The 57,671-nt window shown below is 41.1% G+C and carries 55 protein-coding genes and 2 pseudogenes (1 of these 57 running past the window's edge); 47 read left to right on the top strand and 10 right to left on the bottom strand.

Annotated features, from left to right (window positions below):
- Positions 1 to 48, bottom strand: partial view of a LysR family transcriptional regulator gene (locus tag BLT18_RS08925; protein ID WP_091273156.1) — the 5' portion only. 846 nt of this gene lie to the left of the window's left edge; only the first 48 of its 894 coding nucleotides appear in the window; its start codon is at positions 46 to 48; the stop codon falls past the left edge of the window.
- A 247-nt stretch (positions 49 to 295) separates the two neighbouring features.
- Between BLT18_RS08925 and BLT18_RS08920 the strand changes: the two genes are divergently transcribed.
- The 12 genes from BLT18_RS08920 to BLT18_RS08865 all read left to right on the top strand — a co-directional run bounded on the left by BLT18_RS08920 (position 296) and on the right by BLT18_RS08865 (position 12,510).
- Positions 296 to 1,066: an SDR family NAD(P)-dependent oxidoreductase gene (locus BLT18_RS08920; protein WP_091273154.1), complete on the top strand. Its 771-nt coding sequence runs from the start codon at positions 296 to 298 to the stop codon at positions 1,064 to 1,066.
- 26 nt (positions 1,067 to 1,092) lie between these two features.
- The gene (locus BLT18_RS08915) at positions 1,093 to 2,112 is read left to right on the top strand and encodes an amidohydrolase family protein (protein WP_175487442.1); all 1,020 of its coding nucleotides are present in this window, start codon (positions 1,093 to 1,095) and stop codon (positions 2,110 to 2,112) included.
- Positions 2,113 to 2,210: 98 nt separating this feature from the next.
- Complete coding sequence (locus BLT18_RS08910) at positions 2,211 to 3,485, top strand: aromatic ring-hydroxylating oxygenase subunit alpha (protein ID WP_091273153.1); 1,275 nt, start codon at positions 2,211 to 2,213, stop codon at positions 3,483 to 3,485.
- A 17-nt stretch (positions 3,486 to 3,502) separates the two neighbouring features.
- Positions 3,503 to 3,997 (top strand): aromatic-ring-hydroxylating dioxygenase subunit beta, encoded by a 495-nt coding sequence (locus BLT18_RS08905; protein ID WP_245705223.1) that lies wholly within the window; start codon positions 3,503 to 3,505, stop codon positions 3,995 to 3,997.
- 50 nt (positions 3,998 to 4,047) lie between these two features.
- Complete coding sequence (locus BLT18_RS08900; RefSeq protein ID WP_175487441.1) at positions 4,048 to 5,094, top strand: DODA-type extradiol aromatic ring-opening family dioxygenase; 1,047 nt, start codon at positions 4,048 to 4,050, stop codon at positions 5,092 to 5,094.
- A gap of 43 nt (positions 5,095 to 5,137) precedes the next feature.
- Positions 5,138 to 5,947 carry an alpha/beta fold hydrolase gene (locus tag BLT18_RS08895; RefSeq protein WP_091273150.1) on the top strand — a complete coding sequence of 270 codons (810 nt, stop codon included), beginning with the start codon at positions 5,138 to 5,140 and terminating at the stop codon, positions 5,945 to 5,947.
- A 54-nt stretch (positions 5,948 to 6,001) separates the two neighbouring features.
- Positions 6,002 to 6,787 (top strand): 2-keto-4-pentenoate hydratase, encoded by a 786-nt coding sequence (locus BLT18_RS08890; protein ID WP_322787564.1) that lies wholly within the window; start codon positions 6,002 to 6,004, stop codon positions 6,785 to 6,787.
- A gap of 22 nt (positions 6,788 to 6,809) precedes the next feature.
- A complete protein-coding gene (locus BLT18_RS08885) occupies positions 6,810 to 7,709 on the top strand; it encodes an acetaldehyde dehydrogenase (acetylating) (RefSeq protein ID WP_091273148.1) in 900 nt (299 codons plus the stop codon).
- A gap of 21 nt (positions 7,710 to 7,730) precedes the next feature.
- Positions 7,731 to 8,750, top strand: a complete 1,020-nt coding sequence (gene dmpG, locus BLT18_RS08880) for a 4-hydroxy-2-oxovalerate aldolase (RefSeq protein WP_091273147.1) — start codon at positions 7,731 to 7,733, stop codon at positions 8,748 to 8,750.
- Positions 8,751 to 8,892: 142 nt separating this feature from the next.
- Positions 8,893 to 9,891 carry an NAD(P)/FAD-dependent oxidoreductase gene (locus BLT18_RS08875; RefSeq protein ID WP_091273145.1) on the top strand — a complete coding sequence of 333 codons (999 nt, stop codon included), beginning with the start codon at positions 8,893 to 8,895 and terminating at the stop codon, positions 9,889 to 9,891.
- Positions 9,892 to 10,118: 227 nt separating this feature from the next.
- Complete coding sequence (locus BLT18_RS08870) at positions 10,119 to 11,378, top strand: benzoate/H(+) symporter BenE family transporter (RefSeq protein ID WP_091273144.1); 1,260 nt, start codon at positions 10,119 to 10,121, stop codon at positions 11,376 to 11,378.
- A 166-nt stretch (positions 11,379 to 11,544) separates the two neighbouring features.
- Positions 11,545 to 12,510, top strand: a complete 966-nt coding sequence (locus tag BLT18_RS08865) for a bile acid:sodium symporter family protein (protein ID WP_091273142.1) — start codon at positions 11,545 to 11,547, stop codon at positions 12,508 to 12,510.
- A 135-nt stretch (positions 12,511 to 12,645) separates the two neighbouring features.
- On the opposite strand, the gene BLT18_RS08860 is transcribed toward BLT18_RS08865, so the two are convergent.
- A complete protein-coding gene (locus tag BLT18_RS08860) occupies positions 12,646 to 13,407 on the bottom strand; it encodes an MBL fold metallo-hydrolase (RefSeq protein WP_091273140.1) in 762 nt (253 codons plus the stop codon).
- A gap of 118 nt (positions 13,408 to 13,525) precedes the next feature.
- Here BLT18_RS08860 and BLT18_RS08855 point away from each other — a divergent pair.
- From BLT18_RS08855 to BLT18_RS08845, 4 genes and pseudogenes are all read left to right on the top strand, one after another.
- Positions 13,526 to 13,937 (top strand): annotated as a pseudogene (locus BLT18_RS08855) (Lrp/AsnC family transcriptional regulator).
- A 56-nt stretch (positions 13,938 to 13,993) separates the two neighbouring features.
- Entirely contained in the window at positions 13,994 to 15,148 is a 1,155-nt protein-coding gene (locus BLT18_RS08850) for a PstS family phosphate ABC transporter substrate-binding protein (protein WP_091273138.1), read from the top strand.
- Positions 15,149 to 15,865: 717 nt separating this feature from the next.
- Positions 15,866 to 16,039, top strand: a complete 174-nt coding sequence (locus BLT18_RS18175) for a hypothetical protein (RefSeq protein WP_175487440.1) — start codon at positions 15,866 to 15,868, stop codon at positions 16,037 to 16,039.
- A 208-nt stretch (positions 16,040 to 16,247) separates the two neighbouring features.
- A complete protein-coding gene (locus BLT18_RS08845) occupies positions 16,248 to 16,682 on the top strand; it encodes a DUF2935 domain-containing protein (protein ID WP_091273136.1) in 435 nt (144 codons plus the stop codon).
- 130 nt (positions 16,683 to 16,812) lie between these two features.
- On the opposite strand, the gene pdxR is transcribed toward BLT18_RS08845, so the two are convergent.
- The gene (gene pdxR / locus BLT18_RS08840) at positions 16,813 to 18,252 is read right to left on the bottom strand and encodes a MocR-like pyridoxine biosynthesis transcription factor PdxR (RefSeq protein WP_091273132.1); all 1,440 of its coding nucleotides are present in this window, start codon (positions 18,250 to 18,252) and stop codon (positions 16,813 to 16,815) included.
- A gap of 129 nt (positions 18,253 to 18,381) precedes the next feature.
- Here pdxR and BLT18_RS08835 point away from each other — a divergent pair, with 129 nt between their 5' ends.
- Together BLT18_RS08835 and BLT18_RS08830 are read left to right on the top strand one after the other, a co-directional pair.
- Positions 18,382 to 18,987 (top strand): LysE/ArgO family amino acid transporter, encoded by a 606-nt coding sequence (locus BLT18_RS08835; protein WP_091273130.1) that lies wholly within the window; start codon positions 18,382 to 18,384, stop codon positions 18,985 to 18,987.
- A 26-nt stretch (positions 18,988 to 19,013) separates the two neighbouring features.
- The gene (locus BLT18_RS08830; RefSeq protein ID WP_091273129.1) at positions 19,014 to 19,715 is read left to right on the top strand and encodes a B3/B4 domain-containing protein; all 702 of its coding nucleotides are present in this window, start codon (positions 19,014 to 19,016) and stop codon (positions 19,713 to 19,715) included.
- A 31-nt stretch (positions 19,716 to 19,746) separates the two neighbouring features.
- Here BLT18_RS08830 and BLT18_RS08825 read toward each other — a convergent pair whose 3' ends face one another.
- Positions 19,747 to 20,715, bottom strand: a complete 969-nt coding sequence (locus BLT18_RS08825; RefSeq protein WP_091273127.1) for a fatty acid desaturase family protein — start codon at positions 20,713 to 20,715, stop codon at positions 19,747 to 19,749.
- Positions 20,716 to 21,167: 452 nt separating this feature from the next.
- Between BLT18_RS08825 and BLT18_RS08820 the strand changes: the two genes are divergently transcribed.
- Positions 21,168 to 22,070 carry an N-acetylmuramoyl-L-alanine amidase family protein gene (locus tag BLT18_RS08820; protein ID WP_091273125.1) on the top strand — a complete coding sequence of 301 codons (903 nt, stop codon included), beginning with the start codon at positions 21,168 to 21,170 and terminating at the stop codon, positions 22,068 to 22,070.
- A gap of 146 nt (positions 22,071 to 22,216) precedes the next feature.
- On the opposite strand, the gene BLT18_RS08815 is transcribed toward BLT18_RS08820, so the two are convergent.
- Positions 22,217 to 23,149, bottom strand: coding sequence for a cation diffusion facilitator family transporter (locus BLT18_RS08815; RefSeq protein WP_091273124.1), 933 nt, complete (start codon positions 23,147 to 23,149; stop codon positions 22,217 to 22,219).
- 415 nt (positions 23,150 to 23,564) lie between these two features.
- Here BLT18_RS08815 and BLT18_RS08810 point away from each other — a divergent pair, with 415 nt between their 5' ends.
- From BLT18_RS08810 to BLT18_RS08775, 8 genes and pseudogenes are all read left to right on the top strand, one after another.
- Entirely contained in the window at positions 23,565 to 24,467 is a 903-nt protein-coding gene (locus tag BLT18_RS08810) for an ABC transporter ATP-binding protein (RefSeq protein ID WP_091273122.1), read from the top strand.
- A complete protein-coding gene (locus BLT18_RS08805; protein WP_091273120.1) occupies positions 24,460 to 25,719 on the top strand; it encodes an ABC transporter permease in 1,260 nt (419 codons plus the stop codon). Before BLT18_RS08810 ends, BLT18_RS08805 begins: the two co-directional genes overlap by 8 nt.
- A gap of 119 nt (positions 25,720 to 25,838) precedes the next feature.
- Positions 25,839 to 26,534: pseudogene (locus tag BLT18_RS08800) on the top strand (IS1595 family transposase); the annotation flags it as partial.
- An 82-nt stretch (positions 26,535 to 26,616) separates the two neighbouring features.
- Entirely contained in the window at positions 26,617 to 26,886 is a 270-nt protein-coding gene (locus BLT18_RS08795) for a hypothetical protein (protein ID WP_091273119.1), read from the top strand.
- A gap of 159 nt (positions 26,887 to 27,045) precedes the next feature.
- Positions 27,046 to 27,285 (top strand): hypothetical protein, encoded by a 240-nt coding sequence (locus BLT18_RS08790; protein WP_091273117.1) that lies wholly within the window; start codon positions 27,046 to 27,048, stop codon positions 27,283 to 27,285.
- 982 nt (positions 27,286 to 28,267) lie between these two features.
- Positions 28,268 to 29,500 carry a cytochrome P450 gene (locus tag BLT18_RS08785; RefSeq protein WP_091273115.1) on the top strand — a complete coding sequence of 411 codons (1,233 nt, stop codon included), beginning with the start codon at positions 28,268 to 28,270 and terminating at the stop codon, positions 29,498 to 29,500.
- A gap of 227 nt (positions 29,501 to 29,727) precedes the next feature.
- Positions 29,728 to 30,489, top strand: a complete 762-nt coding sequence (locus tag BLT18_RS08780) for an SDR family oxidoreductase (protein WP_091273114.1) — start codon at positions 29,728 to 29,730, stop codon at positions 30,487 to 30,489.
- A 586-nt stretch (positions 30,490 to 31,075) separates the two neighbouring features.
- On the top strand, positions 31,076 to 31,690 hold the full coding sequence (locus BLT18_RS08775; RefSeq protein WP_091273112.1) for a PH domain-containing protein: 615 nt from the start codon (positions 31,076 to 31,078) through the stop codon (positions 31,688 to 31,690).
- Positions 31,691 to 32,094: 404 nt separating this feature from the next.
- On the opposite strand, the gene BLT18_RS08770 is transcribed toward BLT18_RS08775, so the two are convergent.
- A complete protein-coding gene (locus BLT18_RS08770; RefSeq protein WP_091273110.1) occupies positions 32,095 to 33,030 on the bottom strand; it encodes a cation diffusion facilitator family transporter in 936 nt (311 codons plus the stop codon).
- 320 nt (positions 33,031 to 33,350) lie between these two features.
- Between BLT18_RS08770 and BLT18_RS08765 the strand changes: the two genes are divergently transcribed.
- The gene (locus BLT18_RS08765; RefSeq protein ID WP_091273108.1) at positions 33,351 to 34,238 is read left to right on the top strand and encodes a DMT family transporter; all 888 of its coding nucleotides are present in this window, start codon (positions 33,351 to 33,353) and stop codon (positions 34,236 to 34,238) included.
- A 220-nt stretch (positions 34,239 to 34,458) separates the two neighbouring features.
- Here BLT18_RS08765 and BLT18_RS08760 read toward each other — a convergent pair whose 3' ends face one another.
- Positions 34,459 to 35,781 carry a TolB family protein gene (locus tag BLT18_RS08760; RefSeq protein ID WP_175487439.1) on the bottom strand — a complete coding sequence of 441 codons (1,323 nt, stop codon included), beginning with the start codon at positions 35,779 to 35,781 and terminating at the stop codon, positions 34,459 to 34,461.
- 470 nt (positions 35,782 to 36,251) lie between these two features.
- On the opposite strand from BLT18_RS08760, the gene BLT18_RS08755 reads away from it, so the two are divergent.
- The 3 genes from BLT18_RS08755 (at position 36,252) to BLT18_RS08745 (ending at position 39,292) form a co-directional block, all read left to right on the top strand.
- Entirely contained in the window at positions 36,252 to 37,190 is a 939-nt protein-coding gene (locus BLT18_RS08755; RefSeq protein WP_091273105.1) for an iron-hydroxamate ABC transporter substrate-binding protein, read from the top strand.
- Between the two features lie 99 nt (positions 37,191 to 37,289).
- Positions 37,290 to 38,285 carry a FecCD family ABC transporter permease gene (locus tag BLT18_RS08750; protein ID WP_091273103.1) on the top strand — a complete coding sequence of 332 codons (996 nt, stop codon included), beginning with the start codon at positions 37,290 to 37,292 and terminating at the stop codon, positions 38,283 to 38,285.
- Positions 38,282 to 39,292 (top strand): FecCD family ABC transporter permease, encoded by a 1,011-nt coding sequence (locus tag BLT18_RS08745; protein WP_091273101.1) that lies wholly within the window; start codon positions 38,282 to 38,284, stop codon positions 39,290 to 39,292. The genes BLT18_RS08750 and BLT18_RS08745 overlap by 4 nt, the downstream gene beginning before the upstream one ends.
- 15 nt (positions 39,293 to 39,307) lie before the next feature.
- Here BLT18_RS08745 and BLT18_RS08740 read toward each other — a convergent pair whose 3' ends face one another.
- Positions 39,308 to 40,567 carry an MFS transporter gene (locus tag BLT18_RS08740; RefSeq protein WP_091273099.1) on the bottom strand — a complete coding sequence of 420 codons (1,260 nt, stop codon included), beginning with the start codon at positions 40,565 to 40,567 and terminating at the stop codon, positions 39,308 to 39,310.
- A 258-nt stretch (positions 40,568 to 40,825) separates the two neighbouring features.
- Here BLT18_RS08740 and BLT18_RS08735 point away from each other — a divergent pair, with 258 nt between their 5' ends.
- From BLT18_RS08735 to BLT18_RS08715, 5 genes are all read left to right on the top strand, one after another.
- Complete coding sequence (locus BLT18_RS08735) at positions 40,826 to 41,713, top strand: hypothetical protein (RefSeq protein ID WP_091273098.1); 888 nt, start codon at positions 40,826 to 40,828, stop codon at positions 41,711 to 41,713.
- 38 nt (positions 41,714 to 41,751) lie between these two features.
- Positions 41,752 to 42,423, top strand: coding sequence for a hypothetical protein (locus tag BLT18_RS08730; RefSeq protein ID WP_091273096.1), 672 nt, complete (start codon positions 41,752 to 41,754; stop codon positions 42,421 to 42,423).
- A 235-nt stretch (positions 42,424 to 42,658) separates the two neighbouring features.
- The gene (locus tag BLT18_RS08725; protein WP_245705222.1) at positions 42,659 to 43,273 is read left to right on the top strand and encodes a small multi-drug export protein; all 615 of its coding nucleotides are present in this window, start codon (positions 42,659 to 42,661) and stop codon (positions 43,271 to 43,273) included.
- 182 nt (positions 43,274 to 43,455) lie between these two features.
- A complete protein-coding gene (locus BLT18_RS08720; protein WP_245705229.1) occupies positions 43,456 to 44,019 on the top strand; it encodes a DUF7010 family protein in 564 nt (187 codons plus the stop codon).
- 26 nt (positions 44,020 to 44,045) lie between these two features.
- Positions 44,046 to 45,686 carry a DUF2207 domain-containing protein gene (locus BLT18_RS08715; protein ID WP_175487438.1) on the top strand — a complete coding sequence of 547 codons (1,641 nt, stop codon included), beginning with the start codon at positions 44,046 to 44,048 and terminating at the stop codon, positions 45,684 to 45,686.
- 215 nt (positions 45,687 to 45,901) lie between these two features.
- Here the strand turns inward: BLT18_RS08715 and madM are convergent, their stop codons facing one another.
- Positions 45,902 to 46,666: a malonate transporter subunit MadM gene (gene madM, locus BLT18_RS08710; protein WP_091273090.1), complete on the bottom strand. Its 765-nt coding sequence runs from the start codon at positions 46,664 to 46,666 to the stop codon at positions 45,902 to 45,904.
- A gap of 17 nt (positions 46,667 to 46,683) precedes the next feature.
- Positions 46,684 to 47,085, bottom strand: a complete 402-nt coding sequence (gene madL, locus BLT18_RS08705; protein ID WP_091273088.1) for a malonate transporter subunit MadL — start codon at positions 47,083 to 47,085, stop codon at positions 46,684 to 46,686.
- Positions 47,086 to 47,348: 263 nt separating this feature from the next.
- On the opposite strand from madL, the gene BLT18_RS08700 reads away from it, so the two are divergent.
- The 11 genes from BLT18_RS08700 (at position 47,349) to BLT18_RS08650 (ending at position 57,155) form a co-directional block, all read left to right on the top strand.
- The gene (locus BLT18_RS08700; protein ID WP_091273086.1) at positions 47,349 to 48,005 is read left to right on the top strand and encodes a GntR family transcriptional regulator; all 657 of its coding nucleotides are present in this window, start codon (positions 47,349 to 47,351) and stop codon (positions 48,003 to 48,005) included.
- A gap of 93 nt (positions 48,006 to 48,098) precedes the next feature.
- Positions 48,099 to 49,022: an ACP S-malonyltransferase gene (locus BLT18_RS08695; protein ID WP_091273084.1), complete on the top strand. Its 924-nt coding sequence runs from the start codon at positions 48,099 to 48,101 to the stop codon at positions 49,020 to 49,022.
- A 30-nt stretch (positions 49,023 to 49,052) separates the two neighbouring features.
- The gene (mdcA, locus tag BLT18_RS08690) at positions 49,053 to 50,714 is read left to right on the top strand and encodes a malonate decarboxylase subunit alpha (protein ID WP_091273083.1); all 1,662 of its coding nucleotides are present in this window, start codon (positions 49,053 to 49,055) and stop codon (positions 50,712 to 50,714) included.
- Positions 50,715 to 50,726: 12 nt separating this feature from the next.
- Positions 50,727 to 51,608 (top strand): triphosphoribosyl-dephospho-CoA synthase, encoded by an 882-nt coding sequence (locus BLT18_RS08685; protein ID WP_091273081.1) that lies wholly within the window; start codon positions 50,727 to 50,729, stop codon positions 51,606 to 51,608.
- A gap of 15 nt (positions 51,609 to 51,623) precedes the next feature.
- The gene (locus tag BLT18_RS08680; RefSeq protein ID WP_091273079.1) at positions 51,624 to 51,929 is read left to right on the top strand and encodes a malonate decarboxylase subunit delta; all 306 of its coding nucleotides are present in this window, start codon (positions 51,624 to 51,626) and stop codon (positions 51,927 to 51,929) included.
- Entirely contained in the window at positions 51,916 to 53,586 is a 1,671-nt protein-coding gene (gene mdcD / locus BLT18_RS08675) for a biotin-independent malonate decarboxylase subunit beta (protein ID WP_091273077.1), read from the top strand. The genes BLT18_RS08680 and mdcD overlap by 14 nt, the downstream gene beginning before the upstream one ends.
- The gene (locus BLT18_RS08670; protein ID WP_091273075.1) at positions 53,577 to 54,218 is read left to right on the top strand and encodes a malonate decarboxylase holo-ACP synthase; all 642 of its coding nucleotides are present in this window, start codon (positions 53,577 to 53,579) and stop codon (positions 54,216 to 54,218) included. The genes mdcD and BLT18_RS08670 overlap by 10 nt, the downstream gene beginning before the upstream one ends.
- A 169-nt stretch (positions 54,219 to 54,387) precedes the next feature.
- Entirely contained in the window at positions 54,388 to 54,735 is a 348-nt protein-coding gene (locus BLT18_RS08665; RefSeq protein ID WP_091273073.1) for a DUF5412 domain-containing protein, read from the top strand.
- 43 nt (positions 54,736 to 54,778) lie between these two features.
- Positions 54,779 to 55,633, top strand: coding sequence for a metallophosphoesterase (locus BLT18_RS08660; protein ID WP_322787563.1), 855 nt, complete (start codon positions 54,779 to 54,781; stop codon positions 55,631 to 55,633).
- A gap of 165 nt (positions 55,634 to 55,798) precedes the next feature.
- Positions 55,799 to 55,981, top strand: a complete 183-nt coding sequence (locus tag BLT18_RS08655; protein ID WP_091273069.1) for a PspC domain-containing protein — start codon at positions 55,799 to 55,801, stop codon at positions 55,979 to 55,981.
- 415 nt (positions 55,982 to 56,396) lie between these two features.
- Positions 56,397 to 57,155, top strand: a complete 759-nt coding sequence (locus BLT18_RS08650) for a cyclase family protein (protein ID WP_091273067.1) — start codon at positions 56,397 to 56,399, stop codon at positions 57,153 to 57,155.
- Positions 57,156 to 57,671 lie beyond the last annotated feature (516 nt).

Here is a 57,671-nt window from a genome sequence, read left to right as displayed (position 1 = left end):
AAGGTGCTTTCGAATCATCATAAATGTTAGCAGTTGATCATAATCCATGAATTTCCCTCCATCTCAAAAAAATGTTTTAAAAAATATAAGAATATTAAAGAAAATTACAATTTCATTTTAATTAAATAAGGCTGTATACTTAAGGTATCAAATATTAGAAATATTAAAATAAATTAAATAATAATTATATATTCTTTAAATTAAAAAAGCCTGTAAATTAAAATCTTTAAAATGTAAGCGTTTTAACTAATGATAATACAAGAATTTTTGAAAAAGTCAAAGGAGGCAGTAAGCAATGGGGATTCAACATCGTACCTTAGAAGGGCAAACAGCTATCGTAACCGGCTCTTCCAATGGGATTGGAACAGCCATCGCTCATCGGCTGGGGGAAGAAGGGGCTAACGTTATGATCACTGGTATGAATGAAGAGAGAACGAAAAAAGTCTGTGAGGAAGTGGCGGAGCAACATGATGTAAAAAGCCATTATTTTTTAGGAGATTTATCGTTGGAAAAAAATGTTATGGACATGGTAGAGCAAACAGTAGATCAACTAGGAAACATTGATATTTTAGTCAATAACGCTGGTGGAGGAGTTATTTTACCATTTTTGGAACATGATGCAGAAACACTGAAGAAAACGATTGACCGTAATCTGTGGACAGTCATATGGCCTTGTCGTTACGTTCTTCCTCATATGGTAGAGCAAAACTATGGTCGCATTATTATGGTTGGGGCAGACTCCGTTCGAAATGGTTTATGGCAGCATGCTGCTTATAACGCTGCTAAGGGTGGAGGGCACGCTTTAACTACAGGACTTGCCAGGGAATTTGCACCTTATGATATCACGGTAAACACAATAGCACCCCCTGCTGTTGAAGGAGAACAATATGAAAATTTTAAACAAAAAAATCCAGAGATGGCCCAAAAGTATATAGATATTATTCCAAAGGGAAGGGCAGCAAAAATGGAAGAAGTTGCCGATGCAGTTTGGTATCTAGCATCAGAGCGAGCATCCTTTATTACTGGACAAGTTATTAGTGTTAATGGTGGCAGCACTATGCTGTAATCCACATAGTAGAGAGAGTGATAGTATTGATTATTGATGTTCATACTCATTTCGTTCCGGAAAATATACCGAATATGACAAACCGCCTTGGCGGGGATAGGTGGCCCATATCACAATGTGTCTGTGGCAGTGAATCTCATAAACATATTATGATTTCCGGGAAGAATTTCAGAACGATAACAGATCAATGTTGGAGCGGAAAAAGACGTATAGAAGACATGGACGCAGAAGGAGTAGATGCCCACGTTTTATCACCTATGCCAGAGTTGCTGTCTTACTGGTTTGATCCTGAAGATACATTAGATTTCTCTCGTTTGATCAATGAGGAATTGTCTCACATCATACGGACAAATCCTAAAAAGTTTTTTGGGTTAGGGATGCTGCCTCTTCAAGACCCAGAATTGGCGGCGAAAGAAATTAGCGTGTTGAAGCGGGACTTCGGGTTACAAGGTGCGGAAATTGGGACTCATGTTAATGGAAGGTCGATTGGTGATCCATTCTTTGAACCTTTCTTTGCAGAGGCTGAGGCACAGAGCTTTTCAATTTTTGTGCATCCACTGCACCCAGCCGGAACGGATAGAATAGTTGGTCCGGGGGTATTACAGGCACTTATCAATTTTCCAACAGATACAGCTTTTGCGCTGGCCTCGCTTATCACAGGCGGAATATTACAAAAATACCCTGATTTAAGAATACTAGCCAGCCATGGCGGGGGAGCCTTTTCATCCATTTTACCTAGATTGAATGCGGGATGGAGCAAATTTAAAGATGTTTATGAATTAAGTGGAGAATCCCCCGAGTTTTATGCTAAAAAATTATATTTCGATACATTAGTGTATGATTCTAGAAGTTTAGAAAACTTATTAAATATATTTGAGGTTAATCAATTAGTTATTGGATCGGATTATCCATTTAGTATTCGAGAGAAAAATCCCGGACATTGGAGGAACAGTTTGTCAGTCAACACAGAGGAATGGGAAAAAATAGCGTATAAAAATTGTTTGTCGTTTCTGCATCTATCAAGCGAAGCGTTTATAACAAGCTGAGAGTTATAGTACGTGGCAAAGGAGGAGATTGAAACACAGTGGAGTTCATTTTACAGAGAGAATTGTAAGCGATTACTAACAAAAAGGAGGTTATTTTTATGGATAATAAAGCAATAGCACAGAAGAAAAAAACTAATTTAGTAGTGGAAGATCATACAAACGAAAAGTTTGAGGTGCATCGCAGCGTCTTTACAAACGAAACTATCTTAGATGAAGAAATGGAGAAAATTTTCAGTACGTGCTGGCTTTATATCGGCCATGAATCCGAACTGCCTAACAAAGGAGATTTTAGAAGGCGGAAAGTTGGAGGAAGAAATCTTATTTTCACCCGTAGTAAAGATGGAGAAATCCGTGCTTTGTATAATACTTGTCCTCACCGAGGTGCGATGGTGTGCAGGGAATCAAAAGGGAATGCAAAAGTATTTCAATGTTTTTATCATGCATGGACCTTTAGTAATAAGGGGGAGTTAGTCGGATTGCCCGACAAGGAATCTTTTCCAGATACTTTTAACTGCGATGGCAGCAAAAACTTATTACAAGTGAAGCGTTTAGATAGCTACCGAGGGTTTGTATTTATTAATTTTAATGACGAAGCAGAGCCTCTAGAAGAATATTTAGGAAATGCCAAAACGTACATTGACTTAGTTGCAGATCAGTCCGAAGAAGGAATGAAAATTATTGGTGATCCGCAGGAATACAGTATGCGGGCGAACTGGAAGTTACTTAGTGAAAATAGTATGGATTCTTATCACGGTCTTCCAACGCACAAAACTTACTTTGAAATCGTTGCGACACGGGGCGGAGAACTCTCTAAAGATAATTTTACAGGAGTAGGCTTAGACTTAGGGAACGGTCACGGGGTAGTAGAGTATACAGCGCCATGGGGACGCCCTGTTGCAAAGTGGATGCCGGCGTGGGGAGAAGACGGTAGAAAAGAAATTGAAAAAACGTATAAGCGATTGGTAGAGAAGTATGGGGAAGAAAGAGCACATCGTATATCCAATAACAGTAGAAACATGACAATATTTCCTAACCTGGTGATTAATGACATTATGGGGATCACAGTCCGAACTTTTAATCCTATTAGTCCAGGATATATGGAAGTAAGTGGATACGCATTGGCACCGGTAGAGGAAAGCAAGGACTTTAATGTACGTCGTATGGATAACTTTTTAGAGTTTTTAGGACCAGGTGGGTTTGCTACTCCTGATGATAATGAGGCTTTAGAACTTTGTCAGGAAGGCTATGAAAATAATTATGAAGTGGAATGGAATGATATTTCTAAAGGGATGACAAAAGAGCAACCGGCTTCTGGAGATGAAGAACAAATGCGAGGTTTTTGGAGACAGTGGAACAGACTAATGACTAAATAATAAAGGAGGTAAGAAAAATGTCAGTGACGGAAATGAAAATCACAAGAGAGGAAATAGAGAACTTTTTGTACCATGAAGCGGAACTGCTGGATGAGTGGAAGTTGAAAGAATGGGTGACTCTGTTTACCGATAATGGTTCCTATATTATCCCGCCTGTCACAGAACCAGATGCTGAATTTCCGAACAATGTATTTTTGGCCTATGACGACCGGGCAAGATTGGAACAAAGAGCCTTAAGGCTGCTTAAAAAAGAAGCTCATGTAGAATTCCCGCACTCTACTACTCTCCATAATATTTCAAATATTCGAATTGAAAAAGTGGAAAGCAACGTAGCGTATGTTAAATCGAATTTCATCACATATCGCACCAAACGACAGGTCTTAGATACATTTATAGGAGTAAATGAATACCAATTAGTTTTTCAAAATCAAGCAATAAAAATTCAACAGAAAAAAGTGAAATTAAAACTAGATAATTTGAGGCCGCAAGGAAAAGTTAGTTTCATACTTTAGGAAACTAATGCTGTACTATCCGATTATGTTTACAAATGGAGGGATGTATGATGGGAGATATTTTAGGTGTTGGATTAACTCACTTTCCTTTTTTAAATAATAAAGATGAAAATATGACAACAGTTTTAAAAGCGATGCGTAAAAATCCCAATTTGCCAGACGAATTAAAAGAAGTTTCTGGCTGGCCTGAAGCAATGAGAGAAGAATTTGGAGATGATGAAGGGCTATCAGCAGCACAAAAGCACCGTGAAGAATGTGTTCAAGAGTTTCGGAAGTTACGTCAAGAAATCGAAGAATTTAATCCGGATTTTATTGTTGTTTTTGGAGACGACCAATATGAAAACTTTAAAGAGGATATTATTCCTTCCTTTTGTATAGGAGCTTATGATTCTGTCATCTCAAAAAACAAATTCGCAAAAAACAATGTTTGGGATGAAGATGTCGACAAAACATTTAAGATACAGGGGCATCGAACTGGAGGAAAGACACTGGCAAGTGATTTAATTCTAGATGGGTTTGATGTTGCTTATGCATATGAACCGGCTCATTTTGACGGATTGCCACACGCATTTATGAATACCGTCCTTTACTTGGATTATGATAGAAAAGGTTTTGAGTTTCCATTAGTTCCATTTCAAGTGAATTGTTACGGTCGCAACGTGATTGCGCAAAAAGGAGGGTTGCCTGATTTTTCACAAGAACTTTCAAAAGAAGATTTGGACCCTCCCGCCCCAACCCCTAAACGTTGTTTTGAATTGGGAGCAGCAGTAGCAAGATCAATCAAAAAAAGCCCATATCGAGTAGCAGTTGTGGCATCATCTAGTTGGTCTCATGCCTTTTTAGTAGAAAAAAACAATTTCCTTTACCCAGACTTAGAAGCAGACCGTAAGTTGTACAACACGATGGTACACGGCGAGTATGATTATTGGCGGCATTTATCTCCATATGCTATCGAAGAAAGCGGCCAACAGGAAGTGTTGAATTGGATGTGTTTACTCGGAGCAATGGAAGAACTAGGGTATAAGGAACCTACAGACAGTAAATTTATTGAAACGTACATTATGAACTCAAGTAAAACGTTTGCTGTTTACAAATAATCTACCATAAAATTGGAAGTCTTTGAATGAGAGGAAGGTCGAGATGACTGATATTCAAGAAAAAACAGTACACACTGGAGAAGTTCAAACCCATTATTGGGAGGCCGGAGCAGGGCGGCCTATGGTTTTACTGCATGGCGGTGGAGCAGGTGCAGATGCTTGGGGAAATTGGAATAAAGTAATTAATCAGTTTGTAGAAAAAGGATTCCATGTTTATGCATACGATGCGATAGGTTTTGGAGAAACAGAAAAACCTGATCCAAATTCATTTTCTTATTCTCAGGAAGCAAGAGTAAATCAAGCAATCCAATTTATTGATCAGTTAGGAATTGACAAGCCAGTTTTAGTCGGAAATTCCATGGGAGGATTAACCAGCCTGGGTGTTGCTATTAGAAAACCAGAAAAAATCAGTGAATTAATTCTTATGGGAGTAGGAAAGCCAAAAGCGGATTCTAGTGGTTTTAAATCCCTTCTAAATTATGACATTGGTAAAGATTATATGTACAAAATTGTGCGGAATTTAACGAATGAAGATTTCGAGGTTAGTGAGGACATGGTGGATTATAGGTTGCGGTTAACACAAAAGCCAGGAGCGATGGAGGCTTATAACGCAATCATGGAAGGGATTGTTGCTTTTGAGTTTGATGATGAAGATTTAAAAAATATTAAAAACAAGGCGTTCCTTGTCCATGGAAAGGCTGATCAAATGGTGCCAAAAGAGCGTTCCTACCACCTGCTGGAAACATTAGAAAATACGTGGATGTATGTGATGCCCCATTGTGGACACTGGGCGATGATAGAGTATCCTGAAGAATTTGTGAGGGTAACGAGTGACTTCCTTCAATATCACTAAAAGGAAATCATAGCAGGGAATCTAATAAATACAACACTATAGGAGGAGTCTTTGGTGACAACCAAATACGCAAATATAAGTGATTTATCACAGAAGTTGTATGATGCAGAAATGACAGGGAAGTCTATTAAACCATTAGTAGACTTCTGGCCGGAAATGACTGTAGATGACGCATACTACATTCAGTTAGAGAACATTAAACGAAAAAAACAAGAAGGGCAGCAGGTAATGGGGAAGAAGATAGGCCTTACATCGAAGCCTATGCAGGAATTGCTTGGTGTAAATGAACCTGATTACGGCCACTTATTAAACACAATGCAAGTAAAAAACGGAGAAAAAGTTCCAAAAGGAAAACTTCTACAGCCAAAAGTAGAAGGGGAAATCGCATTTGTTTTGGATAAAACTTTGCAAGGACCCAATGTGACCATGGAAGAGGTGTTGAATGCGACGCGTTATGTGTTGCCGGCAATTGAGATTGTAGACAGTAGAGTGCAGGAGTGGAAAATTACATTAAAAGACACGGTAGCAGATAATGCATCTTCTGGTCTTTATGTACTCGGTGATGAGCCTGTAGAACCTCATAAATATGACTTATCAGAACTGGGCATGGTTTTGTATCGAAATGGTAATGTGATAAACCGAGGAGCTGGTTTAGAGGCGTTAGGCCATCCGGCTATATGTGTGGCTTGGCTTGCCAATCGCCTATCACATTTTAATATTTCTTTAGAAGCAGGAGAAGTTATATTATCAGGTGCTCTGTCCAAAGCCATAGAAGGACAAGAAGGAGATCTCTTTGAAGTCGAAGTGGAGAACCTTGGTACTGTGAGTGTTAATCTTTAATAAAAGGAGGTGAGCCTTAATAATGAGTCAACAGTTGAAAGTTGCCATTATAGGCTCCGGAAATATCGGGACAGATTTAATGTTCAAAATTATGGAATCAGATAAATTAGACCTTACCGGTGTCATTGGGATTGACCATGCATCGGAAGGTCTAAGGATAGCGAGAGATAATAAAATCCTTACGTATTCGCAAGGTATCAAGGAATTCATAGAAAAAAACAAAAAGAATATGCCGGATGTCGTGTTTGATGCGACATCAGCAAAAGCTCATATAGCAAATGCCGAACAGCTAAAACCTTTTTCTACGAAAATACTGGATTTAACACCAGCTAAGCTGGGTCCAGCGGTGGTACCGCCGGTTAATCTTGATAGGCTAACAGATGAAAAAGATTTAAATTTAATCACGTGTGGGGGGCAAGCAACGATTCCGGTTGTACATGCTGTCAATCGAATACAATCCGTGGCTTATGCTGAAATTGTGGCAACGATTTCAAGTAAAAGTGCAGGGCCAGGGACAAGGGAAAATATTGATGAGTTCACACAGACAACTTCATGGGGAATTGAAAATATTGGGGGCGCTAATACAGGAAAAGCAATTATTATATTGAATCCGGCGGAACCTCCTATACTTATGAGAGATACGGTTTATTGTGAGTTAGATGATGCAGAGGCTAACGAAATGGAGATTACAGAATCAATTCACAATGTTGTGAAAGAAGTCCAGCAATATGTCCCAGGATACAAATTACGAGCAGAGCCCATTTTTGATGGGAATACAGTTACTATGTTTATGGAGGTTGAAGGGGCTGGTCACTATCTGCCGTCTTATTCTGGAAACCTTGATATTATGACAGCGGCCTCTGTTCGTGTCGCTGAGCAAATGGCTGAATTGAGCCCAGCAGCGGATTCGCCAGCAAATTAATGAGAGGGTGTATCGAAAACGATGAAAAAAGATGTTTTAATTACAGAGGTAGCATTGCGTGATGGAAGTCATGCAGTTTCCCATCAATTTACAATAAATCAAGTGGAAACAATTGTAGAACATTTAGACAAAGCAAATGTTCCATATATCGAAGTGGCACATGGGGATGGTTTAGGAGGGTCATCTCTTCAATATGGCCGCTCCAAAGTGGATGAGATGAAGTTAATCGAAGCGGCAGTGGCGAAGAGTCATAACTCCAAAATTGCCACTTTATTGCTCCCCGGTATTGGAACAAAAAAACATTTGCAACAAGCGCGAGAGCTTGGTGTTCATATGGCAAGAGTTGCCACTCATGTAACTGAAGCAGATGTGTCAGCCCAACATATTAATCTAGCAAAAGAAATGGACATGGAGACTGTAGGTTTTTTAATGATGGCGCATATGGTACCTACGACAAAACTGGTGGAGCAGGCCAAACTGATGGAAAGTTACGGGGCAGATATCGTTTACGTGGTAGATTCAGCAGGTGCGCTCTTGCCTCATCAAGTGAAAGAACGAATCAAAGCGCTTAAGGAAGAATTGGGAGTAGAAATTGGATTTCATGGTCATAATAATCTGTCTGTAGCCATGGGAAATACCATCGAAGCTATCCACGCGGGGGCTTCACGTATTGATGGAAGCATTCGTTGTCTAGGGGCAGGTGCTGGTAATACGCAAACGGAAGTCTTAATCGGTGTACTAGAAAAGCTAGGAATTTCAACAGGAGTTGATATGTACAAGATTATGGATGTTGCTGAATATCAAGTGGCACCTTTACTTCCTAAGCCTCAAGAAATCACAAAAGATAGTTTAGCAATGGGTTATGCGGGGGTATACTCAAGTTTTTTGCTTCACGCACGCCGTGCAGCTGAAAAATACAATGTAGATACCCGTGATATTCTCGTTAAACTTGGGGAGTTAAAAGCAGTAGGCGGCCAAGAAGACATGATTGTAGATATTGCTCAAGAAATGGCTAAAAATGAAAATCCAATGCATATTTAATTTTTTTCTTCGAATGAAAAGTTCGTTGAAAAAATTTCCCCCATTTTTCTAAGTGATCCTCAACGTATTCATCAAGTAAAAAATATAGCAATATAACACATTCCTTTAATAACATATCATAAATGTAGAAAGAGGTTTTTATATGAAAGAACATCACGAAAAATATGATATTACCATTATTGGTGGTGGGCCTGCCGGTTTATTTACAGCCTTTTACGCAGGTTTAAGGCAGATGTCAGTAAAAATTATTGAAAGCCTCCCGCAATTGGGAGGTCAACTGGCTGCTCTTTATCCAGAAAAATACATTTATGATGTTGCTGGTTTTCCAAAAGTAAAAGCCCAAGAACTGGTCAATCAATTATTGGAGCAAGCCAATTATTTTAACCCTGCCGTTTGTGTTGGAGAAATGGCAGAAACCCTGGAGACCCTGGAAGATGGAACGATTAAACTAACCACAAATCGGGGAGAACATTACACCAAAACAGTAGTACTTACTGCAGGTAATGGAGCATTTCGGCCAAGAAAGCTCCAGCTAGATGAAGCTGTATCATATGAAGACCAAAATTTACACTACTTTATTAAAGATTTAAATCAATTTAAAGGAAAGAATGTAGTGATTTTCGGTGGTGGCGATTCGGCTGTGGACTGGTCGCTCATGTTAGAGCCATTAGCTAAGAGTGTAACCCTTATTCATCGAAGAGAAAAGTTTCGCGCGCATGAGCATAGCATCAAGCAATTATTTAGCAGCGGTGTTAATATAAAAACGCCTTATGTGCCCTACAGTATAAGGGGAAACAGCAATGGTATTCAAGAAGTAGTGATACAACACAGTAAAGAGGAAGATGAACTTCAGTTCTTAGAAGTGGATGATGTTATTGTCAATTTTGGATTTATAGCTTCATTAGGACCTATGAAGGAATGGGGATTAGAAATTGAAAAAAATTCAATTGTTGTCAACTCAAAGATGGAAACAAATATTCCAGGGGTCTATGCAGCTGGAGATATATGTACCTATGACGGCAAGGTGAAATTAATCGCTACTGGATTTGGCGAGGCACCTGTAGCTGTTAGTAACGCAAAGTCCTGTCTGGATCCTAAAGCTAAATTACAGCCACAGCATAGCACGTCGATATTTGCTTAATAAATGAGAGAGGAGGAACGGTATGGTACGGGTGTGTCCACAGCATGTAAAAGATGGACTGCGAGCAATGGAAGTACCACACATTGTAAAATTCATGTCTTCAATCCCTTGTCAATTTTGCAAGCAACAGTCCCACTATGTTATTTCAGAATAATACGGAAAGGGAAGAAAAAATGCTGACTAGTCACGAAGACGTACACACGATAAACAGATTTAGGGGGAGTTAAATGACGGAAAATAAAGTGGGTTTCCAGAATGGGGTTTCTGATTTTATAAGTGACATTAACCCTAGAAATACTGGTACTGGTATGGCAGCAGGCATTTTTGGTTTGAGTGCTGGAGTAGTAATGATAAGTGCAGGACAAGCCGCGGGACTAAATCCCAATTTTATCATAGCATGGGTCACGGGACAGTTTCTACTTTGTGGATTATTTGGAATTTTCATTCCAACTTATTATCGACAGCCAATACCTATGGCCACTTCTATTCCAGGGGCTTTGTTATTTACAGCAGTTATACCTTCTGTGGGATTAGGTCCTGCACTAGGGGCGACATTGATTGCTGGTGTTTTAAGCTTTATTATTGGGAAGTCTGGCTTGATGGGTAAGCTGATACACTACATTCCATCTCCCATTATTATGGGGATGGTTGGAGGCGTATTGCTCAGTTTTGGATTAGGGATGATAACACCTTTGGAAAATGCTTTTATTCCAGCAATTTTAATGATATCAGCTTTTTTCATTGTGACTAAGTATTTGCCGAAGTTTCCGGCAGTGCTTGGTGCACTAATGATAGGATTGCTTTATATATTTATTAGTGATATTAGCTTTACCGGTGTCGAATTTGTGGTTAACTATCCAAGCTTTGTTCTTCCAGAGTTCACCTTGTCAGCTTTTCTTGCTTATGGATTACCTTTGACAATTATTCTTATTGGAATGGAAACACCTGCAGGAGTGGGGTTGTTAAAGTCGGTGGGCTTTAAACAAGTTCCAACCAACGGTATTACCTCGGCGAACGGAATTGGAACAATCGTTGGGTCATTTTTTAACTTGCACAGTCTTTGTATTGCTGCTCCTATGACAGGCATCTGTTCTTCACCTGAATCAGGGAAGTTAGAGGCTAGATGGGTGAGTGCCGTAATTGTAGGGATAATATTTTTCGTGGCCGCCCCTTTTTATGGTATTCTCGTATCATTATTAGAAATAACTCCAGGTTTCATACCAGCCATTATCGCAGGACTGGCGTTAATGAGTGTACTCATCACAACTATTGGAGGCTCCTTAGGGGCTTCAAATTACAAAATGGGCGCTCTCATTGCTTTTTTGACAGCTGCATCTGATATTACGTTATTAGGAATTGGGTCATCTTTTTGGGCTTTAGTGTTTGGTGTCGTTGTGTCTTTGTTCATAGAAACAGCAGATTTTAAACAACAAAAATTCGAACGTTATGATAAAAATGGCGAAGAATCTGTACAAATGGCGAAGTAGCTTGTTTTTAAAATAAACTGAATATTATAAAAATATAACGGTAAGCGTTAAGCAACCCTCATTCCTATTATTCATATAAAGCGGAGAAAACAACACGATGTCATGATAGGATGAGGGTAACACATTTTTAATGTAATATCCGTTGGAAGAAAGGACAAGAAGAGTGATGGCATTCATTGAGGAGATTTCAAAAAGGCTTCCTTTTCTTATCGTATTTACTGCAATAGTGACATATTTCTCTCCGGTTTATTTAGAAACGGCTGCATGGATTCCGAGCTTTCTGTTAGGCATCGTCATTTTCTTTACGGGTCTTTCTATGAATCTAGGGGCCGTTCGAGGGATAAAACAGAAGAAAAAAGTATTATTGTTGGCCGCCTTTTTGAAGTGGACGGTGACGGTTTTTATCTCTATTGCTTTAGCGTACATATTCTTTTCTGAAGAAGCAGAGATTGCTGCCGGGCTCATATTATCCGGAACAGTTCCCAGTGCGACGGCTGCTACACTGTACACGTTTTTAGCAGGCGGAAACACCGCTTTAGTGATTGCAGGATCCTTAATAGACACTGGTATCAGTCCTCTTGTGACACTGCTTGCTATGATGAATATACCCGATAATCAAGTGAGTATTACATTTATTGATCTGTTACAATCATTTGTTTTAATTGTTATTCTGCCATTATCTGTCGGGATTTTTGTGCAGCGGCTTTTCCCTCAAGCGATTCAGTACTCCAAACCTTTAACGAAATTGGGATCTTCTCTTGCTCTTTTGTGTATCGTACATATTATTGTCGGGGAAGGAGCTGAAGCGATTGCTTCACGCATCGAACTGCTGCCATTGCTGGTTGTCGTTATTTTTATTCAAGTCGCACTGCCGATGGGGCTTGGCTATTACATTGCCAAAAAGGCTAGGACAAAAGAGGAAGACGCACGTGCCATTTTATTTCATGTTGGGCTGTGCAACACAGCTTTGGCTGCGATATTAGCTTTTGAATTTATAGGAGAGCTTGGAGCTGCGCCGCCCATTATCAATACCATTATTAACCTGTCAGTTGGTTCATTTATCGCTAACCGTTTGGGACATCGACAATCAGGGAGAAACATTGGCCAGCAGCAAAATCAATTATCGTCCTAGAAAAGGTATGTATCTTTGCTTTATCTAATTACAATGACTGCCTTACGATGTAAGTGAAAGGCTTTAATTTTTTTCATCCAAATAAATGAAAAAAGCAGGCAGAAATAGTTTTTCTGTCTGCTTTTGCTTAAGTTATTAAAATGCATAGGAGTCGCCGTCATCAGGCACGAACACGTTCGTGGAGATGCTTTTCTCGTTTACAAAGCTTTTTAGTTCGTCTCTAGACAACGTCCAGTGGTTCACCGCTTCCATATGAACAACGATGATTTGTGCATGGGGAGCTGCTTTGTGTACTTCATCGATATCTTCTTTCCCCATAACCAGCGATCCGCCTTCTAGAAATTGGTTATCGCCGTCGTTGACCACAATAATATCCGGCTGATGAGTATTGATTTCTTCTTGAACGCCTTCATACCACACGGTGTCTCCTGCGACATATAATGTTTTTTCTTCGGGGTGTTTCAAGACGACACCGCAGACTTCGCCGGCCATTTTCAGGATTTCTCCTCTGCCGTGTTCTCCTTTTGTTTTGCTTAACGTTATATCTTGAAAAGACGTATTTTCCTGCAGAACTTCTACCTGCTTAAAGCCGGCGTTTTGTACTTCTTTTTTATCGTCTTCGTTTTGTACAAACATGGGCATGTCTTTTGGCAATAGATCTTTGGCCGCATCATCAAAGTGGTCAGGGTGAAGATGAGTAACAATAACCGCATCAACGTCACGGAGAATATCATCAATGGATATTGGTAAGGGAACTAATGGATTGTTTTGCTTTTGCCTGACCGAATGAGGGAAAGGCGGATACGCACCCTTGTCGGCTAAATAAGGATCGATTAAAAATGTTTTCTCTGCATATTCAACGACGAGTGTAGCATTTCGAATATGGCGGATATTCATGTTTACCATTCCTTTCCTTTTCATACGTGTGTAGTTTACACTAAGGCCAGTGAGCGAATACATAGATCATATCAAGTTTGGCTGCCGTTATACTTGATAAATGAAAGGATTGGAATGCGTGCTGGATTATACAGATATGCGTATTTTGGATGAATTGTCCAAAAACAGTCGGATAACGATGAAGGAATTGGGGGGATAAGGTTCATTTAACGGGACAAGCCGCTGCGCTGCGAGTGGCAAAGTTAGAAGATAGTCGTGTGATTGAAGAACATATGATTAAGGTGAATGATGAGAGACTTGGGCGGCATGTGCATGCGTTGATCAATATCTATACAAAAACAGCGAATCACAAGCCGTATTTATCGTTTGTTGACGCACACAACAAATATATGATCAATAACTACAAAATCAGTGGAGATGGCTGTTATCTGCTGGAATGTAAATTTCCATCGAATGAGCGCTTAGATCAGTTTTTGGTAGATTTAAACGAATACGCCAACTATAAATTATCGATAGTGATTAAGAAATAGTCTGCCAAGAAGATGGAGGAAGTCACGAAACATAAGAGGGGAGAGGGGCACTTATCATGGTGAAACGGATATTGGGAATGCTGTTATTTACGGTTGTCTTTGGGTTTTTCAGTGTTATTGCAGTCGGTATGTCTATGCTGATGTCCGCGGAGAATGGCTACATATATGTTGGTGTCATCGCTGGCAGTGTGTTTATTATTGGGAGTATATGGATTCTAGGAGGATGGAGAAGTGTGTCGGCCAGGATGAGAGTGCTGCTTCCTTTATTCATTATCATTATTCCTCTAGCAAGCTATCGTGGATACGAAGCGTATATCAATCATATTGAAATACAGCAGGCAGAAGTAGATTTAGCGGAATATGAACCATTTCGTGAGAATACAAACGTTGTTTCATTAGAAGAAACTGCTGAATTTCAAATGACAGAGAATCTGCCAACGCTTGACGGTGCCACTGCTTTATACCCTGTTTATGCTGCATTTGTGCGTGCGGTTTATCCAGAAGATACGTATCCGCATCACAATCCGAATAAAAGTGATGTTGTGGCATTAAAAACTAATCGTGCTTATGAGAGATTAGCAGCCCAAGAAGTAGATATTATATTTGCAGCCGGCCCGTCCAGCAGCCAAGAGGAAAAGCTTGGACCAGATGCCAAACAGGTACCTATTGGTAAAGAGGCATTTGTGTTCTTTGTACATGAGAGTAATCCTGTAGATAGTGTAACCGTAGAGGAACTGCAAGGCATTTACGCTGGTGACATGACGAACTGGAAAGAAGTGGGCGGACGTAATCAAGACATTATAGCTTTCCAGCGGCCAGAAGGAAGCGGCAGCCAGACGGGACTGCAAAACATGATGGATGGCACACCGATTATGACTCCGCCTGTAGATCAACGCATCAACGGCATGGGCGGTATTATTGAAAAGGCTTCGGATTATCGAAATCACCGCAACGCTGTCGGTTTTTCCTATCGATATTTTGCGACAGAGATGGTAGAAAACAACAGCATCAAGCTTTTGCAAGTAGATGGAATAAAACCAGACGTCACATCCATCCAACAAGAGAAATATCCATTAACGAGTGAGTTTTTTGCGATTACAAACGGAACGGATAACCCGAACGTTGATGCTTTTATCGAATGGGTATTGTCTGATGAGGGGCAGACACTGATTGAAAAGACAGGGTACGTACCGATTGATGATTCGTTTTAGAGATGTCTCCAATCATTTTAGGGAAATCTGTATACGAGCAGCGATCCATCTCCTGTACTTGAAGGTTCGAAGTCAGCCGTGTCTTATGTTTTGTGAAATCTGCCGCGTACTTTCGGTACGGAGGTTCGTGTGACGCTATTACCGGACGCAGTTTCCACAATGGGGTTAACTTCTGTATCTGGAACAGGACCGTTCGCGAATACAAGAGAAATTCTTTTCCCTCAGCTGAACTTTTTTGTGAAATAATTGTACTTTGCTGGTGTCGTATGTGATCTGGCATAAAACATTATTTTGTGATAATGAGAAAGGTTATTGGATAAAGGGATTCTTTATTTATGCAGATATGGAGTGCTATTAACGTTATGCTGGCGGTAGCTGCTATTGGTGTTGGATTTTATCATTTTTTATTCGGCGCATTGCGTTCCCTGATATGATACTTTTGTCTTTTCTGACGATATTTTTCTTTTTGAGCGGATTGGAAGATAGAAAGATATTAGGATATGCCTATATCATTACAGCTGTGATCATATGTTTTGCTGCCATAAAAGAGCTGTTTTATATCTTTGCATAGTCATGTAGAAAGCTTTCATTAAAGATATATTTAACTCTCTTTCCACAATACGCATTGTACAAGTATTGGGGATGTGAAAAAATGACTGCGGAGCGCAGGCAAAGGAAAGCGAAGCTCCACATACATAAAGGAGGGAAGAGTTCATCATGAACTGGTGGTATGGTTTATATTTTTTAATACTCGGAATTATATCTGTTTTTACAGGAGAATTAATTACTTTTCTTATGCTGGGCTTTATTTTATTAAGCTTACAAAATATTAATACCACTCTCAAGAAAATACATAGGGATAGTAAAGGAAATAGTCAGGCCGGCGAATAGATTGAGTGAACGCGGGCTCGAATATAGGGCAATGAAACAGTAATAGGAAACAAATAATCTCATTTTCTCACGTCGTAGTTAAAAGAATGGGAGAACAGAGTGAGGAAAGCAGATTGATCATTTCATTTGCATTTCTCTTATAGACAAGTCTGCATAAAGCAAAGAACGCCCTCATATATTGAAGCAGTAATATAAAGGGGGCAGGAGATTGCAATTTTATTATGGTTCACAAATGCCTTTACGGATTTTGGATGAAGCCGAATTTTGGAAACATCAGGAAGAAGAACATACGGTTGTCATTCGAGAACTAGTATCGGGATTGGAACAGGAATATGTCGATGCATTAAATGAATGGGAAAAAGCGCTGGCAGAAACACATCAGTACATTCTCCGCTTTATTGAATCGGTAATTCGTTCGAATAAGACGTTATCACCCGCTTTAATGCAGGAAGTTTTAAGGTTAGTATCGTTTTGTTTAAAGCAGAGTGAGGATTTTATTGAACTGTGCCGGCAAATTAAAACACAAAGCCAGGCGGTCAGTCAAAACCCGACCGCTCAAGTGGTGATTGACCATATCATAAGGGAATCCGAATATTTTATTGGGATTGCCCAAGCGCTTTTGTATAATCAGCAAACGATGTAAAAACGGCTGGAACACTCCTAGATAAAAATAGGAGTGTTTTCTTATTCAGGCAGTAATGAGAGGGAGTTATTGATGAGCCGGTCAATCACTTATAGAGGGGGAGGGAGAAGATTGGTCATCGGTATTGGCCTTATTTGATTGATATTAATTCCCTTAAGGTTTTTATTCCATATTCCATTTCCTCATAGGAGGCATAGGCAAATGATAATCTGAGAGATTGCGCAGCTGTTTTATCATAAATGGTACCTGGATTGAGTAAGATATTTTTTTGGAGCGCCTTGTAGTATAAACGGTTCACCGAGACTTCAGAATGAAATTGAATCCAGATGTAAAACGAACCTTTTGGTGTGTTCCACGCAGCGATATCTTGAAAATACTCATGTAAAAGCTTCAGCATAAAGTCTCGACGTTTGCGAAGATGTTCTCTTATCTGTTCCACATATTCTTCATACCTTCCGCTTTTTAGCCAATGATAGACAATCTTTTGCGACAAGGAGCTGGAGCCGTAGTCGGTCTGCATCTTGATGTCTGCTAGTCGGTCTATCACTTCTTCCGGCCCGATGACCCACCCAATTCGAAGTCCTGGACTTAAACTCTTCGAGAGACTCCCCATATATAAAACCAGGCCATGTGTATCCATTGATTTCAGCGCAGGAGGAGGGGGAGTATCAAGCCAAAGGTCATGATAGACATCATCTTCAATGATAGGAAGGCTGTATTTCCTGCACGCATGTAACAATTCTTCCCGCTGTGACACTGTCATGCATCGGCCGGTTGGGTTGTGAAAGCTCGGAATCGTATACATAAGAGCAGGATTGTGTTTTTTTCGTGCTTTCTCTATTTCTGTTTCGTAATTTTCAGGGTAAAGAGGCAGTCCGGCCATCTGGATGTTCTCTGACTGTAACAATTGCAGGGAGTACAAATACGATGGCTTTTCTACCAGTACGGTTGATTGCTTTTGAAGGAGGCCGCTTGCAACTAACTGCAGCCCCTGCAGAGCACCGGAAGTGATAAGTATGTCGCCAGGGCTTGCAGAAATGCCAAGGGTCAAAACGCGCTCGCTGATTTGCTCTCGTAATAGAAGAGAACCTTTTGGCTCTTCATAGCCCAGCTGTTTGTCATCGATGGATATGTGTTGGAACAAGGCGTTCATTTGTTGAACTGGCAACAATTGCGGGGAAAGCTCTCCGGTACCTAAGCGGATCATCTCTGTGTTAAATTCTTCTCTATTAATGGATTGTACTACTGCTGTATTAGGATGATGTTTTCCAGATTTGGCATAGGCGTGCCAGTCTGGTGGATGAACGGTTTCTTCTGATTCAGGAGAATCATCAACGACAATCGTGCCGCGTCCTTGATAGGAGTCGATATAACCATCAGCTGCAGCCTCGTCATATGCATTAATCACGGTGCTGCGGTTGACTCCGAAGTCTTCTGCTAACTTTCGTTGGGAAGGGAGCTTAAAACCGACGTGCCATTCTCCGCTTTTTATTTTGTCGAGGATGTATTGTTTAATTTGTAAATAGTAAGGAATATGGCTGTCAGGGTTTGGAATCCATTTTTCTGTCAATATTATCGACCTCGGTTTCTTTTTTTACTTCGAAAGTGGCTGGTTTTACGATGATAAAAGTGGATGGTGACAACAAGGAACTTCCCGTCTAAGATAAAACCAACATCACAAGAGAAAGGATTATCGCTTATGTGGGAAGCTTTTTTTCATGGGTTTCTTTTATCAGCTGGATTAATTTTACCATTGGGTGTGCAGAATTTATTCGTTTTTAATCAAGGCGTAACACAGCCCAGCTTATACAGGGCATCGCCAGCGGTGTTTACGGCTTCCATATGTGACACGATTTTAATTTTACTTGCGGTATTAGGGACATCATTTCTAGTCGATCAGTTCTTGTGGTTAAGAGATGTGTTGTATGTCGCCGGTATTCTCTTCTTATTATACATTTCCTGGGTGATTTGGAACGATGATCCATCGAATGGTGCGGCATTAAAGCCCTTGTCAGGTAAACAGCAAATATTGTTTGCGTCATCGGTGTCACTTTTGAATCCACACGCATTTTTAGACACATTTGGGGTGATTGGAACGAATTCCCTGCTGTATGATGATATCCAACAATGGATGTTTACCGCTGCATCTATTGGTGTTTCTTGGCTATATTTCTTCTTGTTAGCATATTCCGGCCGAATCATAGGGAAATTAGATAAACATTTCACATGGCGGAAACGAATCAATAAAATATCGGCATTTATGATTATGGCAATCGCACTGTATATGATTATACAAGCCATGTAATGATGGTGGAAGGCAGGAGGTAAAAGATGAATATTCAAATACATACAGATGTGTTAGAGACATTCCCAGATGCTGCTGTCACGGGCTCGGTGATTCAATGCAGCTCGTTGGCATATGCGGCCGACATTCCTGCAGAAGAAAACCAGCACCTATTATTAGATGAGAACTGGGGCCCTTATGGTATTAATACCCGTCAGGAAGTAAAGCGCTGGAGAAACGTCTATAAACATATGGGAGTGAAGCCTAGTAAATTTCTAAGCTCATTTGAATCTCTTTTTAAACAATATAAAAAGGGGAAAAATGTCTTTGGGATCCATCCGATAGTAGATATCTATAATTATATTTCTTTAAAACACCGACTTTGTATTGGAGCCTATGACCTCGATAAGATTAACGGCAATGTACATTTACGTTTTGCAGATCAGAAGGCAGAAGAAAGGATGGTACCAATAGGCAGTAATAAGCCAATACCTTTGCATTATCCGTCTGTCGTTTATTCTGATGACAGGCAAGTTATTTGTGCTTTATGGAACCACAAGGATGCGGACAGTACAAAAATAGATACGTCGTCTAAGAAAATCCTTTTATGTATTGATCACAATCAGAATGAGAAAAAACGGGCTGACAAAGCATTGAACGAATTAAAAGATATGCTGCTGCCTGCTAATAATGAGTGTATAATAGAAGAATTTTATCTAGATGCAAAACAGCCAACTTGTGCATATTAAAAATGAGATGGGACATAGCGTCCCATCTTTATTATCTTCGAAGGATGTATTTTCCGCATATATCTTCTATCACACTTGCAACTCCAGGAAGAAAAGATTTAAAGAACCCTGTACAGTGATGAGCCTCTCGATATTCTTTGTCTTTCATTAAAACTAAATGAGCTTTCTTTAAGTTATAATGGGGAATTGCCGGAAACAAATGATGGACCAAATGGTAATTATCGTGATGGGGATGCAAGAAAAAACGCTCAAGAGGGTTACCAAATGTGTTTCTGCTCGCGTAAAGTTCTTGTGCAGACTTTAAGCCGGAGTGTTCTGCCATTTCAGCCCAATAACGAAAGATTTGAAAAGTGGTTAACAATGGAACAAGCCAAAATAAAATCAAATCAAGCCAAAAATGAAAGAGGATACTCGTACTAACGATACCTAACCAGAAAAATATTTTGACAAACGTTTCAATCTTCGGTTCTTCTTTTGAAAGTATATTTACATGAAGTGTACCAAAAACGTATTTAGGGACGTGAGTTAATGTAAGTGGTTTAATAATATGTTTTTTTACAAATGTACGGAGGCTAGTTTGTGGTTTATCAAGTCCAATTAAGGAATAACGTTTCGTATCAGGGTCTTTTTCACTGTGCCATAAGTGACGATGATGTTTATAATGGGAGGTACAATACGCTGTGTAAGAGGTAAATACAGGGAATGCAGCAAAGATACATGCCACCCATTTATTTAACTTCCTATTTTTAAATAATAACCCATGGCTGGATTCATGCATTAAATTATCAAAAGCTCTCATTCTACTTCCAATAAGCGCAATAGCAATAAGGTAGGTCCACCAGCTAGGATACATTTTAACAAATATAACGGATGCAAAAATGATGCTCCAGTCATAAGTCAAGCTGAACGCATTAAACCAGTTGTTTTTTTTATGTAGAGGTCTTAATTCTTCCTTTATACGTTTTGAAAACTGTGCTTTTTGGATTTTGAAATTTTCCATTCAGCATCACTCCTCGTATTTTGAAGTAAGCAGCCCATAAATTCTTCTTTTTTTCTGTTCGCTGTCAACATAAGTACCCGACATCGCCCCTTTCTTTTTTTCTTCGATTTAGATAATAACACGTGAATATTTAAAAAAAGCGGAAATTTACAATTTTTACAAAATATTAGAAAGGAAAACTCTGTGTAATATTTATTTACAGTGATTTTATAGTATTTGTGACTTTTACGGTATGGACGTGACTAGGATAGAAGCAGTTTGTTGAAGGCGATACTTTCGAATTAATGATTTCTGTGATGGTTGCTTGACTGCTGGTATATTCCTTTATTATATAGTAGAGCGGAATGTGGGTTACCTGTGTACGTTGGCCGTGCTAGAATATTCTCTCCTCGCATATGCAGTAGATGTAATACCTTTCATCCTTTAATAGAAAAAGGAGAGGAGGGAGATAGATGGTAAAAATTTTTATTGATCCAGGACACGGAGGAACGGACAGCGGTGCTGCTGCCAATGGACTTATAGAAAAATCATTAACTCTCCAGGTTGGACTAAATATGAGAACGATTTTAATGAATGAATATGAGGATGTTCAAGTACAGATGAGTCGGACAACCGATACGTTCATTCCTCTGGACACACGAGCGCAAATGGCTAGAAATTGGGGAGCCGATGGGTTTGTAGCGGTGCATTTTAATAAATTTAATGGTGCTGCGAACGGAATCGAGACGTTTCGGCATACGAACTCCAGCGCTTCTGTGCCTTTCCAGCGAGCACTTCACACAGCTGTTAAGTCACAGATGGAACGGTTCCGTCCTATTACAGACCGGGGATTGAAAAGTGCTAATTTTGCAGTGCTTCGGGGAACGTATCAATCGATGGTGTCTGTCCTGACGGAATCTTTGTTTTTAGATAACAGCCGGGATGCAGCGTTGTTAAAAACTCCCGGTGTCATCCAAGCGATTGCGCGAGGTCATGCAGAAGGTGTAGCGAGTTATTTTCATTTAAGGAAAAAGACAGACGACCCGGAGGAGGGTGAGATCATGTATCCGAACAGTCCTACACTGAGAAATGCATTTGAGAACTATTTGTCTGATGCAGTCAATCGGGGTATTGTCGATAAAAAATGGTTAGATGAGTACAGAAATAGAAGACTAAGCTTATCTGACGCCTTAGCATTGAAGGTGTTGATTGATGCTGCTCCACCAAGCGAGAATGTTCCCGCGACGCACGCTGAGGCGTGGAGAAAAGCAGAAGAAGCAGGAGTCTTGAACGGAGAACGGCCAAACGGGCCATTAACGAGAGCACAATTTGCCACGGCGGCAAACCGCATGGGATTACTAGACAAAACACAATAAGCAGGGGAAGGTTCCTGCTTATTTTTTCATTAGTGCATGACATGAAGTAGGAAGGGATGGGTAAAGGAAATGCTGCACCCCCAGTGACAAACTTTTCATAATGGTTGACAGATTGGGAGCGGACTATTAGTTTTTCAGCAAGTGCGCTAATGCTTGTGCGGTTGAGAGGACGGTTTATGGTGATGTTCACATAAAAGGGTATCGTCATGGGGGTTCTCTTCGCTTTCCATCTGCACAGTAATATGACCAATTCCTTTTTCTTTTAATCGCTTTTCAACAGACCTTAATATTTGCTGGCTGTCACGAATCGATAAGTCTTCTCTTACGACAGCGTGACAAGACAAGGCATGTTGTCCACTCGTAATACTCCAAACATGCAAGTCATGGATGTTTTGGACTTCTGGTATGTCTTCTAAGGTCTTGACAATGTCATCTATTTCAATATTTTTCGGAGTCCCTTCCATTAATACATGTACCGCATCTTTTGTTACACGCCATCCGCTAATTAATACGAGTACTGCGACGATAACACTTGCTAAGGGATCTGCCCATGACCAGTTCAAAAAGATTATAAGCAATGCCGCCGTAATGGCACTAATGGATCCCAGTAAATCCCCTAATACGTGCAAAAAAGCGGCACGGAGATTAAGGTTTTCCTCTGTATCGCCGCGCATGAGAATCCAGGCAACTATAATGTTGACAAACAAGCCAATGACAGCTATTGTCAACATGCCCGCAGATGCTACTTGCGGAGGATTTTGAAAACGGTGGTACGCTTCATAAAAAATATATAGCGCAATGAGTAAAAGTGTAACACCATTAAAAACAGCGGCTAAAATTTCAAAGCGTTTATATCCGAACGTTTTGTTATAATCAGCCGTTTTTTCTCCTAAAGTAAAGGCTAATAAACCAATTCCCAACGATATAGAATCACTTAACATATGTCCGGCATCTGATAACAACGCAAGACTGTTTGTTAAAAATCCGCCAATCGCTTCAACGAACATATAGCCGGTAATAATAATAAAGCTGATCATGAGAGCTTTTTTATTAGCCCCATGTGTATGATCATGCCCCATTATACCCCTCCTTGCCGCTCTTATTATTACTATTCCCGTGACAAAAACAGGATAACCTTATTGACTAAAAGGCAGGTGGAAAAAAGGAGAAGAAATGCCCTGTTTTCATAAACAACTTATTTAATTCTGAAAGGAAAGCAGGAGCGATGCATCTAGATGATTGATTTTTTAAAGCTTTCTTTTGGAATCAGACATTATATGAAACATAGAGGAATATTGATAAGATGTTTTTAGGAAATGGCGGACAGTGAAAAGAGAGTCTTATTCAAGGTTACGAACGAATTTGGCTAACAACGTCCATAGTAAAAGGCAGACGAGTAAAATAAGGCATGTTACATGGGATAAGGTGTTTTTCTTTGTTTTGTTTGAGAAAGGGTAAATGATAGAGATTGGCAAGAAAGGAGATTGTGGTGCGATGACTTTAGTGATTCATGATGTGAAAAAAGAATTTGGCAGGCACAAAGCTGTAGATGGTATCACGCTGACAGTAGAAAAGGGCAGTATGTTTGGAATGCTTGGAGCTAATGGAGCGGGAAAAACGACGACATTCCGTATGATATTAGGGTTGCTCGACCCAACGGAAGGTTATGTGACTTGGGGAGGGAGCCCTCTCTCTTATAAACGGACTCACTTAGTGGGCTATCTTCCAGAGGAGAGAGGACTATACCCGAAGTTAACAGTAAAAGAACAGTTACTTTATTTGATGAGACTGAAAGGGATGAAGAAAAGTGATGTTATAGGGGCCATGCGTGAGTGGCTGGAAAGATTTCGAGTAACGGAGTACGAAAATAAGAAAGTAGAAGAATTATCAAAGGGTAATCAACAAAAAATTCAATTTATCGCAAGTGTACTGCATCGTCCTGAACTTTTAATTTTAGACGAACCATTTAGTGGCCTAGATCCAGTAAACACAGATATGCTGAAAGAAGCGATTCAGGATCTTCAGAAAATGGGAACAACCATTGTCTTTTCCAGCCACCAAATGAGGAATGTGGAAGAGCTGTGTGAAGATCTTATTATGTTAAAACGCGGACGGGCGGTTTTACAAGGGAACTTAAGAGATATTAAACGGTCGTATGGAATGAAAAATGTCATCATTCAGGCAGGTTACAACCTGGAATTTTTGAATTCTATCCACGGAGTGATGAATGTAGAAAAAACAAATGGTGGAGCCATTGTGAGTGTAGAAAATGAAAAGGCAGCTGAAGATTTGTTTATTGCGATTGCTGAGACAGGGTATGTTCGGAAATTTGAGGTAGAAGAGCCGTCATTACACGATATATTTGTGGATAAAGCAGGGGGAGACGATAATGAATAACTTCTGGATTACCGTTACACATACAGCCGGCAAGCGAATACGATCAAAAGCTTTTATATGGTCCACCGTCATTACGATGCTTCTTATTATCGGCATGATGAATGCAAACACTATTTTATCCAGTTTTTCAAACGATGAACAGGACGAAGATGTACCGCAAAGTATTGCTGTGGTAGACAATACAACGAGTAATGATACGATGGGAGAAATGCTTGCGTCTAATGAGGAAGGGTCTTTTCACTACGTGAACTATACGGATGGTAATCAACAGGAAGCGTTGGAACAAGCTAGAAACGAAGTATACGATTTTGTACTTACACTGAATGGAGATCCGGCCAATTTAGAGGCTGAACTTTTCGGAAGTGGCAATGATTACAGGATGGGTCAAGAAGTAGAACAAGATGTACAGCGTGTAAAAGAATCTGTGGTCACGAATCAGCTGGATTTGAACGAAGAAGAACTTGCGATGATTTATTCGCCTGTTGCTTTTATTGAACAACCTCTTACAAAGAATGGAGAAGTACAGACTGAGGAAACGCATATGCAAGCATATTGGATGGTATATGGCCTTGTATTTGTTATTTATTTGATCGTTCTATCCCTTGGGTCGATGATTGCCACTGAAGTCGCAACAGAGAAATCTTCACGGGTGATGGAACTTATTGTGTCTAGTGTGAATCCTATTGTTCAAATGTTTGGAAAGCTAGTGGGAATTGGCATCGTCGGTCTTGTCAATCTTGCCTCTCTTGTAGCGGCGGTAATTATAGGTTTTCTAATAAACGATAATAATATGCTTTCATCTATTCTAGGTGGAGCTGCTGATGTGTCTCTGCTGGTATATGCGCTTATTCTTATTATTCTTGGGTATTTCGTCTACGGTGGCATGGCAGCGATGCTAGGGGCTCTTGTAAGCCGGGCAGAAGAGGTCAACCAGGCTATTCAGCCGTTGATTTTTCTAGCCATGATTGCTTTTTTTATGGCTATCTTTGGACTAAATGCACCCGATAATATTTTTATTCACGTTCTATCCTATATTCCCTTTTTTACGCCGCAGCTTTTATTTCTTCGTATTGGAATGGGAACCGTACCAGTATGGGAAACGATCTTGATTGTTGGACTGTTAATACTAAGCGCCATACTCATCAACCTCCTTGCAGCGCGTATATATAAAGGCGGAGTCCTGATGTACGGTAAATTTTCATTCAAAAACGGTATCAAACAGGCACTCACGATGTCGAAAAAAGAAAAATAGCGCAAATAGGATAAGAGATATTTAATATACTGATCACTGCTTTTCATTCGGCAGAAGGGAGTGGTTTATTTGTCTCTTCGGTGAGGCTGTTTTAAAAAGAAAGCTCTGTTAAAGTCTAAGGATATTCTCTGCGTAAATCTGCTGAATTAGTTGGGAATATTACTCACGTTACATTGTTCTACTGGAGGCACAAACTCTTATCATCATTAAAACAAATTGAAATTTCTAATTTTGAAGGTATCGTTGAAATGGACGAGACCTATTTCCTATACTCAGAAAAAGGGCAAAGAAAGATAAAAGACAGAAAACCCCGCAAACGTGGAGGTTCCGCTAAGAAACGGGGCATAAGCAACGAACAAGTTTGTGTCTTAGTCGCAAGAGACCGTGAAAAGATGGCTTTTTCGAAGACATTGGGAATGGGTCGATTAACAAAAGAGCAGTTAGACAAGGCCATCGGACATAAACTTTCAAACGAAAATGTATTATGCACCGATTCTTGGCGTGCCTTTAAAACATATGCAGCTGAAAAAGGGATGGATATTTATCAATTCAAGTCTGATGGTAAGGTTCGCACAAAGGGGCTATACCATATCCAGAACGTTAACAATTATCACCGAAGGCTTAAAGGATGGATACAACGTTTTAATGGAGTTGCAACTAAATATCTAAATAATTACCTTGCCTGGTTTCAGGTGTTAGAATCCATTCAACATCAAAGGAATCCTATTACTATGAATGACTTGGTGATTAAAGGGAATTTAATACAAAATATGGAAACACATGATACACTTAGGTTATCTAAATTCACGATATAAACATTACTGCTTGTTCAACTAACGGGCAGAATCGTTGAACATGGTGTAATATAAACAAAAGGTTTAACAAAGGAGTGAGAATATGGACTGGACGCCATACATTGGTGCAATCGGAGCGTGGGGTTTAATTCGAAGGCAGCAGAAAAAACTCAAACTTCTCCCTTTTTTGTTAGAAAGTTTATTTATATGGATAGCAATATTTGTTCTAAGTTTAATGGCAGGCGTAATTACGACATATTTTAATTTTTATTTGCCACAAACTTTGTATTATTGGATAGGTGGAATAATAATGTTTTTCGTTGCTTGTTATTTGTCATTTAAATCATGGAAAGTTTCAGGTAACAGTAAATAAAAATTTCACTAACCGTTGGGTTTTGTTATAAAAGGCAATTATATATCCATTTGGAAATTTGATACATGAAAACATTTACTTTTAATTTAATTATATATGGTTAAATAGTTTATTGGTGGTATAATTAGTTTATATTATCTTGGAGCGGAGGTAAGTTCTGTGGAGGATATATTAAAACAAATTTTAAGTGAGCTGAAAGACATAAAGACAGATATTGGTGAACTAAAAACGGGACAAGCAAGGCTAGAAGTCGGGCAACAAAAATTACAGCAAAACTTGATTGAAAGTTTAGGGACTTATACAGAGAAAATCACTGAACATGTTGATGACAAAACTGAAGTACTGAATAAAAAAGTTTACAAAGTTGAATCTGACATAGAGAGATTAAGCAGACAGTAGGGAAACTAAACGTCAACACTGTCTTTTTATTTTGTATTTAGTCATTTTGTGAATATAATTACCTAAAGTAAAGAGGGCGTTAGTTTAACAAGCGAATATTATAAAAGTGGAACTTCCATAAATTGGGAAGTTCCACTTTTATAAATAATATCAACATTAAACTTTAACAGAGCCAAAAAGAAAAACCCTTATTAGTTGAAAGAACGCTTTCCTGGCATGGGAATTGCGTTCTTTTTATATTGTTCTTCGGGTACGCAGCAAATCCTTCTGTAAGCATTTTCAATTATAGGAAGCAAGAAATGTACGGGGTGAAATTGTAATTATAAAACCGAAAAGGCAATGATACAATCGCGTTTGCTGAAACCAGCTTGTCTCAAAGAGAAACAAAGAACTTATAGGGTGACCGGGGAACTAGCATGCTTAATGTGGAGAAGGAGAAGTGGAATTTGTTTCAAGCGTTACATACTGATTTCTAACCATTAGAGTAAAGAAAGTGCTCTTTTGTTGTATGATACAGATTTCATCTATTATGCCGTGTTTTCTAAGGAAAAAATGGAGTATTAAGGCAGTGTTCTCTTACCAAACTTTCCTATAAACATGTAAATGCAGCTGAAAGAACTATTTAATAAGACTCTTGTTAGAAAGCTGTTCTAAGTGTTAAAATGTGAAGTGATTAAACAGTAAATAAAATAAACTATTTATCAAATTAATTTTTTGAAATGATATGAATGTTTGCAAGAAGAGAGAGGAAGTTTGAGGTTAGTACATTGAGTAATCACGCAGTAAGAACATGTGTTGACAATGGAAATAATGAGTAAGACTTCCACAGATTTTCGATTTCAGCGAAGGATAAAGAGGAGTGGGAATTTTAAAAATAGTGATGAACTGTCCTTTGATGGAAAATAAAGACGGGGAATTGTAAGTGAAGATAAACCGGTTAGTCTTTTGAATTGATAATGAAACATGGAAGGGAGCTATCGCGATGAATCAAGAAACAATTTTACTTACAGAGGTCAAGAAGTTTGAATCGCGTTCAGAAGAATTTTTTCCAATGCAGTGGTACAAAGAAATGCTTCACGACAAGCCTGTTTATTATCACGAAGAAACAAATACTTGGCATGTTTTTAAATATGAGGATGTCAAACAAGTATTGAGCAACCATACATTCTTTTCAAGTGAAGGTGATAGAACGACTATTACTGTGGGTGCTGATAACAAGGAAGGAACAACGCCGGATAAGGTCAATCTAGTAAATGCGGATCCTCCTCATCATCGAAAAAGACGTTCCTTATTATCAGCAGCATTTACTCCCCGCAGTTTAAAAGACTGGGAACCTCGCATCCAACGAATCGCGATGGAACTTGTTGATGACATAAAAAAAAGCACCTCGGTGGATATCGTACAAGCATTAGCAGTACCTTTACCAAGTATGGTAATCGCGGAATTATTTGGTGTTCCTATAAAAGATAGATTAAAGTTCAAACATTGGGTAGATATTCTTTTTCAACCTTATAACAAGGAAAACCAGCAGGAATTGGAACAAAAGAAACAAGCAGCTGCCAAAGAATATTATCAGTATCTCTATCCAATTGTTGTGGAGAAACGCCAAAACCCGTCTGAGGATATTATCTCTGATTTGATTAAAGCAGAGGTAGATGGTGAGAAGTTTACCGATGATGAAATAGTGCGAACCACCATGGCAATTTTAGGCGCAGGTGTTGAAACCACCAGTCATGCGCTCGCAAATACTTTTTATTCTCTTCTTTACGATGATCCATCTCTATATGAAGAGCTTCGAAATAATGTGGAGTTAGTTCCAAAAGCTGTTGAAGAAATGCTTCGCTACCGTTTTCATATTGGAAAAAGAGATCGAACTGTAAAACAAGACAATGCCTTACTAGGCACTGAACTTAAAAAGGGAGATGTCGTTATTGCATGGATGAGTGCAGCCAATATGGATGAAGGGATGTTTGATGATCCATTTTCTCTCAATATTCATCGTCCCAATAATACAAAACATTTAACATTTGGACATGGTCCGCACTTTTGTCTAGGTGCTCCTCTTGCGCGATTAGAATTGACAATAGCATTGCAGGCGTTTTTACAAAACTTTTCCCAGATTGAATCTATAGAACCATTTGATTTAGAGAACAATTTGACAGATTCAGCTCCCGGACAGTCTTTGACTCATCTTCCAATAAGAGTGTACAAATAAACTTGTGCCAAACTAGCCTAAAAGCTAGGGAGCGCTGGAGAAGAGACAGCGTGACAATAATTTCGAACTTATTCCGGCTGGCAAGAGAATCAATAAAGGGGGTCACAACCCCTTCTTCTAGAATAGTGGTTCTGGATTGTCGCATCAGCAGTTCTTAATCATTATAGATTAGGAACTGTCTCATTCATAAATAGATAGTATGATAACGCATTTGAGGAGGCATTTCTATGAAGCTTCAAAAGAAAGTGGCGGTAATAACGGGAGCGGCATCTGGTATCGGAAAAGCAATAGCGGAATTGTATGCCAATGAGGATATAAAAGTTGTTTTAGCCGATCTTGATTTGGACAGTGCAAAAGCTGTGGAAGAGGGAATTACTAGGAGTGGAGGAGAAGCAAAAGCAGTAAAAGTAAACGTGGCCAATTTGGCAGATATCGAAAATATGATTGCTGCAGCGGTAAAGGAATTCGGAACATTAGATATACTGGTTAATAATGCTGGTATTACAGACAGTATGGAACCAGCAGGTGATATTGATGATGAAAAATGGGATGATATTTTTGAAATTAATACAAAAGGTGTGATGCGTGCTATACGTACAACATTGCCGATCTTTTTAGAGAAAGGAAAAGGTGTGATCATTAATACTGCTTCAACGGGCGGATTGAATGGAGCACATGCTGGTGCTGCTTACACAGCCTCAAAACATGCAGTGGTGGGTATAACGAAAAATACAGGCTTCATGTATGCAGACAAAGGTATACGCTGTAATGCTATTGCCCCAGGCGGAGTGGACACAAACATTGCTTCTGCAATGAAAAACATTCATGGGTTCGGCGCCAGCCGTACAAAACTAAGTCAGGGTGCAATGCCACGCATTGGAAAGCCAGAAGAGATTGCACAAGTTGCATTATTTTTAGCTTCCGATGCATCCAGTTTTGTAAACGGCACAGTGATAACAGCAGATGCTGGTTGGACTGCTGCTTTTTAATTTGGACGTGCTTACAGGGACAAGTGAAGAAAGGAATCCAGCCCCGCCAAGAAGAAAGCTTTCACCGGTTGGATTTGGTGGTGAGCCAAATTTTTCAGCAGTAGAACATGTGCATTTTTTAGTCTCATCTTATTTCTCTGCCGCTCCGGTTCACACGGGTACTGTTAAAGAATGTGATGACTTCTACACCGCACGCAAGACGGGTTGTGTACTTAGTAGAAGTTCCTTTCCCCTAGTCCTTGCATTTTCTTATATAACTGGGTGTTAGTGTTCGAAGTCCAGAAAACGTTGGAGGATGTCGAGAAACTGTTCGGCCGTCCGGCGATTCCAGTCAATGAGGCAGTGACTTACATCGTTCAAGATATCTCGTAAACACATAGTAACAAATGTGTGGGGCGCGTGTTTCTGCTGCTATACGTTCACTGGGCTGCTTTGTTTTCATCTTCTAGCGGCAGTTGGTATAAATATGTAAGAAACCGTGCTGTTTTCAAACACAAACAGAGGGGAGATCCGGGCTTTCCTCTGAGCACCACAGTGATACAATATAGTAGCAAGACACTTTTACAGGGGAAAGGGTGCGTAAAACATGTTTAAAAAAATTGCTTCCGATGCGCTGGGTTTATCAGACATTGGCCGGATTATCGGACCAGAAGATTATGACAAAACCGATGCTGATGATTATGTGAGAAATGAAGACGATGAAAAAATTTATTTTCTTATTAAAACAAAAGCCGATGAGTATTGCTTTACGAACTTAGCGCTCATTCATGTGGATGGGGAAAATGCGACGTCTTCTAAACAAACCTTAAAGCGTTATCCATATTCACAACACAACATTTCAAATGTTTTCCTTGAAACTGCCGGCAGAATTGATCTTGATATTGAAATCAAGTTTTCGCTTGGAAATCAGCATTTTAGTATCGATGTACACAAGGATGAAATTGAAAAGTTGAAAGACTTGTATAAAGCGCTTCTCTATATCTCTGAAATTACTCATGAAAACAGTCTTGTTCTGGATATGGCTGAAAAAAGTTTAGACAAAGCTGCGTCCGTGTTACAAAACACCCGCTCCACCGAGCAGACCATATCCGAACAGTACAAAGATATCACAGAATTTGGATTTTCATGGATGAAATCAACACGTGACAAATACCACGTGAAAGATTTCGGCGATGTGTTTGAAAAATACATTAATAACTAGAACAGCAGACCGGCAGCATCTCATAAGATGTGTTGGAGCACTGAGCTGAATGTTTTCATATTCATGTAGATGACTGACTGATTAAAAAGAGAGGGAAAAAACATAGCATCATACGGAAAATGAGGATACACTTTTATGCCGTGAGATACAGGGAATCGGACGCCTTTCATAAAGAAACGCGTCCTTTTTTATAAGGTAAGAAAGGATCAAAGTTTGGCGCTTTTCTTTGCAGATGAAGAATAGACAGCAAAGCAAAACGCGGAAGAGTAACACTAGAACCATCCAATCCCTATATATATCCCGTACTTCGAAAAATGGTTGGATAATAAAAAACCACCACCCATTGTGGTAACGATGGATGGTGGTTGTGTGCGCAGCGATATTTCTGCTCTTTTTTCAAACATCTACGTCTGATTCAGCAAAAATTGTTCTCCGTATTTGCCGTGGTCGTTAATGTCAGGGTGTTCTACTTGAATGGTGTTGTGTTCTAGGTTGTATGTTTCTTTTAACACTTTATTAATTGCAGAAATCGTGCGGAGAGGAGGAGTGTCTTTTTGAATAAACACATGAGCGGTTAAGGAGTAGTGATCGGTCGTAACGGTCCAAAGATGCATTTCATGCACATCTTCGACTCCATCTACTTTTCTAATCTCTTCTCGAATTTCATCAAGGTCAAACTTCTGCGGCACTGACTCCATCAGAATCAGATAAGACTCACGAATGATTCGTGCCCCGCCTGTGAAAATAATCCCGCCGATAACCATACTGATAATCGGATCTAAAACAGCAAGCCCTGTAAAATAAATGAGAATGGCCGCCACAATAATGCCGAGCGAGCTAAGTAAATCACCGATAAAATGCCAAAGAGCACTTTTGATGTTTAAATTTTCTTCGTGTTTCGTGCTGCGGCTTAATACATACGTCAGGACAATATTTACGATGAGACCAATCACAGCGATCGTTAACATTAATGATAAATTAATAGATTCAGGATAAATCATCCGCCGAATCCCTTCAATAAATATCCCAACAGCAATAACAGCAAGAGCAAGTCCGTTAATAAAAGATGCAATAATTTCAAACCGCAAAAAGCCGAACGTGTACTTCTCATTTGGTTTGCGTGAAGCCATGTAGATCGCGGTCATACTAAGTCCCAGCGCAAATACGTCAGAAATCATATGGGCGGAGTCTGACAGGAGTGCCAGTGAATTAGACAACAAACCACCGACGATTTCTACAATCGTAAAGAATAACGTTAAGCATAACGTAATCCATAGTGTTTTTTTCGATTGACGCTGTGTTTTCACGTGATTCAGGTGATGATAATCGTAGTAGTTCATATAATCACCCTTTCTTTATTTGGAATAATCATTATCTTAATGTTAATGCAAAGGCAGTAATAAATCAACTCTAATTGATAAAAAATAAAACTAATTGAGAATAATATTCAACTTCATGTTCTTTGTTTTCAGCAAGAGAAGAATATATACTCTAATCATTAATGATAATTATTATTAATTAATAAGAAAGTGAAGAGTGCCTGGAAAAAGAAATGAAAGCCAAAGGGAGAGCTTGTAAAATGTTACAATAAAACTAATGTGAAAACGGTGGAAAGAGAGTGTAATGGGGTAAAATGGAAAAAATAATGAGTGGAGGAAACATGAAAACACCTGTTGTGTCCTTATTAACGATTTCTATCATTGCGGTGTCATTTGCTGCGATATTCGTAAAATGGTCCGATGCACCAGCTACAATCAGCAGTATGTACCGCATGTATGCAGCCAGTGTGATTTTACTGCCGGTTGTGTGGGTGAAAAGAGAAGAGTTGACGAAGCTGTCGAAAAACGAATGGCTGTTTCTAACATTGGCAGGTGTGTTTTTAGCTTTGCATTTCGCTTTGTGGTTTGGTTCTCTAAAGCTTACAACCGTAGCTAGTTCAACAATTATACTAGCTTTGCAGCCAATCATTGCTTTAATAGGCGGATTTTTTATTTATAAAGAAAGAGTGGGAATGTCCACATTTATGGCCATTGCGATTGCGATAATAGGTGTTGTGATGGTTGGCTGGGGAGATTTGGGATTAAGCAGCTCATCTGTCATTATTGGAGATATTCTATCCTTTTTAAGTGTCATCGCTGTCGTTGGTTACTTGTTAATTGGGCAAAACAAAGTTAAACAAATGTCTCACTGGATTTATAGTTTTGTTGTGTTTTTCATTGCTGGAGTTGCTTTACATCTCTATAATTTCATCGCGGGCGTCTCTATGAGCGGATATGATGCGAGGGAGTGGGGGATCTTCCTGTTATTAGCTGTCGTTCCTACGATTGCACACATGATTTACAATTTGTTGTTAAATTATGTGAATACGACGACGATATCGATGAGTATTTTAGGAGAGCCTGTAGGAGCAACGATTTTAGCTGTACTGTTATTGGGAGAAACCGTGATTGGCTGGCAGATTGCAGGCGGGTTCCTAGTTTTATTGGGTGTGTGTTTATATCTCATGCAGCAAAATAAAACATATAAAGTAGAGAAGAAAGCTGGATAGTTGTGCTTTTTCTTATGCAGCGGGCGAAAAATCGGGCGCAATCCTCAAGTGAGGAATGCGCTCGTTTTTTGGCTCTTGACATGTTTGACTGTGTGAAAAAGATAAAAGAATAAGTAAAACGACCGGACCCGTCTTTTTCAGGATGTTTGTGTTTTTTTATACGTATAAAAGGCAGGCAGAAACCGTATGACATCGATGAAACATTTTGTAAGGTGCAGCATCATGTATGTTTCATCACCTGTCGATACATCCATGCAAAGATAAAAAGAACAGCTGTACAAATCGCTGTCCCTATCGTTAACATAAACAAACCAATACCAGCCCACGCGTTAATCGCTGCTGCAGCTATAAATGATCCCAAAAGAATAACACCTGTAAGGATGGTACTCACTGTTGCAGGCAGATATGTTCTGCGAGTTCTCGCATGATAATAGATCGTTAACAGGCCGAAGAGTGCGAGGTAGAGAATCATGATCGTCATTGGATGGACGAGTGAATCGGCAATTTTACCAGCGGAAATACTATTGCCTGGTTCCGGAAAGTTCAACTCTAAAGGAGCGAGCTCTTCTCCATTACTATCCACAGTCATGATGTCATAGGAAGACGGTTCACGCGGCCAGTTATTTTGGACGAGAAAAGCGATTCTGTCTTTCTCGTGAAAAAACACAGGAGAGGTCACCGATGTGTTCAAATCGGTCAATCTGTTTGTATCCCCGGAGGCCATATCGAGCAGAAAGAGTTCATACTGAAACGTGCCGTTTGCTGACTCGTCTGCGACAGCAGTATAAGCCAATCGATTTTCATCGGGAGAAAGGACAGGATGATAGATATCGTCTGTTATATGTTCATCTAAAAATATATGTTCATCTCCGGACTTTACGTCATAAGCGAACAGCTCTTGGTGCTGGTCGTGAAAGGCTGTGTAGTAAAGGGTTGTACCATCAGCAGAAACAGACAAATCATTCATCACAAAAGCGTCTTGATCAGTTAACTGTTCGGAATTACTGTCAGCTGTCGTGACAGCATGCAGATCCATTCCATTCTCTTTTTGCCCCTCTAGTTTTTGAAAGTCTTCCGACGGCATGCCGATGTAATACACCGTGCTGCCATCTGGAGAAAAGACAGCATCAAAAACGTGGGTATCGGCTGTTGTCAGCTGTACTGTTTCACCGTGGCGCCATTCCGGACGATAATGTATCGTCTGAATTCCGTCACTGTCGGCAGCTAAGTACAATAAGCTTTCTCCGTCTGGTGAGAATTGCGGTTTACGGTGATTACGTTCTTTCGGCTTCGTTATTTGTTTCGTCTGCTTTCCTTCCATATCCCCCGTATAAATTGCTTCGCTGCCATTCCTGTAGTATGAAAACACGATATCTGTATCTGCGGGTGAAATAGAGATGGCTTCACCCAATCCTGTGTGATGTTTGTAAGCGTCTTGATCGCTGAACAAACTATACGCAACAGCAGCAACGAAAAGAAAGGCAAAGATGCCAATGAGACTCAACAGAACGCGATTGTGCTTTATATGATCGCCTCCTTTCATTTTCTGGTAGTATTTTACAAGAAAACGAGAGAGGAAGGAAGCTGATTCGAAGTGATTTATTTTTAAAATAGCAGAGCAGCTGTGAAAATACACTGATTCAGTAACTGTGATACATGTTTTATCAGGTAAGCAAAAACTTCTGCCGCCTTAGCTGAAATTTTCTTTCAAGGCCTCCGCATTTTTCTTTGTAGATTTTCTAGAAAAAAAGACCACTGTATTGACACTGATTATCATTGTTAGTATATTAGTAGTGTCTTTAATTGAAAACGATTATCAATTTTTTCGCAAAGGCATACTGCAGCGGCTGATTTGAGGGTGAAGCGGCTGCAGATAAAAAGCAGTGATACATCTGGTAAAGCAAGTATTTTATTATGTATGGAAGCATCAGCTGTGATACGAGAATAAATAATGGTGTGAACCTTTTGAACCATTGAAAAAATAGTGAATTATAGAAAAAGGGGGAATTTCAAATGAATAAATTTATCATGCCGCTTCTTGTTTTGTTGCTGCTCATGCTCAGCGCTTGCGGGGGCTCCAATGAACAAAGCAGCAGTGCGGAAGGGATAGGTGAAAATACATCATCATCTGAAGCTGCGAATGAAGAAATGAGGACGTATCAATCGGAAAACGGTCCCGTGGAAGTTCCTGAAAATCCAGAGCGGGTGGTTGTTCTTTCTACATTTGCCGGGAATGTTTTAGCTTTAGATGTGCCGGTAGTCGGGGTTGATTCGTGGTCAAAATCTAATCCTCAATACGATTTAGAAGGTGTAGAAGAAGTCACAGATGAAAGTCTTGAAAAAATCATTGAATTAAATCCAGATTTAATTATCGGGCTGTCGAATACTAAAAATATCGAGAAGCTAAAAGAAATTGCACCTACGGTAACCTTTACATATGGAAAACTGGATTATTTAGAGCAGCATAAAGAAATTGGCAAATTGTTAAACAAAGAAGAAGAAGCTAAAAATTGGATTGAAGACTTTCAACAGCGTGCGCAAGCGGCAGGAGATGAAATTAAAGCGGAAATCGGAGAAGATGCGACAGTAACGGTGATTGAGAATTTCGATAAAGAATTGTACGTGTTCGGTGACAATTGGGCACGCGGGACAGAAATTCTATATCAGGAAATGGGACTTAACATGCCTGACAAAGTGAAGGAAACAGCCTTAGATGACGGATACTATTCGATTTCGCCGGAGGTTCTTCCAGAATATGTGGGAGATTATCTTGTAGTAAGTAAAAATGAAGATACCGATACTTCCTTTATGCAGACACAAACGTATAAAAACATGCCAGCCGTTCAAAACGACCGCGTGTTTGAGGCAAATGCCAAGGAATTTTATTTCAACGATCCTATTACACTGGAACATCAGTTGGAGTTTTTTAAAAAATCGTTTCTGAACAAGTAGTATGTTAAGCACAGAGGCTGTTTATGATCGTTGGTCTATGGGCCATTTTCAAGAGCAGCCTCTTCTTTCTATTTTTAGAAAAAGAAGAGCTGATAAACAATGACTTCGATATCTTTCTGGTATAAATTGATTGGTTGTATATGTTTATGTATTGCAGTGTTTTTTGCTTCGATGGTGTTTGGAGCAGCGGATACGACGGTAGAAGAAGTATGGCTTGCTTTAACTTCTGATGTAGAGACAGATACTATCACGATGATCCGTGAAATCCGCCTGCCGCGAGAAGTTGCAGCAATGGTTGTAGGGGCAGGACTGTCGGTGGCCGGGGCTATTATGCAAGGTATTACGAGAAATCCGCTGGCAGATCCTGGACTTTTAGGTTTAACTGCTGGTGCCAACGCAGCACTTGCTTTAACAATTGCTTTTATTCCCTCAGCCAATTACTTTGTCATCATGGTTGCTTGTTTTATTGGAGCAGCACTTGGAACCATTTTAGTTGTTGGTGTAGGCGCATCAAAAAAAGGCGGGCTTTCTCCTGTTCGCATTGTGTTAGCAGGAGCAGCTATTTCGGCCTTTCTTTTTGCTGTTGCAGATGCGGTAAGCATTTATTTTAACATTTCGAAAGACGTTTCGATGTGGAGTGCTGGAGGCATGATTGGAACAACATGGGGGCAGCTGCAAGTGATTGTTCCGTTTATCATCAGCGGTATTATTGTCGCAATGTTTTTATCAAGGCAGCTGACGATTTTAAGTTTGGACGAAGACCTTGCGATTGGATTAGGACAAAAAATTACCCAGGTAAAATACCTTTTATTTGTTATTGTTATTATGCTGGCAGGTGCTTCTGTAGCATTAGTTGGAAATTTAGCGTTTGTTGGGTTAATGATACCTCATATTGTGCGGGCGGTCGTTGGGAGCGATTACCGGCACATTCTGCCGGTGTCTGCCCTAGTGGGAGCGACGTTCCTGCTTTTTGCCGATGCACTTGGACGAAATCTAAATGCTCCATTTGAAACACCGGTACCAGCGATTGTCGCCATGTTGGGACTTCCTTTCTTCTTATTTATAGTCCACAGAGGAGGGAAGACATTCTCATGATCCACCCAAGTGTAATCAAAAAGCAGCGCATATATCTTCTGAGCCTTTTTATTTTGCTTGTTGTAACAACTGTTGTAAGCATGAGCTTAGGATATTCATCAGTATCTATAAACCGACTTATTCCAGTTATGTTAGGGGAAGGGACATTTAAAGAAGAATTTATTTTGTTTTCTGTTCGTTTGCCTCGTATATTGATTACATTGCTGGCGGGAATGGCGCTTGCCGTATCAGGTGCTATTTTACAAAGTCTGACTCGCAATGACTTAGCCGATCCTGGAATCATCGGCATAAACGCAGGAGCAGGTGTAGCGGTTGCGGTGTTCTTTTTATATTTTCCCATTGAAGCGGGGTCGTTTGTTTACGTGCTTCCTGCTGTAGCTTTTATTGGAGCTCTTGTTACCGCATGCTGTATTTATGTATTTTCGTACAACAAATATACCGGACTGCAGCCGTTTCGTTTGATACTGACAGGGGTCGGCTTTTCCATGGCGATGTCTGGCACGATGATTTTTCTCATATCATCTGCGGACCGGGAAAAGGTAGATTTTATAGCCAAATGGCTGGCAGGAAGTATTTGGGGAACAGACTGGCCATTTGTTCTAGCACTCTTGCCGTGGCTTATTATTCTTATTCCCTTTACTTTATATAAAGCCAATCAGCTTAACATATTACAATTAGGGGACTATACAGCAATTGGAGTAGGAGTATCAATTGAAAAAGAGAGGATTGCTCTTTTATTGGCCGCAGTTGCGCTGGCAGCTGCAGCCGTATCAGTTACAGGAGGCATCGCATTTGTCGGCTTAATGGCACCGCATATTGCCAAAGCGCTTGTCGGACATAGAAGCCAGTTATTTTTGCCGCTGGCTGTACTCATTGGCGGCTGGATGTTATTGCTTAGTGATACAATTGGACGCAATGTGGCAGAGCCGGAGGGAATAGCAGCAGGCATTGTAACAGCATTAATAGGAGCTCCCTATTTTATCTATCTATTATTAAAAAGTGATTAAAAGAAAAAGGATGAATCAAGCGAGTTCGCTCGATTCATCCTTTTTATCGTGAAATGTACCGGGGTATGAACGGCCGTTTCTGATTTTGCGTTTTACAAACAAGCCGGCCAAACATAGTAACAACAGCAGGCACGCAGAAACAACAAACGTTGGAATGACACCAATGACAGTAGAAATCCAGCCGCCAAGTAAAGGCCCGGTAATGGTTGCGGAAGTAGCAGCACTATTTGTTACCCCAAACACTCTCCCTGTCAGATGAACCGGTGTATCGGATTGAATGGAAGCATGAAACGGAACAAATACAAAACTTGCGGAAAAGCCTGCTGTAAAACCTAGCAGAGGCATCCATATAATAGACAGGTTCATATCAAAAAACGTGAAAATGCCCATGCTGCCGAAGCTTAATGCCATTCCCATCATCCCGCCAAGCATGAGAAGAAATGTGTTGTAATTGGTTTTTGCTGACAGAATCGATCCGGCTAAAAACATCCCAACTCCGGATAAAGTTACTAAATAACCAAATAAATCAGGGGACGCTGCCGTAAGTTCACGGATTAAGATAATCAGTTGTGAATCAGCTAACTGAATAAGCAAAAGGCTCACTCCAAAAAAGAACAAGCCAGTTAATAGAAACGCATGATTTTTCATATAGGAAAGACCTAAAATAAAATCTGTTCGAAATGAGGACGGTTCTTTGTTTTCATGAAGCAAATATCCTTGTTTAGGTAAAAGCAGAATGATGAAAGCAGACAACATAAATGTCGCTCCGTCTAAATAAAACACGAGATCACTGCCAACAGCTGCAACTAATATTCCGCTAAGCAGCGGCCCGGCCACTTTCGTACCAGAATCAATCATTGCTGATATAGACATCGCACTTTTTATATGCTTATCTGGCACCATTTCTTTTAACTTGCCGTTTTTTGCGGGAATAAAAACGGCGGAAAACATCCCGATGATAAACAAACATATGTACACGATCCACAGCGTGTCAGCGAGTGTTAATACAAGAATAAATCCAGCACGAACAATATCGGATAGAATCATTAATGTTTTTCGGTCAAAACGGTCTGCTGCTGTACCTGCGACAGGTCCCATAAAGGCCATTGGAAGGGCAAGACATAAAAAAATCAAGGAAACTTCAAGTGGAGAAGCCTCCCACTTTAAACCTGCCATCGTAATAATAGCGACGATGCTCAGCCAGTCACCGATGCCTGAAATGGCCTGTGCAAGCATAAGCGTAATAAAGTTTTTGTTTTTTAATAATTCTTTCATCACTATGTTCCCACTCTCTAAAATGATGAGAAAGACATTTTTTTAATTAAAGAAGGCCGCTGCGCCCAATCTATATTTTATATTATCAAAGAGCTTAAGATAAGTATATAAACGATGTGACATTTCATAGAGGTAAAAGAATGGAAAAGAATTTCGGTGACGGCTTACAAACATAGGCTTTTTGCAGTATTGACAACCTGAGTGGACAGCCCTAACATGATAGCAAAGTTGCCAAATAATAGAAAGGAGGTGGAAAAGGTGAACGTGCGCACGGCAGTGCTTCTTCCTGTTCTCATGCTTTTTGCGTTGTTTGTGACAGAACCGGTTTTAGCAGAAAAAGGCGGGGGTGGTCCGGAACAAAAAGGAAAACCCGTGCAGCAAAAGCAAGTGCCGCCATCAGGGCAGCAGGCAAAGAATGATAACGTAAAAGGGCCTCCTGCTCACGCAAAGAACGAGCAGCCTGCGAGTGCGTCTGGGGACAAAAAAGGCAAACCGAAAGAGATGCCTGCTGAAAAGGCAGCCAATCCACCTCAACATGCAGGAAAAGAAAAGCATAGACAGAGTTCGCGCAAGCAGGAAAAACCGCCAAAAAAGCTGCCGGAAGAGGCAAATGAAAAAGCAAAAGAAGCTGTACATAAAACTAATAGAAACAGCAAGTCGCAGAAGCCGAAGAAATCCCAAGCGAGCAGAAACGTTTCCCGTCAAGAAGAGACAGCACAAAAAGACACGGAACAAGCAGCTAAGCGGGCAGACAAAAAATCGGAAGGTCAGCGTAAAAAGCCCCGTTCTGACCAGGGTGCTCCAGTAAAGAAACAGGAAAAGAACGATTCCAAAGTTTCGAAAGACACATCAGAAGAAGAGGAGAATACAAAAGAGGAATTTCCTGCACCTCTGCCCGTACAGCAGAAAGGAGAGCTTCCTTTTCTCAAAAACCAGCAGTCTGTGAAAATACCGGCAGGTGCAAGTCATGATAACAGTGGAAGTTATAAAACGAAGATGGAAGTACTGCTCGGAGAAGTAAAGCACTTACGTGTTTTATTAATGAATCCATTTGTAGAGCGGCACTGTATGTTCCGCAATCAATGGGTCAACGCACCACCCACACCACCGCCCCAAACGGCTCCTTCATTTTTACGTTTTGCATAAAGCTTGCCAATATATCGAAATGAAGGAGCGGGATATACATGAAAATCAGCTTATTTCACAGAAAAGCTGTTATTCAAACATTCATTCTAGCAGGTGCTGTGTCTATGGGATTTAGTGCTTACGTGAGTGATGCCGAAGAAAAAGGCGGCCAGCCAATCAAACATGACGTTCAAGCAGAAACCTCACATCCAGCTGCAGCAAACAAAGCAGCATCGAAAGCAAGCGCAAATGCCAGCGAACAAGCAAAAAGAAACGCAGCTGAACATGCAGCGGTGCATGCCAGTGATGCAGAAGAACAAACAGAAAACACTGATTCCCAAGAGATCGGCAGCACAACCGATGTGGCGGAAGATCCTGTAAGAAAGAAAGAGCAAATTAAAATCGGGGAAGTAAAAACAACGAAGAAAGAAAAAGTAAAGCAGATTATGGAAGAAACGGTAGTATTAAAAGCCGAACCAAAAGAAGTAGCCAGCGCACAAACTACGAATCAAGCAGAAGAAGAAATAGAGAACAAGGCGGCAACAGACATCAACAAAACGATATTAAAACTGGTGAATCCGTTTACGGTCAACAAGCTGGATGCTTTAGCCCGTGACAATGAAACGATGTATGCGGCTTTGCATGCAGCTGTTCTTTCACACCTGGAGGCAGCAGCTGATGCAGGTAATATAGAAGAACATACAGAACCGATGGCGTCAACATACGAGTAATCCGAACATGACGATAATAAAAAAGCTCTGTGGGATTAATATTCCATAGAGCTTTTTGTTGTGTCTTGCGAGGAAAAGGTAAATATGAGTATTTTCATGTTTTATTACAACGAAAGCCCCATTGTTTGACGAAGTATGTTTGTGTAAATATTAATTTTTTGAAAAGTTTAATTGCTAAATTATTTCTTCTTGTATACATTAGATGTAGTAAGTGCTTTAATGGATGTTGAGCGATATGCAGTTTGTGGCCAAGAGGCAAACTGTAAATGACTATGTAAACGAGTCCGGCAAAGAAGGGAGAGCGGAAAAGACTATGTTTCTTTCATACCTTTTCGTATTTCTGTTAGCAGCAGTTCCATTATTTGAGCTTGTCGCTGTCATACCATTGGCGATTTTTGGCGGATTGTCACCTGTCCCGACAGCTGTATTAGCTTTTTTAGGAAACTTAGTGACAGTAATATTAGTCATTGTTTTTGTTGATAAAGTGAAAAAGTGGATGCAGAAACGAAAAAATCGGAAACAAAGGGAAAGCAGTGAGCAGGGGGCTGCAACATTAGAAGACGATGACGTAAAATGGGAAGAATCAAAAAGACAGAAGAGAGCACGAAGCATCTTTGACAAGTATGGTTTGCCCGGCCTGGCAATTATTGGTCCATTTTTTGTTGGTTCACACATTTCAGCGTTTATGGGAATGAGTTTTGGATCTGAACGAAAAAGTGTAACGAGCTGGATGGTGATAAGCCTTGTATTTTGGACTTTAATCACAGCAGCTGCTGCAAGCTACGGCGTTTCCTATTTTATGCCGCACGTGGAAGAAGACGGAGTGCTGATTCGTCTGTTTCAATCATAACGAATCCGGTAAAAAATAGTATGAAAAATGAAACCAATTATTGTTTTATACGTTTATATAAAGTAAATCGCAAGTGAGTATTTTTTGTGTATGCATCTATGCTGTGCGAAAGCATGGAGCGGTGGGGAAGACAGCAGCAGGGAACCCAAAGCATATAATACGTGAGGTGGCAGCGAGTGAATATGATAGAAATGCGGAATGAACTATCGGTTCGGTGTAAAAACGGGGTTGCCTTTTTGCTTGCTGGCACCATCATTTGGGCAATGATTGCAGTGCTGTTTTTGCTGCCGATATCGATTGCTCAAAAAAATATTTTTACACTGTGTTTAACCGGCTTGATGTTTCCGCTAGCGGTGATCTTTTCCAAAATGGTCAAAGCGGATTGGAAAGTGGAGAATCACCCATTAGGGGTATTAGGTTTATATTTAAATGTCGCTCAGTTTATGTATTTTCCGATACTTTTGTGGGCCTTTGATCAAAACCCTGCTGCTATGGTTGTCTTGTTTGCTGTGATCACGGGAGCTCATTTTTTTCCGTACGGCTGGTTTTATAACGCAAGAGGGTACTATGTGATGGCGCCTGTCATATCCATTACAATGATGGCTGCGGGCTGGAGGGCAGAAGGTGCGGCTTTATTATGGGTGCCTGTCGGCATGGCCGCTTTTTTGCTGCTGTTAAGCGTATGGTTATACGTTGATTACAGACAGAAGCGTAAGGCTGAAAACGAGCTGGTAACTAGTGCATGACAACGTGATAAGAGGAGGTGGTCCGGTTGAAAAAAATTTGCTTATTCGTGGTGCTTTTTGTCATCGCTTTATTTCCGGCGCCTGTTTTGGCAGTAGATTTTTCAATTGATGAAACTGAAATTACCGCTTCTCTAACATCCAGTGGAGAGGTACATGTAAAAGAAACCCATACATACAGTTTTGATGGGGAATTCAATGGCATAACACGAACGATTATTCCAAAGGAAAACACATCGATTGCCAACATGCAAGCATCCGAAAACGGTGAGAGTCTAACAGTAAAACAGGAAGATAACGTCTACAGTATTCATCGAGGCGGTGCCGATGAAACGGTGTCGATTGATTTATTTTATACCATTAAAAATGGTGTAGAAGTGTATGACGATGTTGCGCAATTTTACTGGCCGTTTTTTGATAAAAGTAACGAATCCGTGTATCAAAACATGACGATAACCGTGCAGCCGCCAAAGCCTGCAGAAGCTAAAGCAGCCTATGGATATGACGAAGCGTACAATACCTTGCATCATAACGATGAGGAAGGTGTGACCTTTCAGCTGGGAGAGGTTTCAAGCGGAGAAAATGGTGATATTCGCGTCGCATATGATGCCGCGCTTTTCCCAGAGGCACCTGTGACGAGCGATGAAGCGATGTTAAAGACGATGTTGGCAGAAAAAGAGGAATTAGACGAAGCGGTCATCGCAAGAGCCGAAAAGCGTGAGCAGTGGAGTTCGCTTGCACCATTTGGTACAGGAGTATTAACCGCTCTAGCTCTTATTCTTATTTGGCACGGATGGAGAAAAAGACAGGAAACGCTTCGTGAGGCAGAGAGGCAAACACATGGCAGCGGTCACTTTCCAAATGATTCTATGAGCCTGCCGGCAATGCTCATGTTTATGAATCACGGTCACTTGTCAGCGAAATCGTTAACAGCGGCTTTTTTGGAGCTTCTCCGTAAAGGATATGTGGAAAAAGTGTCGGAAAAAGAATTTACGGTGGTGCAGCACAGTGGCGATTACGAGCATGAAACCCATTTAATCAGCTGGCTGTTTAGTAAGATTGGCGATGGAACAAACCTTCATGTAGAAGACATTACCGCGTACACGAAAAAGAAGAAAAACCAGCCAGCGTACCGAAAAGACTTTCAAGCGTGGCAGCGTGCGGTGAAAAAAGAATACACACAGTACGATTTGTACCAAAAGTCAACAAATCCCCGCTGGACAGCTGGAATAGCAGCTGCAGTGACATTGCCGCTGGTTGTGTTATATCTGTATTATGGTTTGATCCTTTGGACGCTGCCTTTCATTGCTTTGCTGCTATTTTTTCTTATCTTTGCCATTGGCTACTGTCCATTGACCGTGAAAGGACAGCAAATCAAGCATGTATTAGGGAGTTTGAAAATCGGAGATCAGTGGAAGAGCTGGGGCAAAGAAGAGCAAGTACCTGCACTGCTGTTTCAAATGGGGATGGGAAAGCGAGATCTTTTTACGAACCCGTCACTTTCGAATGCCAATGAAAATTGGGCTTTATTTTTAATACTTGGGGCGAATCTGCATATGAGCCTGGATCAAGCGGACCGCCATGCATCGGCCTCTGCTGCTGCGGGCACAGGAAGCAGCGGCGGTGGTGCTGGTGCAGGAGGCGGCGGAGGCGGTTCCGGCGCGTTTTAAGCACAATCCTTTTTGGGGTTGTGCTTTTTGTGCTGAGATGAGAAGCTTGAGAAATTGCTGCAGGAGGAAAATGAGATGCAAAAGCAATAAGAAGAAAGCCAGTAACGGTTTATGATTTATAAATGATTGTTTGAATAAGAAGCCCCGCGTATACGAGGTGCATGATACCTTCTTCTATACGCGGGGATTGTTACCATGGTCAGCGTGGTCAGCAGTTAACCTGCAAATGCGCGGACGATAAAATATAAAATGGAAGGGACTAACAAACATCCTAGACCTGTAAAAAAAGTAGCTGTCATAGCACCATATGGGACCAGCTTTGGATCTGTGGCGGCCAGCCCGCCGGCAACACCGCTCGTTGTGCCCATAAGTCCTCCATATACAAGGGCAGAACGGGGATTGTCGAGACCGATAAATTTAGCAACAAAAGGAGTACCAATCATCACTAGTATGGATTTTACAAGTCCTGCAGCGACACTTAAGGCAATGACTTCGGAACTGGCTCCAACAGCACCTCCGGCGACTGGACCGACAATATATGTTGCTGCTCCGCCCCCAATTGTAGTTAAGCTGGCTGCATCTGTGTAACCAAAAGAAAGAGCAACAAGAACACCGACAAAAAAGGAAACGAACACTCCCATGAATAAAGAGAGAACACCGGTAAAGCCGGCTTTTTTAATTTCTTCCAAGTTTGCTCCAAAGGCTGTAGCCACGATGGCAAGGTCACGAAGCATTGCTCCGCCCATAAGCCCGATTCCTGAAAACATCTGCAAATCAGCAAGCCCATTTTCGCCTCCAGTTTGAATGCCCCCAAAATACGCCAATGCAAGACCAATAATAATAGCAATCGCAGATCCATGCAGCCTGCCTTTTGTCAGCTTGTCTGAGAGGAAGTACGAAATATACATGGTGATTCCAATAACAGCAAATGCTGTAACGAGATTATTTTTTTCAAATAAAGCAAGCACAGTATCTTGCATTTAACAAACCTCCTTTATTAGTTAGCTTTATCAATTTCATTATTTTCAAAAAACTCTTCTGATTTGTCTTTTCCAATTTTAGATAAGACAGGAACAAGAGCAAAGCAAGCTAGAACAGACAGAACACCGGCAATAATGGCCATCGGGCCGCCCTCTAATGCTCCGGCTACATTTTGCTGGGCAGCCATCGCGACGACAATTGGGATGTACATTGAACTCCAAAACGTTAAGCCATCTTGAGATTTTTGGTTCAATTTGTCTTTTTTCTTTAATTGGTCAATAACTAACACAAGCATCAGCATCGCAATGCCGACGCCGCCGACATTGGCTTCGACATTTAGTATTTGGCCCAGCATATCACCCAAAAACACACCAATCAGCATACAAATAGCTAATAGTGCTACTCCATAAACAACCATATTATCCTCTCCTTTATTATTGAAATATTAATAAGTATAAACGGTAAAAAAGGATGGAACAGGGGGAGAACTGACACCTCCTTCATAAGAAAACGTTTGCAAAAATGAAGAGTTTAATATACTGTCGACTATATACTATGTGTATTATCATAGACAGATAAGAAATAAAATGCAACCACTATTTTAAATTTTCTAAATAATATTGAAATTATAAATATAGTGATATATAATAAAAATCGACAGTCGACAGGAGCGTGAAGCATATGGCTAGTTTAGATTTTTCCAATAACGCACTATCCAATAGAATAGCAGATCATATTTCACAGCAAATCATATCAGGGGAGTTAAAACCTGGTGAAAAGATTGTAGAAAATTTTTATGCGGAAGAATACGGAACAAGCAGGGCTCCCGTGCGCGAATCTATTTTTTTACTTAGTATTTATGGGCTGGTCGAGAGAATTCCTAGAAAAGGAGCAATTGTAAAGGGATATACCGAATCGGAGATTTATGATCTGCTGGAAATACGCATTAACTTAGAATCGCTGGCAATGAAACGCATTATTGAACGAGGTGTCAACGGCAATGAGCTAGATGAAATGAAAGCCATTCTTCATAAAATGAAAGACAAAAAAGACAGCGGGGAGTATACGAAGCTAAATCATTCGTTTCATATGTGCCTGCTTAGAATGAGTGATAGTGAAATTATTAACAGCACGTACAACCGTTTAGAATACCCGCTTTTAACTGTACAAAATTTATCGTTTTCATTGGAAGGAAATATTGATAAATCAATTCAAGAGCATGAGCGGTTGGTGGAATTGATGGAAGAGAACCGCTTGGAAGAAGCATCCCGCTTATTAAACACACACAATCAGGATGTTATCGAAAGCATTCGTAATCACGTTTTGAAAAAGAAGTAATGGAGAATAGAAAACATCTCCATTCCTTTTCAAACATAAATAGTCGACTATCGACTAAAATGAACGTAATTTCGTTAGGGAGGTGATGGATTTGTGAGTATTGCATTTTTGTGTCCGGGGCAGGGTTCGCAGCAGCCCGGCATGTTCGAGCAGCTTCCTGATCATCCGTACGTGCAAAAAACACTCCAAGAAGCAGAAGATATATTGCAAACAGATATCAGCTTGTTTGATACAAAAGCACAACTTCAATCGACTACAACTGTTCAGCTTGCCCTGTTCATTTGGAGCATGGCGGTGTATCGAGCATTTAAATCAGAAGGGTATACACCTGACATGGCTGCTGGTCATTCCGTAGGTGCTTTTGGTGCAGCTGTCATCACAGGGGCATTAGCTTTTCGTGACGCATTGCCGCTTGTCCAAAAACGGGGGGAGTGGATGGAAAAACAGCACCCGTCCGGGTATGGAATGGGTGTTGTGACAGGCCTTTCTTACCGTCAAATGACAACGCTGCTTGAAGAATATGAAAGAGATGAAACGATGTATTTAGCCAATGTTAATGCAGATGATCAATTCACCATATCAGGAGAGGTTTCGACCCTTGAGTCATTTCTTACAGCAGCTGCAGCTGAAGGCGCGCGCAAAGCAGAACGGCTGAATGTTGCAGTGCCGTCTCATTGCGTATTGATGAAAGAAGTAAGTGAAAAGATGGAAAGTGCGTTACAAACGGTTTCGTTTTCTTCACCCACCATTCCTTATGCGGGCAATACAAAACCAAGAGCATTGTTGAATACAGAAAAAATGAAAGATGATTTAGCAGAAAGCATATCGCATACGGTGCGGTGGAATGAGGTAATGCACCTTTATTATGAAAGAGGAGCACGTTTGTTTATTGAACTTTCCCCGCAGGCGGTTCTTTCTGATTTAATCAATAAACAGAGTTCAGAGATACGGGGGATTTCAGTTAGTCACGGTTATGAAGACTGTTGTCTCCTGATGGAGAGATACAGTCTCAAATAGATAAATTCATTGAAAGGGGCGTGTGGCGGCATGAATCCGACACAAGTGCAAAAGAATACGAAACGGTCTTGGACGACGAGAAGAGACGCAAAACGGGCGAGAAAAGAAGAACTGTCACGGATGACAACAGGAAAAGTCATTCCGGCAGAACATATGGTAGAAGCACTAGAGACGTTAATAAAACCAGGCGATAGAGTAGTTTTAGAAGGAGACAATCAGAAGCAGGCGTCTTTTTTATCTGAAGCTCTTTCGAAAGTGAATCCAGAGAAAGTTAAGCGCTTACACATGATTATGTCCAGTATTTCACGGCCAGAGCACTTGGATGTTTTTGAAAGAAACATAGCTGAACGCATTGATTTTGCGTTTTCCGGTCCGCAAAGCTTGCGTGTAGCGCAAATGATTGAAGATGAAAACATTACGGTTGGCGGCATCCATACGTATATCGAACTCTATGGAAGATTATTTATTGATCTGATTCCTAACGTAGCACTTGTCGCTGCTGATCAAGCTGATAGCCGCGGGAATCTTTACACTGGAGCCAACACCGAAGAAACACCGACACTTGTTGAAGCGGCTGGTTTTCGAGATGGGATTGTCATTGCTCAAGTGAATGAAATCACCGAAGAACTGCCGCGTGTTGATATTCCAGGATCGTGGGTGGATTATATTGTCGAAGTGGATAAGCCGTATCAATTGGAACCATTATTTACAAGAGATCCCCGCCATATTTCCGAAATTCAAATTTTAATGGCCATGATGGCGATTAGGGGCGTGTATGAAAAGCATCACGTTCAGTCATTAAACCACGGGGTCGGCTTTAATACAGCTGCTATTGAACTGCTGCTGCCAACCTTTGGAGAAGAACTCGGACTAAAAGGAAAGATATGTAAGCATTGGGCACTTAATCCGCATCCAACGCTTATTCCGGCGATAGAAAGCGGCTGGATTGAAAGCATTCATTGTTTCGGCGGAGAAGTTGGAATGGAAAAGTATATCGAAGCAAGGCCTGATGCATTTTTTACAGGTCCTGATGGTACACTTCGCTCCAACCGGACGTTATCGCAGCTTGCTGGTCAATACGCGGTTGACATGTTTGTTGGTTCGACACTGCAAATGGACCGAGACGGCAATTCTTCCACGGTCACGTCCGGGCGGTTAGCTGGATTTGGAGGAGCGCCGAATATGGGACATGATCCAGGTGGCAGGCGACATGCAACTCCAGCGTGGTCTAACATGATTACATCTGACGATCCCCTGGCGAGAGGGCGCAAGTTGGTCGTGCAAATGGTAGAAACATTTCAATCCGGCAACGAGCCAGTATTTGTAGAATCTCTCAATGCAGTACAAGTCGGAAAAGACGCCAAACTGGATACCGCGCCGGTGATGATTTATGGATCTGATGTGACGCACTTAGTTACAGAAGAAGGGGTGGCGTACCTTTATAAAACCGATAGTTTAGAAGAAAGACGTGCAGCTATTGCCTCCATTGCAGGTGTTACTCCCATTGGATTAGAGAGAAGTGCCAAACAGGCGGAGCAATTGCGGCGAGATGGAATTATCGCTTACCCAGAAGATATAAACATTAAACGAACGGATGCCAAACGCTCTTTGCTGGCAGCAAAAAACGTAGAAGAATTAGTACAGTGGTCGGATGGATTATATGAACCTCCGGCAAAATTCAGAAGCTGGTAAGGGGGGAGTCTATTGAAATGGGAGAACAGAAGAAGCTGCGGCGAAGAACTAGCAGAAGCTGCAGTGAATGCATTGATTGAAGAAGCGGCTTTAACACCAAAACCGGGACTTGTCGATAAAAACAACAGCGGAGCGCATACTGATTTAGATTTTGACCTGATGGTAACATCGGCTGTCTCTTTAAAAGATACGTTTAAAAGCATAGCTCAATTCGCTTTTCAACACCCGATTAACCAGTCTTTAAGAGAAGAAATTGCAGCAATCGGAAGAGTGGGAGAAGAAAACATGCTGGCCGCTACTGGAGGAGTAAATACGCATAAAGGGGCCATTTGGGCACTTGGTTTACTGACTGCTGCTGCCGCCTCATTAAACAGCAATAAGATGAGCGCGGAAAGCATTACACGTGCTGCTGGCACACTTGCTCAATTAAGAGACCGAAAAGCAGCTTATCAAGAAACAAATGGCACCAGGGTGAAAAGGCGTTATGGAACGAGGGGGGCAAAAGAAGAAGCGCAGCTTGGGTTTCCGCACGTCACCCAATTTGCTTTACCTGTTTTATATAAAAAACGGCAAAAGCACATACAGGAGGAAGAAGCAAGACTGGATGCGCTTCTTGCGGTGATGTCTTCTTTAGATGATAGTTGCCTCCTTCACCGCGGAGGGATGGAAGCACTGCAAATAACAAAGCAGCAATCACGTGCGATTTTAAAAGCTGGGGGAGTGTCAGCGGCAGAAGGGTACGTGCAGCTTCAAGAGTTAGATGAAGCGTTAATCAAAAGGAATGCTTCCCCTGGAGGAAGTGCAGATATGCTGGCAGCTGCCTTGCTTATTGATAAGCTTTTACACTTATCATCTCAACGATCACAGTTGATGGCAGAAAAAATTACCACATAAGGGAGGAGAGGGAATATGGAAGCGCTGCAGTTTGAATTTCAAACGAATGAACCCATTCCAAACAGAGCACATGTTGGTGTCGTTGGATCAGGGGATTTAGAGATTATGATGGAACCAGTGGAAGAACCGCACACAAGTGTAGAAGTACGGACGAGTATACAAGGATATGAAAAAATGTGGAGATTGGTGCTCGAGCGATTTATCGAGGAAAACAACATATCTGCAAAAGTGAAAATTAATGATTTCGGAGCAACACCAGGGGTTGTTCGGCTTCGCTTGGAACAAGCATTGGAGGTGAGTAAAAGCAATGTTGCACTTTAAAGAGAGTCTTGTAGAATTAAGTGCTCGTGAACGTATTCGTGCGCTAATGGATAAAGGAAGTTTTCGGGAGCTTTTAGGTCCGTTTGATGGAGTGGAATCACCGCACTTGGCAAAGCAAGGGATTGTGCCGCAAAGTGACGATGGAGTCGTTGTCGGCAAAGGTGCAATAGATGGAACCCCCAGCGTCGTCATTGCGATGGAAGGGGATTTTCAAGGAGGAGGCATTGGAGAAGTAGCAGGTTCAAAAATTGCCTCTGCGCTTGAATTGGCTTTAAACGATAATAAAAGCGGGGAGCCGACAAAAGCAGTGATTGTGTTTGACACAGGTGGTGTCCGCCTCCAAGAAGCGAACTATGGATTGCTGACGATTGCTGAAATCCACGCTGCGATTGTGGCACTGCGTGAATACAGTCCGGTCATTGGTGTGATTCCTGGTAAAATCGGCGCCTTTGGGGGCATGGCGATTAGTGCCGGGCTGTGCAGCGCGTTAGTTATGACAAAAGAAGGCAGGCTGTGCTTGAACGGTCCGGAAGTGATTGAGCAAGAAGCCGGTATAAGAGAGTTTGATTCCAAAGACCGTACGCTCGTTTGGCGTACAATGGGAGGACGTCAGCGTGTGTCTACCGGCTATGCCGATATTGAAACCGAAGATGATACGTGGACAATCAGAAATCATATCAGCGAATTATTTGCAAAAGAACACCATCCACGCAGTGCCAATATTGATGAGTTTCACTCCATTATCCGTGCAATAGATACGTCTTCTGAGGTTGCACCAGAAGATTTTCGAGACATTGCAGAAAAAAAAGAAAATAAATTATCGAACCATAAAAAGAAGCCAGAACTAGAAAACAGCAGAGGGAAAATCTGGTTTGAAGCATTAACAGGTCAAACAGCAGAAGACAATAGGGATGCAGCTTCTGTCTTATGTGCAGAAGGGAAAATAAACAATGAAACAGCGAGTTTTTTGGCGGTTGTTCCAAACAAACAGGCGCGATTCCCACGAGCGCGAAATGGCGAGGTTGGATTAGAAGAAGGCTGGATGCTTGCCGAACACGTACGAAAGATTATGGAAGAAGATCGAAACCGGGAAAAAAGACCAATTGTTGCGATTGTCGATGTGCCAAGTCAAGCATATGGATACAAAGAAGAATTGGCAGGGATTTATCTTTCTTGTGCAGCGGCGGCGGATGCTTATGCCTCAGCGAGAATGGCAGGTCATCCTGTGATTGCGCTCATCGTTGGCCAAGCAATCTCTGGTGCATTTTTGTCGCACGGTCTTCAAGCAAACCGCATTCTGGCGCTTGACGATGAGAACGTGCAAGTGCAAGTGATGTCAAAGCAATCGGCTGCTAGAATTACGTTGCGAACGATTGCGCAGGTCGAAGAAGCAGCAAAACAAGTGCCGGCTACAGCGTATGATGTGCACTCCTTTGCAACTCTCGGTGCACTAGATGAACTGATTAAAAACGTACATCCTGACAAACCAGCAGATGCTGACGTGGAGCAAGTTGAGAGAACGCTGGCAAAAACAGTGAACGATATTCGCGAAAGGAAATCAGGGTTAGAACATCGTTTACAAACGCCTGCTGCGGTGGAGGGTGGAAGAAAAGCGTCGATAGAAGTACGGCGGTTAATGGAGGAACAATGGAAATAAGACCGCATGATTTATTAGCGTTTGAGCATATGAATGATTTGCTCTTTGGGGAAACTCCACCAGGCTGGGTGAAAGGCTCTGTGGCTAAAACACCTTATGTTGTTGTAAGACGTGCGCCCATCACGAATAATTGTGTTCCTGTTGGAATGAGAGGCACAGAACGCAGCCATCGCTTAAAAGCCTTGCTTCCGCTTGATAAAATAAAAGCTCGCTATTCACCGGAATATATTACAAAGCACCGCTTATGGCATGAAGTTGATAAGAAGCGGTTGGAACTGCCTGTTTTGAAAGGTCTTGATGCTATGGACCGCATCTTTTCGGGGGAAGGTTTATCATGGGGAGTGACAGGCAGTGCCGGTTTTGAACTGGTAACCGGAATTCATACTGTATCAATATCGAGTGATTTAGACGTGATTGTCCGTACGAATCATATGATGCTTGAGACGGCAATGTATCTATATGAAGAATTTCAACGGCTTCCATTCCGCGTCGATGTTCACATGGAAGGGCAGGCCGGGGCTTTTGCTTTAAATGAGTACGTCCAAAACACTGGAAAAATACTGCTTCGAACAAAACAGGGACCACAACTGGTGTTTGACCCGTGGAAGCAGGAGGAAAAAGCTGTTCTTTGAAGGAAGGGACCTGTCTGAGAAGGCAGGTCCTGTTTGTTGTTACACATGCAGGTGCATATAATGGTGTTATGCATGCTGAATATGAATAAAGCTCTTTGTTTTCATGCATGACGTGTTGAAAGAAAGGGGGGAGAGGACGGCTGTGCAGACGAAGCGGAGACGTATCTTTATGTTTTTGCTGGCTGGGAGTGCATGTGCCGCAGGGTTTCTGGCATATGGAATACATTGGGCGTTTTTTGATATGGAGAGACTGCCAGCCGGAGAACATCTCACAGAAGCAACGTCACCAGACGGCACGTACACATTAAAAGCGTATGCATCACACGGCAATGCTACTGTTTCGAATGCTGTACGCGGAGAATTAGTGTTCCATGAAGAAAAGGATAAAACGAAAAACATTTACTGGAATTACCGAGAAGAATCTGCAGACATTCGGTGGATGGATGATGATACAGTGGAAATAAATGGCCGTACGCTGGACGTTCCGCATGACACCTATGATTTTCGAAAGGAATGAACGTAAGGCAGTGTTAGTACAGGAGATACATTGAGGTGTTGACTTGAAGAAAAAAATGAAAAGAAGGCTGCTGTATGTTTTCGGTGCTTCTCTATTGGCTTATCTGTTTTTTTATTTTCAAAACAATGCCCTCGTAACAACAGAATACACGATTCGCTCTGAAGACGTGCCGAATTCTTTTGACGGATATACCATTGTTCACTTATCAGATCTTCACGGAAAATATTTTGGGGACAATCAAAGTATCTTAGTGGAAAAAACTGCGGATATGAATCCGGATATGATTGTATTTACCGGGGATATAGTGGATGAGGACAGATATGACGAGCAAGCGGGCCAAATATTGATGGAAAAGCTGACGGAAATGGCGCCCGTCTATTACGTAACAGGCAACCATGAATGGAAGTCTGGGAGATTTGGTTCGCTGGAGAAGAAGCTGCAAGGCGTCAATGTCACAGTATTGAGAAACAAAACAGAAGAAATCGTTGTGCAGGGAGAGTCGATTCGTATAACAGGAATTGATGACCCAACGCAGGCAAATGGCTTTTCTCAAGAAGAGGAAACGGCCGAATTATTTATAAAAGAAGCGCTGGCGGATGTTTCTCATGATGATGGCTTTCATATGCTGCTGTCTCACCGGCCGGAGTTAGCATCATTGTATGCGCGATATGACATGGATGCCGTGTTTTCTGGCCATGCCCATGGCGGACAATTTCGCATTCCTTTTGTGGGAGGGGTTATAGCGCCAAATCAAGGGTTGTTTCCAGAATATGACGGCGGAGCGTATGCGATAGAAAATACAACCATGATGGTCCATCGCGGCTTAGGTAATAGCGTCATTCCTGTTCGAATCTTCAACCGGCCGGAAATTGTCGTTGTAACGCTGAACAAAGAGTAATACATAATGCACCACTTATGACAAAAACAGCGCCGTTTATCGAAAACACAGAGGAACATGGCAGAAACAGTGATGGGAAAAACGATGAATGACAGATGGCTATATGCAAATCCGGCATAAAGGGTTCTTGCAGGGTAGGAATGGAAAGGAGAGAAGTGCCAGTAGATGAACAGTCCGTTACAAAAATCGTCCAGCGACCGGTCTTTATGGGGAGTGTGCGGGGGGATTGCTGAATACTTCGGTGTATCGTCTCTTATGACAAGAATCCTTTTTATTGTGATTCCCGCATCGCTTTTCGTTTATATTGTTTTAGCTAACCTAATGCCAGACCGCAGTCGTCTGCTATAAATGCTGAGTACGCCCAGCTGCTCTTATTATATTCGCGACACGCATTGTGCTGGCTAAATATGCTGGGCGTCAGGAACCACAGCGATTAAAGACATTCCTGTGCGAACGCTTCTCTTACTTTTTATGCTTGTCCTCCAGAAGCGTTTTTATTTCTTGTAAGAGGCGGATTTGTTCGTCCTGCTTTTTAGTAATACTATTTTTCATAACCTCTAAGTTTCTTACGAGAAGAAATAAAACGAAGAGGATAACGACGATGAGAATGAATTCCATAGACAGCTCCTTTTTTTGGGGATACATACCTTCTTTGTCACCATTTTACGCCAACTTCGGCCGTTTTCCAAACAGCAGGATAATTAGAAGAATTGGTGAACTGGTAGGAGAGAAGTATTGCCAATGCATAGAAAGGAGACTATATATGAAGTTCATTGATTTAAGCGTACCGCTGAGTCCGAGTGTTAAGGAGCCGCTTCCCCCGTCCATTGTGTATCATTCTCATGAAGAAGGAGCAGAGCAGGGTGCGAAGCTGCTTGGGATTGAAAAAGAAGCTTTTCGCAACGGCAAAGCGTGGGCTACAGAAACTGTCACGGCAAATACGCATGCCGGCACGCACATTGACGCACCATGGCATTACGGAGAACAATCCGCAGGCAGACGAGCGCGAACGATTGAGGAAATGCCGCTTGACTGGTTCTTTCGTGATGCCGTTTTATTTGATTTTAGTGGAGCTGCACCAGGCTATGAAATTTCTTCTGAGGATTTTAAAGCGCAGCTAAAAGACATGAATTATACTTTAAAACCTTATGACATCGTGCTCGTTCGAAGTGATGCTGATAAGAAACTCTATGACGAGCAATATGCGTTTTTGCATGCCGGTGTGTCGGCGGAAGCAACACGCTGGCTGCTGGACCAAGGTATCAAAGTCGTTGGAACTGACGGCTGGGGGTGGGATATTCCGTTTCATATTCAAGCCAAACAGCATCAAAAAGCACCGGAGAAAAGTGTGATGTGGGAAGCGCATTATGTGGGGATAGAAAAAGAATACTGCCAAATAGAAAAGCTCGCTAATCTCGATAAAATTCCAGTCCGACACGGTTTCACAGTAGCGTGTTTTCCAGTGAATATTGAAAAAGCAAGCGGTGCCTGGACGCGTCCCGTTGCTTGTATTGAAGAGTAACAGAACAGATTGTTTTCAATGACAACGAAACTGTTTTTCTTCACGTATTTGAATCAATTTCATAATTCAGATCTATCACATTATAAACGAACATTATATGAAATCCCCTCGTTATCATTCGATTTTCGCTTCAGGCGGACGCTTTCCGCGGGCTTGGCTTCAGCCTCCTTGGCAGCAAGCTGCCTGTGGGGTCTTCAGCTCAAGCTTATCCCGCAGGAGTCGCCGCCTTACGCTACAATCGAAATAATGTTCGCTTTTGATAATCATAAAAGCACTTATGAAATTGATTCATTTAGCCGACATGAGAAATAATTAATTTTTATATTGATAGAAAAGGACGATATGCTGGTGCGAATCAACTAGTGATGCTGCTAATATGTTGAGAAAACCGTCACACGTGCAGCGGGGCTGTCATCTGTACCTGAAAGCTTGGCTGTCGCCAAGCTTTCTTTAGACTGTAGAAACGCGGCGGTTTCCCATAGAGGTTGAGCAGCAAGCTGAGATTTTCTCATCGAA

This window comes from Alteribacillus persepolensis, from assembly GCF_900099605.1.
Taxonomy (GTDB): domain Bacteria; phylum Bacillota; class Bacilli; order Bacillales; family Marinococcaceae; genus Alteribacillus; species Alteribacillus persepolensis.
This window is presented reverse-complemented; position numbering and strand designations above follow the sequence as displayed.

Excerpts from the sequence above, each read along its gene's own strand:
- BLT18_RS08920 (WP_091273154.1), top strand. The coding sequence starts at position 296 with ATGGGGATTCAACATCGTACCTTAGAAGGGCAAACAGCTATCGTAACC.
- BLT18_RS08910 (WP_091273153.1), top strand. The coding sequence starts at position 2,211 with ATGGATAATAAAGCAATAGCACAGAAGAAAAAAACTAATTTAGTAGTG.
- BLT18_RS08905 (WP_245705223.1), top strand. The coding sequence starts at position 3,503 with ATGTCAGTGACGGAAATGAAAATCACAAGAGAGGAAATAGAGAACTTT.
- BLT18_RS08900 (WP_175487441.1), top strand. The coding sequence starts at position 4,048 with ATGGGAGATATTTTAGGTGTTGGATTAACTCACTTTCCTTTTTTAAAT.
- BLT18_RS08895 (WP_091273150.1), top strand. The coding sequence starts at position 5,138 with ATGACTGATATTCAAGAAAAAACAGTACACACTGGAGAAGTTCAAACC.
- BLT18_RS08885 (WP_091273148.1), top strand. The coding sequence starts at position 6,810 with ATGAGTCAACAGTTGAAAGTTGCCATTATAGGCTCCGGAAATATCGGG.
- dmpG (WP_091273147.1), top strand. The coding sequence starts at position 7,731 with ATGAAAAAAGATGTTTTAATTACAGAGGTAGCATTGCGTGATGGAAGT.
- BLT18_RS08875 (WP_091273145.1), top strand. The coding sequence starts at position 8,893 with ATGAAAGAACATCACGAAAAATATGATATTACCATTATTGGTGGTGGG.
- BLT18_RS08870 (WP_091273144.1), top strand. The coding sequence starts at position 10,119 with ATGACGGAAAATAAAGTGGGTTTCCAGAATGGGGTTTCTGATTTTATA.
- BLT18_RS08865 (WP_091273142.1), top strand. The coding sequence starts at position 11,545 with ATGGCATTCATTGAGGAGATTTCAAAAAGGCTTCCTTTTCTTATCGTA.
- BLT18_RS08860 (WP_091273140.1), bottom strand. The coding sequence starts at position 13,407 with ATGAATATCCGCCATATTCGAAATGCTACACTCGTCGTTGAATATGCA.
- BLT18_RS08850 (WP_091273138.1), top strand. The coding sequence starts at position 13,994 with ATGGTGAAACGGATATTGGGAATGCTGTTATTTACGGTTGTCTTTGGG.
- BLT18_RS18175 (WP_175487440.1), top strand. The coding sequence starts at position 15,866 with ATGAACTGGTGGTATGGTTTATATTTTTTAATACTCGGAATTATATCT.
- BLT18_RS08835 (WP_091273130.1), top strand. The coding sequence starts at position 18,382 with ATGTGGGAAGCTTTTTTTCATGGGTTTCTTTTATCAGCTGGATTAATT.
- BLT18_RS08830 (WP_091273129.1), top strand. The coding sequence starts at position 19,014 with ATGAATATTCAAATACATACAGATGTGTTAGAGACATTCCCAGATGCT.
- BLT18_RS08825 (WP_091273127.1), bottom strand. The coding sequence starts at position 20,715 with ATGGAAAATTTCAAAATCCAAAAAGCACAGTTTTCAAAACGTATAAAG.
- BLT18_RS08820 (WP_091273125.1), top strand. The coding sequence starts at position 21,168 with ATGGTAAAAATTTTTATTGATCCAGGACACGGAGGAACGGACAGCGGT.
- BLT18_RS08815 (WP_091273124.1), bottom strand. The coding sequence starts at position 23,149 with ATGGGGCATGATCATACACATGGGGCTAATAAAAAAGCTCTCATGATC.
- BLT18_RS08810 (WP_091273122.1), top strand. The coding sequence starts at position 23,565 with ATGACTTTAGTGATTCATGATGTGAAAAAAGAATTTGGCAGGCACAAA.
- BLT18_RS08805 (WP_091273120.1), top strand. The coding sequence starts at position 24,460 with ATGAATAACTTCTGGATTACCGTTACACATACAGCCGGCAAGCGAATA.
- BLT18_RS08795 (WP_091273119.1), top strand. The coding sequence starts at position 26,617 with ATGGACTGGACGCCATACATTGGTGCAATCGGAGCGTGGGGTTTAATT.
- BLT18_RS08785 (WP_091273115.1), top strand. The coding sequence starts at position 28,268 with ATGAATCAAGAAACAATTTTACTTACAGAGGTCAAGAAGTTTGAATCG.
- BLT18_RS08780 (WP_091273114.1), top strand. The coding sequence starts at position 29,728 with ATGAAGCTTCAAAAGAAAGTGGCGGTAATAACGGGAGCGGCATCTGGT.
- BLT18_RS08775 (WP_091273112.1), top strand. The coding sequence starts at position 31,076 with ATGTTTAAAAAAATTGCTTCCGATGCGCTGGGTTTATCAGACATTGGC.
- BLT18_RS08770 (WP_091273110.1), bottom strand. The coding sequence starts at position 33,030 with ATGAACTACTACGATTATCATCACCTGAATCACGTGAAAACACAGCGT.
- BLT18_RS08765 (WP_091273108.1), top strand. The coding sequence starts at position 33,351 with ATGAAAACACCTGTTGTGTCCTTATTAACGATTTCTATCATTGCGGTG.
- BLT18_RS08760 (WP_175487439.1), bottom strand. The coding sequence starts at position 35,781 with ATGAAAGGAGGCGATCATATAAAGCACAATCGCGTTCTGTTGAGTCTC.
- BLT18_RS08755 (WP_091273105.1), top strand. The coding sequence starts at position 36,252 with ATGAATAAATTTATCATGCCGCTTCTTGTTTTGTTGCTGCTCATGCTC.
- BLT18_RS08750 (WP_091273103.1), top strand. The coding sequence starts at position 37,290 with ATGACTTCGATATCTTTCTGGTATAAATTGATTGGTTGTATATGTTTA.
- BLT18_RS08745 (WP_091273101.1), top strand. The coding sequence starts at position 38,282 with ATGATCCACCCAAGTGTAATCAAAAAGCAGCGCATATATCTTCTGAGC.
- BLT18_RS08740 (WP_091273099.1), bottom strand. The coding sequence starts at position 40,567 with ATGAAAGAATTATTAAAAAACAAAAACTTTATTACGCTTATGCTTGCA.
- BLT18_RS08730 (WP_091273096.1), top strand. The coding sequence starts at position 41,752 with ATGAAAATCAGCTTATTTCACAGAAAAGCTGTTATTCAAACATTCATT.
- BLT18_RS08725 (WP_245705222.1), top strand. The coding sequence starts at position 42,659 with ATGCAGTTTGTGGCCAAGAGGCAAACTGTAAATGACTATGTAAACGAG.
- BLT18_RS08720 (WP_245705229.1), top strand. The coding sequence starts at position 43,456 with ATGATAGAAATGCGGAATGAACTATCGGTTCGGTGTAAAAACGGGGTT.
- madM (WP_091273090.1), bottom strand. The coding sequence starts at position 46,666 with ATGCAAGATACTGTGCTTGCTTTATTTGAAAAAAATAATCTCGTTACA.
- madL (WP_091273088.1), bottom strand. The coding sequence starts at position 47,085 with ATGGTTGTTTATGGAGTAGCACTATTAGCTATTTGTATGCTGATTGGT.
- BLT18_RS08700 (WP_091273086.1), top strand. The coding sequence starts at position 47,349 with ATGGCTAGTTTAGATTTTTCCAATAACGCACTATCCAATAGAATAGCA.
- mdcA (WP_091273083.1), top strand. The coding sequence starts at position 49,053 with ATGAATCCGACACAAGTGCAAAAGAATACGAAACGGTCTTGGACGACG.
- BLT18_RS08680 (WP_091273079.1), top strand. The coding sequence starts at position 51,624 with ATGGAAGCGCTGCAGTTTGAATTTCAAACGAATGAACCCATTCCAAAC.
- mdcD (WP_091273077.1), top strand. The coding sequence starts at position 51,916 with ATGTTGCACTTTAAAGAGAGTCTTGTAGAATTAAGTGCTCGTGAACGT.
- BLT18_RS08670 (WP_091273075.1), top strand. The coding sequence starts at position 53,577 with ATGGAAATAAGACCGCATGATTTATTAGCGTTTGAGCATATGAATGAT.
- BLT18_RS08665 (WP_091273073.1), top strand. The coding sequence starts at position 54,388 with ATGTTTTTGCTGGCTGGGAGTGCATGTGCCGCAGGGTTTCTGGCATAT.
- BLT18_RS08655 (WP_091273069.1), top strand. The coding sequence starts at position 55,799 with ATGAACAGTCCGTTACAAAAATCGTCCAGCGACCGGTCTTTATGGGGA.
- BLT18_RS08650 (WP_091273067.1), top strand. The coding sequence starts at position 56,397 with ATGAAGTTCATTGATTTAAGCGTACCGCTGAGTCCGAGTGTTAAGGAG.